Raw genomic sequence first — 57671 nt, 5'->3', positions numbered from 1 at the left:
TCTTTCGGGTCATGTAATGGCTTGCTCTCCTGATGAGGATTTGACGACTGAAGACATGATTCTGCAAAGTGAGGCCATTTTTATTGCCACGGTGGTTGGTTTTGGTGAATCAGCGGGTGAAAATTATGCTTTGTATGAAATTGATCAACAGATTAAAGGCGGTGATGCCTGGTTATGAATTAGAGGCCATTACCTATAGTTTTTAATGGAAGACACGCCTTACTGGACGGCGTATAGACCTGTGAATGAGAAAGTGGTTGGTGATCAGGATTCCTGGGTGACATGGGTGAAAGGCTTTTTGACCGGTTCAGGGTTTAAAAGGACTGAAAAGCACGAGTAAACTGGCTGATTGGGGTGTTTGGTGGTAGAATGTGCGCCGATTTAATCACCCCCTGAAGTCATTATGGCAAAGGGGTATTTTTAACATCGAAACTTGCTGTTAAGTTTCCATAAAAGCGATAGAGGCTGACCGCCATGAGTGAAGACAACAGACCCCTGCCCACCGAATTTTTTGCTGACTGGAAAGAACGAGAAGCCCTGGCCGAAGGCATGATTCCCTTAATCGGGCGTTTGTACCGTCGCCGTAATGTATCCCTGTATATGTACGGTAAGAGTATGATTAACCAGTCGGTCACTGACCTGATGAAAGCGCACCGTTTTGTGCGTCAGGTTGAGGGCAATGAGCTGAGTGAATACGAAACCTTTCCTTTTATTAAAGCCATCGCGGCCTTGCCGTTGGGGCCTGCGCACATTGATGTGGGCAAAATGGTGTACCGTTATTTTAAAACCAACAGTTATGATGACATCGAGCAGTCTGATGTGGATGCCTATGTCAAAAAAGAGCTGGCACATTTAATCGGTTCAGATATAAAGCCTTTGGAAAAACCGCAGGATGTGGTGTTGTATGGCTTTGGCCGTATTGGACGCCTGGTGGCGCGGCTGTTGATTGACAAAACCGGTGGCGGCAATGTTTTGGTTCTGCGGGCGATTGTGGTACGCAATACCGGCCAGAAAAATGACTTAGAAAAACGTGCCGCTTTGCTCAGAAAAGACTCCGTTCACGGTAAATTCCACGGCACCATCCGGGTCTTACATGACCAGAATAAGCTGGTGATTAACGGCAATGAGGTGCAGATTATTTATGCCAACTCGCCGTCTGACATCGATTACACCGAGTACGGTATCAACGATGCCATGATTGTGGATAACACCGGTGTGTGGAAAGATGAGGCCGGTTTGCGTGGACATTTACGTCCCGGTGCCGCCAAAGTGTTATTAACCGCGCCGGCTCAGGGTGATATTCCGAACATCGTTTATGGCATTAACCATGACCAGATCACACCGGACAAAGAAATCATTTGTGCCGCGTCCTGTACCACCAATGCGATTGTGCCGGTGTTAAAATGCTTAAATGATAAATACGGCATCAAACACGGTCACATCGAGACCGTACATGCCTATACCAATGATCAGAATCTGATTGATAATTACCATAAAAAAGACCGCCGCGGTCGCAGTGCCGCTTTGAATATGGTGTTAACCTCAACGGGTGCTGCCAAAGCAGTGGCGCGGGTTTTACCGGAACTCGAAGGTAAACTCACCGGCAACGCGATTCGGGTGCCAACCCCGAATGTGTCAATGGCGATGCTAAACATACAATTAAACGAAGACGTTACCTTAGATGAGCTGAACGAGTTTCTGCGCTATAAATCCTTACATTCCAAACTACAACAACAAATTGGTTACACCATTTCCACGGAGGCTGTGTCGACCGATTTTGTCGGTTCGCGTCAGGCTTGTGTGATTGATTCGGTGGCCACCATTGTGGAGGGCAATAATGTGATTTTATATTGCTGGTATGACAACGAATTTGGTTACAGTTGTCAGGTCGTGCGCTGTTTAGAGCAGTTTTCCGGGGTTAAATGGCCCACATATCCAACGAAATAAATGAGTTTAAGGCACAAACCCAAGCCGCTTTTAAAAAGCGGCTTTTTTGTGGGCTGATATGAATAGTGCTTGCATTCATAAACACCTTTTAGTATTTTAGTTTATCTAAAAGAGAATGACCCTTTTTAGGTGTGTGCAAGTGGGAATCGGAAAATGATGAATCGCAATCAATTATTTAAAGAACTTGTTGTTATTTTTGATAAGCATTTTCAAGAGAGCTTATCGGAAGCCATCAAGCTGACTTTAAATAAACTGTTTTCGTTGGCGCAAAATGCGGACAGTAACCAAAAAGAACAGGTTTTGTTTAATCAATACCGTGATTTGAAGGAACAAGAAAAGCGCCTGCGTCAGGAGGTGCGCGAAAAAACCCAGCAAATGCCGGATTTTATTTCGTCCGAAGTGAACAAGTCTGATGACAAAATGTCGCTCGCTTTGGTGGAAGATGAAGAGTTGTCCATCAGTCTTTCGTTAACTCAGTTGGATTCAACCCTCGAAATTGCCGGTCATACCCAGTTATACCTGCTGGAAAAGCGCATGAATGTGCTGTTTGGTGACGAACGCATTGATAAAACCAACATGCCTTTTTCACCGGCAGCCATCGTTTGGCTGATGAGTCATACCCTGAAACCGATGAACTGGAGTGAGTCGGTCAAAACCAAACTGATTGAAGCTTTGCAGAAATCATTGCATGGCCGAATCAGCGAGGTATATAAACAAATCAATGATCAACTTATCGCAGCAGGCATTCTGCCAAATCTGCAACCCGAGTTAAAAACACCACAAACCCGTAAACCTGAAAAAAAGAAAGTCGAAGAAACCACTCATCAGCAAAAACCGGACGTTGAAAAATCTGATAAGCCATTTGATCAGGCACGTAACATGACGCCATCCGGCAGCCAGCCGACACCTTTAGATGCCGTGCAACAAGAACAACAGTTGGTTAATTCAATCTTTAAATTACTGGCCAGACAGCAGCAATCACAGACACAGGATTACCGGCCTGATTATGAAACTGACACGCAAAACAATGATTTTGGCCAGAACCAGGCGCCACCTGGCGGACACAATGTGGTTTCGGGTAATGATTTTGAGACAGCACTGAGCCAGCTTGAGCATGATGCGGGGATTTTAGCCAATTCCCGAAATTTAACCGACTTAAAACGTTTGCTGACCGATCGGGTGCGCAATAATACTGGAAATTACTACCCTGAATTGTCTGAAAGGCAGCATAAAACCATCGATCTGATGGGCATGATTTATGATGAAATTCATGAAGATAAACGCATTGATAAAGACATTCGCTCTTCCTTAAATGCCATCAATGTGCCGCTGATAAAAACCGCGGTTAAAGACGACAGCTTCTTTTCCGATCAGTCGCATCCGGCACGGCAATTTATGGAGTTATTGCTGCAAACCTCACAGCGTTGGTACGGTACCGATGTCATCAAGCAGGTGCATCGTTTCAGTGACCACGCTGCCAAAGATTTTGATGGCAGCCGCGAGGGTTTTGTCAAAGCCTTGAAGGATTTGTCTGAATTTTTGGAAGTCACTGAAAACCGAGCCAAAAAAGCCGAACAAAAATGGGTTAGTGCGGCACAAGGCAAAGAAAAAATGCAGGTGACTAAGGACAAGGTCAATGATAAGCTGGATGCGATTTTAAAGGATTGTGAAGTCAAATTTGTGAAAGATGTGGTGAAGCATGTCTGTAAAGATGCCCTGACGTTGACCATGCTGCGCGAAGGTGAAGGATCAGAACAATGGCAAGCCAACATCAAAACGGCCGAAGTATTGTCTCAAATTGGCAACCGGGCTAAATTTAAGCAACTAACCGGCGCGCAAAAATTAGCGGCCATGCGTCATCTGGATGAGACCATGGATGAGCTGGGTTTTTCTAAACGCGACCGCATCACCACCAAAGACAACTTACATGCCTGTTTCAGGTGGCAGGAGGCCAACCAGAAACAAACCCAATCAACCCCGCCGACGCTGAAAAAAGTTCAGTCTGTGGACAAGGCGTCAAAAGAGCAGAGCCAAACCACCGAATCCGCTAAAAAGATTGAAGAAATCAGATCGCTGAATGACCGTGAGAAAAAACTGGTGGAGCAAATCATCCAGATCCCCTACGGCAGTTTGTTCGATTTTAAAGCCGGACAGGGCGGTGATGTCATTCGCAGAAAATTGTCCTGGGTCAGCACCTTGAGTGAACGGGTCTTGTTTGTTGATTTAGCCGGGCGTCATCCGCATAAAATGGGATTGGCGCGGATGGCCATAGACATGAGCCGCAACAACATTGTGCAGGTGAAATTGGATTCCGGCGGTTACATTAAAAAAGCGCTGGGTCGCATTATGAACCGGCTGAAAAAAATGGCCGCTTAAAGAGAGAAATCATATGGTAGAAAAAAGAGCCCATCAGCGTGTTCATCCGGCCACCGGTTCTGAAGTCAGCAATGTGATGACTGAAAAGAACATCGGTCGGGTGGTGGATATTTCTCAAAATGGGTTTTTACTGTCCAGTCGAGAGTCGGTCAAACCAGGTATGATTTTGCAGCTGTCGCTGCGCTTAAAAGAACTGGCGCCGAAAACCATTGAATTGGGGGCTGAATGCATCTGGTCAGACCACCAGGACAGTGGTCTGACCTTTGCCGGATTTCAGATTATCGACATCGGTAAAATCGATGAGCAATTGTTGACTACGGTTGTGCAGCAATTAGCAGTTGATTAACCAGCAGTACGTCTTCCTGGGTTAACGTGCCGGCCGCACGTTTTAAGTTTAAAATGTGCATCAGGTAATCATGTTTGGCACGGGAATAATCACGTTGGGCCTGATACAGGCTACGCTGTGAATTCAGAACTTCCACAATATTCCGTGTACCCACTTCAAATCCCGCTGCGGTGGCTTCTTCGGCACTTCTGGCTGACAACACGGCCGCTTGACGAGCCTCCACTGATCGCCATCCGGCTTCTACATTACGCAGTGCATTGCGCACATTCCGCACCGTAGAAAACGTCACCTGGTCCAGATTTTCCATGGCTGCCAGGTAACGAAAGCGGGCTTCATCGGTCATTGAACTGACCCGAAAACCGGAAAAGATGGGTACCGTGAGCGTCAACTGGGCGGAAGTGCTGTCGGTTTCCTGAGAGCCGGTGGCAAACACGTCCTGAGTTTGCGGATCGCGTAAGGCCACATTGTTATTGACATTGTTGCTGCGGGATACGGATAAGTCCACACTGGGGAAATGACCGCTGCGTTGTAAAGCGATGTTTTTTTCTGCCAGTTCCGCATCGATTTTAGCCACCGCCAGATTGGGGTTATTGTTTAACGCCAGTGTTTCCCAGAAATCAATGTCTTTCTCAGGCAGTTGTAATTCTTCAATGTCAGCCGGTAAAGCTGCCAGTTCTTCATAATAGTTTTGGGTGATTTCAAACAGGGCTTCGCGGCTGTCATCAAGCGCATTTCTGGCATTAATCACATTGGCACGGGCTGAGTCGTATTGGGCACGGGCTTCGTGCACATCCGTTACGGCAGACAAGCCCACTTCATAGCGTTGTTCAGCCTGACGCAACTGTTGTTCAATGGCTTTTTCTTCAGCCACGGCAAACTGAACCACGTCAATATTGGTAAGCACATTAAAATAGCTTTGTGCCACGCGGATTAAGAAATCCTGACGGGCCACGTCATAATTCGCCTGCCCGCGCAAACCTTCTAATTTTGCCTGGCTCATTTGAACAAAATTGGCATGGTTGTAAACGGATTGATTTAATGACACGCGCCAGCCGTATTGGTCGGTGTCAGGAATTTGTATTTTTCCGATAATGTCCAGTTCAGACTCGGTTTCACCCCATTGTTTGTTCCAGCTGCCGTTGACTTGCGGGAGGAAATTGGCGCGAGCCTGTTTTTTGCTTTCCTGGCTGGCTTTCAGATTATATTCTGCGGCTTGTAATTGTGGGTCTTGTTGTAAAGCTTCATTCAAGACATCCAGTAAACTGGCTGCGTTGACCTGGCCGGTCATGAATAAGCTGATGAGAATTATTTTTTTTATCATGGTGATGGTCAATTCAGAGGTTAAAAGGGTGGTTGTTATGCTTGGCTTGTAGCAAAGGTGCCACCAGGGTGTCAAAATGACTGGTGAATTTGTCAGCCGATGTATAAATGCGGGCTTCCATAACCGGGTCCTCTCCAATAATCACAAAAACCTGTCCGCCGTCTTTGAGCCATTCAAAAACAAATTCCGGCACGGCTTTTAATGAGCCGGTTAAGATGACGTGATCGTATTTGGTGGGGGCTTTAAAATCAAAAAAGTCCGCTTGTTCCAAGGTCACTTCCTCAATACCTTGATCGGATAGTTTCTGACGGGTTGCCTGAATAAAATCCTGAAAAATATCTATTGAATGAACATGTTCGGTTAAAGTGGCCAGTAAAGCGGTTAAATATCCGCTGCCGGTGCCGACTTCCAGTACCCTGTGACCAGGCTGGACATTCAAAGCCTGTAACAGACGGCCTTCTTCCACCGGTTTCATCATAAACTGGTCATGCCCAATCGGCAGGGCCATGTCTGCAAAAGCCAGTTTGCGTTGCGAAACCGGCACAAACTCTTCGCGCTGAATGTTTAGCATGGCATGCAGGACATCTTTATTAATAACATCCGCGGGTCGCACCTGCTGGGTGACCATATTGTGTCTTGCTTTATCAAAATTCATGTCTTACTCGTATGTTTTTGTTATCATTCCCTATTGATGACATCATGAGATGGCCACAGAGGTGACTGGTTATGACAGTTTACTTATATGTGGGGTTCAAATCATGGGTTAAAAGTCATATTTTAAGCTATTTTTGTTCATGAACGAAGCCAAATCCCAACAGACTGCCGAACAAACTCTTCATTCAGGCTTGCGAAAGCTGGATTTAGATACCTGTATGACCAAACCGGTTATGACCTATTTGCAATTATTGCGGCGCTGGAATGAAACCTATAATATGACTGCCATAACAAATTGGCACGATATGGTGGTTCAGCACGCACTGGATTCAGCCGCTGTCATTCCGTATGTTAAAGGATCACGCATTGTTGACGCGGGCACAGGCGGTGGTTTGCCGGGCATTATACTGGCAATTTTTAAGCCACAGGCATCGGTGAGCTTGATTGATTCGGTGGCCAAAAAAACCCGATTTTTAAATCATGTTAAGCGTCAGTTGCAGTTAGAAAATGTTCAAGTCATCCATGATCGGGTGGAAAATTATATTCCCGATAAAAAATTCGATGTGGTAATATCACGGGCGTTTGCTGAGGTAAACCTGTTTCTGGAATTAACCGGGCAATTGGGTGATCAGCACACGCGATATATGGCCATGAAAGGACCCAAAGTGGAGCATCTTGCAGAAGATTCTGCTTTCAATCTGGTGTCCGAGTTGGCCATTGAGGTACCTTATTTAAAGGCGCAACGAACACTTTATCAATACATGAAAAAAACCTGAATCTATGAGTCAAAAAGCCAGAATCATTGCCATAGCCAATCAAAAAGGTGGGGTCGGTAAAACCACCACAGCGGTCAATACCGCCGTGGGTTTGGCCCAGTTAAATCAACGGGTGCTGTTGGTTGATTTGGATCCGCAGGGCAACGCCACCATGGCCTGTGGAATTGATGCAAGAACACTGGAACTGTCGGCCTGTGAATTATTATTATCTGAATGCGAGGCTGATGAAGCCATCATAAAAACTGACCTGGTTGATGTGATTGGTGCCAACACTGATTTGACTGCGGCAGAATTACAATTAATGGATCAGGATTATCCGCAACATGCCTTAAAGCAGCAATTGGCTGCAGTGGTTGGCCATTATGATTATATATTGATTGATTGTCCGCCTTCTTTGAGTATTCTGACCATCAATGCCCTGACCGCAGCTGACAGTGTGCTGATTCCCATGCAATGTGAATATTATGCGCTTGAAGGTTTGACTTCATTGCTGGATACCATTAAACGGGTCCAACAAACGGTCAACCCGGATTTGCACATTGAAGGTTTGCTGAGAACCATGTTTGATGGCAGGAATAATCTGGCCAATGATGTGGCCGCCCAAATCAGTGAACATTTTGGTGATAAAGTCTTTACCACGGTGGTGCCACGCAACGTGAAAGTGGCCGAAGCCCCCAGTTTTGGGCAGTCAGCCATAGAATATGATGTGTTGTCACGCGGTGCTGTGGCGTACAAAGGGCTGGCCAGTGAAATTACCCGGAGACACCATGGCAGATCCTGATAAAGCGAAGAAAAAAACCGCCGCAAAAACTAAACGAAAGACCGGTCTGGGCCGCGGGCTGGATGCTTTGCTGGCCTCTTCTAAAGGGGCGGATTCCGTTGCACCTGCAAACTCAGAAAGTGAATTGCAAACTTTAGCCATCGGTCGCTTACAGCCGGGCCAATATCAGCCACGCACCATCATGGATGAAGATAAGCTGCAAGAGCTGGCAGAATCGATTAAATCACAAGGCATTGTACAGCCGATTGTGGTGCGAAAAATCAGCAGCCGAAACTATGAAATTGTGGCCGGTGAGCGCCGCTGGCGGGCGGCGCAACTGGCCGGACTCAAAGAAGTGCCGGTGCTGGTTAAGGACATTGATGACCAGCAAACCATTGCCATGGCGCTGATTGAAAATATTCAGCGTGAAGACCTGAATCCTTTGGAAGAAGCGCAGGCTTTGTCGCGTCTTATCCAGGAGTTTTCACTGACCCACGCCCAGGCCGCCGATGCGGTGGGCCGTTCGCGCACGGCGGTTAGTAATTTATTGCGGTTACTGGATTTGTCTGATGCCGTGAAACAGTTGCTCAACGACGATATACTGGAAATGGGCCATGCACGCTGCTTGCTGGGGTTAGACAAAAAACAACAGTCACAGGCTGCCGGCGAAATTGTCGCCAAAAAACTCAGCGTTCGTCAGGCGGAGGCTTTGGTCAATGCGATAAAAAATCCCGGCCCTAAAAATACCCAACAAGCACCGCAAAAAAATGCCGATGTGCGTCATCTGGAGAATCAACTCAGTGAGCAACTGTGCACCCGGGTCACGCTTAAACAAAAAACCGGCGGTAAAGGTCAGCTGGTCATAGATTACCATAACAGTGATGAGCTGCAGGGCATCTTAGACAGAATAAAATAAAACGCCCCAACAGAGCAAAAACGGCTTGAAGGCTTGCTTTTAGCGGCTGTTGGCGTTAAAGTTTGCACCCAATTTTCTCAACCAGAAAGAATCCCATGAGCACATCCAACCAAGCCTTGGCCAACTGGGTTAAGGACGTCGCCGAATTGACCCAAGCCGATGATATTTATTGGTGTAACGGCAGTCCTGCCGAAGAAGAATCATTCAACCGCCAGTTGTTAGAGGACGGCACCTATAAGCGACTGAATGAAGAAACCCACCCCAATTGCTATTTGCATTTATCCGATCCCAGGGACGTGGCACGGGTTGAACATCTGACTTTTATCTGTACGAACAAAAAAAACGATGCCGGTCCTAACAACCATTGGATGGATCCGCAGCAAGCCCACGAAAAAATGGATGGTTTATTCAAAGGCTGCATGAAAGGCCGAACTTTATATGTCATACCTTACTGCATGGGACCGATTGACTCACCGATTTCACGCTGTGGTGTAGAAATCACCGACAGCCCTTATGTGGTGCAGAATATGCGGCTGATGACCCGCATGGGTGATGAGGCTCTGCGCCGCATTGAACGAGAGGGCGACTTTGTCAAAGGTCTGCATTCCACCGGTGAACTCGATCCTGATCGTCGTTTTATTATGCATTTTCCCGAAGAACGGGTGATTAAAAGTTACGGTTCCGGTTATGGCGGCAATGCCTTGCTGGGTAAAAAGTGCCATGCGCTGCGGATTGCGTCTTATCAGGCGAAAGATGAAGGCTGGCTGGCTGAACATATGCTGATTTTGGGTATTAAAACACCCACCGGAGCGCAGCATTATGTGGCGGCAGCCTTTCCGTCAGCCTGTGGTAAAACCAATCTAGCCATGCTGATTCCACCGCAAGGTTATCTGCAGGACGGATGGGAAATCACCACCGTCGGAGATGATATTTGTTGGATGCGACCCGGTGAAGACGGCCGTTTATGGGCGATTAACCCGGAAGCCGGCTTTTTCGGTGTGGCCCCGGGTACCGCCAAAGATACCAACCCCAATGCGCTGGCGATGTTATACCAGGACACCATTTTTACCAATGTGGCGCAAACCGCTGATGAACAACCCTGGTGGGAAGGCTTGGATGACCGGGTGCCGGCGATTGACTGGCAGGGTCGGCCTTATGATCCGGCCAATGGTCCTGCGGCCCATCCGAATTCACGGTTTACCGTGTCTGCAAAACGCTGCCCCAGTTATTCATCGGCTTCAGAAGATGCCAGTGGTGTACCCATCAGTGCCATTATTTTTGGTGGACGTCGGGCCTCTCTTGTGCCTTTAGTCAATGAAGCCAGAAACTGGAACCATGGTGTTCTCATGGGTGCCACCGTGGCTTCTGAAACCACCGCTGCGGCCACCGGTAAAGTCGGTGTGGTGCGGCGTGACCCGATGGCCATGAAACCTTTTTGCGGTTACCATTTCGGGGACTATTGGGGCCATTGGGTGTCAATGCAGGATAAAGCCGATAACTTACCTAAGGTCTTTACCGTTAACTGGTTCCGCAAAGATGACAACGGTGGCTTTATGTGGCCCGGCTTCGGTGAGAATATGCGGGTTTTAGAATGGATTATTGGTCGTTGTCAGGGTACTGCTGAAGCCCATGAAACCGCGATTGGTCTGATGCCGAAAGCCCGAGACATAAACACCGAAGATTTAGATATGGATGCTGATGTCCTGGAAGCTTTACTGGCTGTTGAAGTCAACGGTTGGCAAAAAGAAAACCAGTCTGTCGCTGATTTTTTAAAAGAATATGGTGACCGGGTTCCCCAAGAGCTGTATCAGGAATTAAAGCGCAGTAACCAAAAGTTGTTGTAATGAATACCCATGTTTTTTCAAAAAAGGCGGTTTTGTATACCGCCTTTTTTGTGTCTTTTGTATAATTAAACAAAGACCGTGGAATGGGTTGGTTTGAGCAGGGTTTATTAAAATGTCATATTAACCTGCTATTGGGACAAATTTTTAAAGAGGTAGGTATGAAGTTAGATAAATTTGGTCGGTTTACGGCCGCAGTATTGTTAATAACCGCTGTATTCACCATTCAGGCTGCCGAAGTGTGGAGTGAATCCTTTGAAACGGACGGCCAGGGTGTCCGCTATACCTCGACAGCGGAATTTACTGATGGTGGCGGCGATTACTGGATGAGAACAGATGGTGTCGGTTTACCGATTAGTGCCGGTGGTTACAGTGCGATGGATGGCACCTATTTTTGGGCCGCTGAAGATGTGGATGGAGAGGGCGGTACCAAAGAGCCCGAACTCAATGTGACCGGCATTGATATCAATGGTTTCAGCAATTTATCATTCAGCGGTTTATTTGCCGCAGGCAATGAAGGCGGACCGGGTGCCGGTAAATATGATTCGACTGATTATATGAAGGTACAATATCAGATTGATGGGGGTGGTTATGTCGATGGTGTGTGTTTTAATTACGAAAATAACGGAGATAGCTCAAATGAACCGATTGGCTTGGATACCGATTGTGACGGGGAATCTGATGGGGTTTCAGGCCGTCTGAATTCTGTCTTTACTGAATATGGCTTTACCATTGCCGCCACAGGCGGTAGCTTAGATTTAAAAGTGATTGTCTCGGTTGATGCCGGTGATGAGGAACTGGCTTTTGATTATTTGGTTGTTTCCGGTGATTTTGGGGTGGATAGCCCACCTGCTGTAACCACCACAATCCCTGCTGATGGCGCCGTTGGAGTGGCTGAAAATGCCACTGTTACGATTAACTTTTCAGAAGACATCAATGCGACCAGTTCTGCGGTTACCATGGGTTGTGGCACGTCGGGTTCAATTGCATTTGCCAGTGGTTTGCCGGCTTCGGCGGTCAGTCAGTTGGTGTTAACCCCGTCCGCTACACTGGTTGATGGCGAAACTTGTGACGTGAGTGTGGTTGCCACTGAGATTACGGATATCGATGGCACGCCGGGTAATATGGCGATAAATTACGACTTCAGTTTTTTAGTCGGTTATCCGACGGCTGAAATTTATGAGATTCAGGGCAGCGGCATGGCATCAGGCTTTGACGGCCAGACGGTAAAAAGCCCCAATAATATTGTGACTGTACTCAGCGATTCTGGTTTTTTTATGCAAACACCGGATGCGCGGGATGACCTGGATGATTTGACCTCTAATGGTATTTTTGTTTATACCGGCGGCGCGCCCACAGTTCAGGTCGGCGACGAAGTGACTGTGACCGGTGAGATTGATGAGTTTTTTGGTTTTACCGAATTTGCCAATCCCGGTAGCCAAATCATTATCACTGAAAGCCAGGGCAATGCCTTGCCGGCGGCTAAAATACTGGATCAAAATTACCCTTCAACCGTGGCGGGAGAATACCCATGTGGTACTGAAGCCATGGGTTATGAATGTGTTGAAGGCATGTGGTTTGTGATGCCAGAGGGTGTGATTAGCAGTTCCTACAGCTCATATTGGGTGGGTGCCAATCGCGATGATTTTTTGGTTAAAGCCGGCGCCAGCCGGGCTTTTCGTGAAACCGGTATTGAATTTCCGGGTGAACCTGGTTTGCCGATATTTGACGGTAACCCTGAATTGCTGGAGGTGGATGTTTCGGGTTTAGGTTTTGGTGTTCCGACAGCTGGTTATAACGCCGGAGCCCATGTCACCATGTTTGGCGTGTTTGGCTTTGATTTTAATGAATATGAATTGTGGCCTTCTGTGGTTGTGGTGACGAAAGACAATGTTCTCCCAGACACCACCGCTCCGGCTGCAGTCAATGAACTCACCATCGGTTCACTGAATATGTATCGCCTGTTTAATGATGTTGATGATCCGGGCAGCGAAGACGACGGTCAGGTTGAAGACCCGCAGGTGTATGCCGGTCGTTTGGCCAAATTTGCCAAATACATTGTTAATGACATGCAAGCCCCACACATTGTGGCACTGCAAGAAGTGGAAAACATCGATGTGATGAATGACTTGGCTGCAGCAATCACAGCACAAAGCGGACTGATCTATACCACTGCTTTAATTGAAGGAAATGATCAAGGTGGCATAGATGTGGGCTATTTATACAACGCATCGGTGGTCACCAATGTACAAATCACACAATTGGGTGCAGCCGAAATCAATCCTTATGACAATTCATTGTTGCATGACCGCCCGCCGTTACAATTATCGGCAGACATTGTTCTTTCAAACCACACTTTAGCCATTCAGGTGCTTAATGTTCACTTGCGTTCCATGGGCGGTATCGATGACCCCGGTAATGGTGATCGGGTGCGCAATAAGCGCTTAAGTCAGGCGCAATCTTTAAGTGTCATGATTGCCGATATTCAAAGCAGCCATCCCGGTAATCCGGTGTATGTGTTGGGTGATTTTAACGCCTTTCAGTTTACCGATGGTTACGTGGATGTCATGGGGCAAATTACCGGAACGGCCATTGATGCTGATAATATGCTGTGGGCACCACCGTTATTTGCAGCCAATCCTCTGACCAACGCCACGCAGACGCTGATGGCTGATGAACAGTATTCCTTTTTATTCGGCGGTTCTGCTCAAGCGCTTGATCATGCGGTTTTGGATGATATTGGTTTGTTATTTTTCAAAGAAATGAATTATGTTCGTGGCCAGGCGGACGCGCCTTTGCAGTACGAAAACGATTACAATTCATCTTTACGGGCCGGAGACCATGACGGGTTTGTGCTTTATGTAAGTCCTGAACTGGATGTTATTTTCAAAAATGGTTTTGAATAAGCGAAAACTTGATTCTCTAAAAACCCGCCGTCTGGCGGGTTTTTTTAAACCAACGAATAACACATGATGAGGGCGTCTTCTTTAACTTTTTGGCCCTGTGAATCCAGGTATCGGTAATAATGCCTGCGTTTGCCTTTGGTTTTAAATCCGGCGCGGCGATAAAAGCGAATGGCCGCTGTATTGCCGGCACGCACCTCAAGCCAGATACGGCGTGCATGGTTGATGCGGGCAATGAGAATCAAGCGTTGCAGCATGGCTTGAGCCAGGCCTTGTTTTTGGTGCTCAGGTCGCACTGTTATTTTTAAAAGGTGCGCTTCTTCATGCCCCAACATCATATAGGCATAACACAAAATCCGCGGATTTTGTTCGGTCAGGCCTTTTAAGCACTGATAACCGGCATCCAGACAATCCTGCATGGTTTTTTGTGGCCACGGATTGGGGTAACATTGTTGCTCCATCGCGAGCACTTCAGGTAAGTCTTCGGGGTCAATTTTTTGAAAAATGATATTGTGATTCAAAGTGTTATCACGTAAATTAAAAAGAAGTTTTCATATCATACCCGATTGCAGAACAAAGCGCCAAATGGCCCTATTTGCACAATAACAAGAGACTTCAATGGCAGAAACCCAACCCAACGAAACCACCGAAAAAGAAATTCATGCACTGCATTTGGCCCTGGATGAAGGCCATTTGGGTGCCATCTCACGGATTATTAACGGAATACCCGGATCCGAGGCGGCCATGTTTTTGGAATCATTGCCCGGTGACAAGCGTTATCAGGTGTGGGAACTGATTGATGAATCCTGCCGAGGTGAGGTGTTGGTTTCTCTGCACGATGAAGTGCGTGACAGCCTGATTGAACATCTGGATACCGATGAGTTGGTTGATGCCACCCGCGATCTGGATCTTGACGACATGGCGGACATCATTGTGGACTTGCCCGAAGAGGTATCCAATGAGCTGATGCTGTCGATGGATAAAACATCGCGGGATATGTTGCATCAGGTATTGTCCTATCCTGAGGACAGTGCCGGTGGTTTGATGAATCCTGATGTGTTGCGGGTACGCACTGATGTGAATGTGGATGTGGTATTGCGCTATCTGCGGTTTCGGGAAAACATTCCCAAACCCATCGGTGACCTGTTTGCGGTGGGGCGAAAAGGCCATTACAAAGGCCGGGTGCCGCTGGAAACTTTACTTGCCTGTGACCCCAAAACACCCATTCGTGACATCGTTGATGAGGATGCACCGGCGATTATGGACACCACCCATGCCAGTGAAGTGGCTCAGGATTTTGAGCACAATGACTGGATTTCAGCACCGGTTATCAATGAAAAAAACCAACTCATTGGTCGCATAACGATTGATGATGTGGTGGATGTGATTCGCGAAGAAGCCGAACGCTCGGTGATGCGGATGGCGGGTCTGGATGAAGAAGGTGATATGTTTGCACCGATTATCAGTGCCTCAAAACGTCGGGCTGTGTGGTTAGGTGTTAATTTACTGACTGTATTGCTGGCGGCCTTTGCCATTGGTTTTTTTGAAGACACCATTAAAAAGGTCGCGGCGCTGGCGGTGCTGATGCCGATCGTGGCCTCCATGGGCGGTATTGCCGGTTCGCAAACCTTAACCTTGATGATACGCGGCATGGCCACCGGTCAGGTGGGCAGCGGAAACATCAGGAATTTGTTGAATCGTGAAGTGATGATTGGGGTGATAAACAGTTTTGTGTGGGCGATTATTTTGTCGATTGTAATTGTGGCCTGGTATAAAGATGTTGAAATGGGCATCGTGATTGCATTGGCATTGGTGGTGAACTTGATTGCCGGAGCCCTGGCGGGTGTTCTGGTACCGGTGTTTTTGCGCCGTCTGAGTATTGATCCGGCGATTGCCGGCGGTGTGGTGTTGACCACCGTGACCGACATCGTCGGTTATGTGTCGTTTTTAGGATTTGGAACCTGGATTTTACTGGGGTAAATGAAAGTTTCATATCCTAAGCGATTTCGAATGGGGCCGGCGAGTCTGGTGGCCGCGGCTTTTATCGGTCCCGGAACAGTCACCACCTGTACTTTGGCCGGCGCCAATTTTGGTTATGCCTTGTTATGGGCTTTGCTGTTTTCTTTGATGGCCTGTATGCTTTTACAGGAAATGTCGGCCCGTTTGGGCCTGGTCACGCAACAAGGTTTGGGCGAAGTGCTAAAAAAACAATTCAGCCATCCGCTGACCAGACCCCTGGTTTTTGCCCTGGTTATGGTGGCCATATTCATTGGCAACGGCGCTTATGAGGGTGGCAATATTGCCGGGGCGGTATTGGGGCTGGAAGCGATGTTACCTGATACTGATTTCCCCTGGGCGGTGCTGATTGTGGTGGTGGCTTTTGCGGTGTTATTTCAGGGCAGTTACCGGGTTTTTGAACGTGCACTGATTGCTTTGGTGTTATTAATGAGTGTGGCTTTTGTCACCACATTTTTATTAACCAAACCCGATTGGCCGGCACTTTTTCAAGGCATGAAACCGCACGTTCCCGAAGGCGCCTGGTTAACCGTTGTCGCCCTGGTAGGCACAACGGTGGTGCCGTATAATTTATTCTTACACGCCTCAGCAGTCAAATCAAAATGGCATCAACCTGAAGATTTACCATTGCTTCATAAAGACACCTTAATTTCTATCGGCATTGGTGGTTTGATTTCAATCAGTATCGTGGCCACCGCTGCCACGGCTTTCTTTGGACAGCAGGCAGACATCCGGTCTGCGGCTGATATGTCCGTGCAATTACAACCTTTATTGGGATCATGGGCTTCGGTGTGCGTGGCTGTGGGATTGTTTGCGGCCGGAATATCATCGGCCATCACTGCACCATTGGCAGCGGCTTATGCGGTGGCCGGTATGATGGGTTGGCCAACAGATGGTAAAAACATAAAATTCAAACTGATATGGATGGTGGTGCTGTTCAGTGGTTTGTTGTTATCATTGTCTGGTTATCAACCCATCACCATTATCTGGTTTGCCCAGATTGCGAATGGTTTATTGCTACCCCTACTGGCCGCCTTTTTATTGTATGCCATGAACCGTACTGATTTACTGGGCCGATTTAAAAATACGCCGGTGCATAATTTTCTGGGTGTCTGTGTCATTTTAGTGGCTCTATTTTTAGGTGCTAAATCCCTGTATTTTGCTTTGAACTGATTTTCACACAGCCTTTGCTAAAGTGAGGTTTTTTTCAAAAACGAATTTGTATGGTGAAAAATGTTATTCTGTGCGTGCTATTGATTATATTCTTTATGTTCAGTCAATCTTCCCACGCGGGTGTGGGCTCTTTTTTATACAACAGCGCACTTAAAATAACCCATCCCATCCAATGTGAAAAAGACATTGCCTATGGTGCCAAGGAATGGCAAAAACTCAATATTTATCCGCAAAAAAACAAAACCCGGATACCGGTGGTGATCTTTATCTATGGCGGCGGCTGGTACAAAGGCTCGAAGGAACAACACCATTTTGTCGCTGATGCTTTGGTGAGAAAAGGCTACATGGTGGTGATTCCTGATTACATTAAATACCCCGATGGCCGGTTCCCGACCTTTGTTGAAGACATTGCACTGGCCATCGCCTGGGTTAAAAACAATATCGAAAAATATGGTGGTGATGCAAACAAGCTCTTGCTGGCCGGACATTCTGCCGGGGCACACACAGGCGCTTTACTGGTCACTGATAAACATTATCTCAATAAAGTGGGCGTGGGCATTGATGATATTAAAGCCTTTGTCGGCTTAGCCGGGCCTTATAATTTTACCCCTAAAAAACCACAATACATCAAAACCTTTGGTCGCGAAAATTTTGATGTTATGAAAGCCAATGCTTTTGTGGAAGGTGATGAACCACCGATAAAACTGATTCACAGTATGGGTGATAACACTGTGGGCCGGTTTAACTTCGATACCTTTTATAATCAGTTAAAAGCCGCCGGAGTGGAGGTCGAGAAAACCCTGTATCAAGACATCGGACATGTGATGACGGTGCTCAAAGTTCATCCCTGGTTTGCTGATGAAGTGGATGTGGGTAAAGACATGGATTCATTTTTTAAAAAACATCTCAACTCCGAATAAAAAACAGCTGTTAACATGGATGCCATGTACAAAACCCTGAAAGTGTTGCTAATCGGTTTGCTGGTTGTGACAACGATATTCATTGCTTTTCAACTGGTCAAGAAATATGTGCCGGATAATATCAATCCATTAAAACCCTTGCGCATTGAACATGCGCCGTCATTTGTACTGAAAACCAAAATTAATCATCTCAAAAATAACCCGGATGCCTGTTTTGCAGTGTTGGAAAGCAGCGATTTAACTTTTGAACGGGTTGCCGACAAAACCACCGGTGATAATTGCGCCTTTAGAAACGTGGTGAGGCTGATTCAATCGGATATTTCTTATGGCGGTGATATTATTCTTAAATGTCCGGCTTTAGTGGCACTCGCCATTTGGGAGCGCCATGACCTTCAGCCCCTGGCCATAGAAACCTTCGGACAAAAAATAATCCGCATTCGTCATTATGGCACCTATGCCTGTCGCAACATTAATAATGCCAAACAAGGTCGCCGTAGCCAACATGCCTATGCTAATGCCATCGATGTTGCCGGATTTGTATTGGCCGACGGCAGAGAAATATCTGTTCTAAAAGATTGGGGCCAAAACACCGCAAAAGGTAACTTTCTACAAGCCGTTCAACAAGTCGCCTGCGGTAAATTTTCTACGGTATTAGGCCCTGATTATAACAAAGCCCACCACAACCACTTCCACTTTGACCAGGGTGGTTGGTCAATTTGTCGATAAATGGGCGATGGAGTGCTGCTGAGCAGCACGACCCGCCGAGCCGGTTAGGCCAGGTAAATGAAGTCATGCGTTTTTGCGAAGCAAAGAAGCGTGACGGAATGTCCTTTAAGGCCGTGAGCGTAGGGCAGGCAATGAAGTGAGTACGGTTTTAACGAAATTAAAGAAGCGCTCACGTAATGCCGTTGCCCGTGAATCAGAGGCGAAGAGAATAGCCAATGAGCACATGGCGGTTTTGCGCAGCAAAGAAGCCTTGTGTGAATGGTGTCATTCGTGCGAAGTTATATGAAGTGTTCGCCGCGGCCGCTTTGGCGGCTTCCGCGTCCTGCTCTCGCCACGGACCTACGTCCTGTAGGCCACTATTTGTCGGAAACAAAAGTGAATGACGCCTCCATGGATGGAGGTGTGCTGCGTGAGCTGGGAGCGGAAGCGTAAGTCCCAAGAACACACCTTTATGAAAAAGCCCGTGACTGAATTATTCACATCAGGCTGGGTCATGATTGATTTTCCGCAGAAACATCGAGTCGCACGATTGTCTCGCCATCGGTAACCACATTCACCACAATCGGCTGACAGCAAACAAAACAGTCCTCAACATAGACCTGCTCAGGGACAGAACAATCCACCACGGTTTCAAAGGTTTCCCAGCAGTAGGGACACTGGATTTTCTGGGTTAGTAATCCGCTCATAAAATTCTTCTTTAACTAAAAACCACCTTATCACGGACATAATGCGGTTGGATGTCGGCGATATTTTGCTGGTCTTTTTTGAAGCGGGTTTGGGCGATTTCTAATAAGGCTTGGGCGTCGGGGAGGCTGTTGGCGTTGATGGGCCGGGTTTTATTGTCATTGATGTGTTCACGCAATAAATCATGAAAGGCGCTGCCGGCGGCGGTGTCGAAATCATTGATATTTACATCTTTGGGTTGACTCACCTGGTCGTCATTCATGCGGATTAGTTGGCCATTCTGCGTTTTAAATTCAGCCCAATAAACTTCACCCATTCGGGCATCGTTTGCGATGAGAATTTTTTGTTCTTGATCGGGGTTGTTCTGAAAAACCTGCCAGGCCATATTTTCTAATGTTGACACACCCATCACCGGAATGTCTAAAGCCAGCGCCAGACCCTGGGTCACCGCAAAGGCAATGCGGACACCGGTGAAGGCACCGGGACCGAGGCCGAATACGATACCACTGAGTTGTGACTTTTTTAATTGAGCGTCGTTTAATAAGCCCTCAAGCCGATCTAAAATAATATTGGCATGTTGCTGCGGTGCGATTTCTGCGGTGGTCGTTATCCGGTCGTTGTGCAATAAACCAACAGCACATTGTTCGGTGGCGGTTTCGATAGCGATGAGGTTCATGACGTTTGGTGTTAAAATGAAGCGATTACAATAAAGGTCTTATTATAAATGATGTGGATGAAATGGATAGTTTTGATGCTGGTTTCAGGTTCTGTATGGGCCGGTGATTATTTTTTAAACATTCAAGGCGAGCCGGTACAAGGGGCTTTGTTGATCGCGCAGACCAATGCAGATGCCAAAGTCACAATCGATGGTGAAACGGTTAAAACAGACCCAGAAGGCTACTTTATGTTTGGCTTTGGGCGGTTTGATACTGAACCCAAAACAATCACCGTGACCTATCAGGAACAAGCCCATCAAAAAACCATTCCGGTGACACCGCGAGACTTTCCCGAAGAACGCATTGACGGACTGCCAGCGGATAAAGTCAATCCACCGGCCAGTTTCTGGGAGCGGATTAAAAAAGAACAGGCCGAAGTGAAACAAGCCCGCGCGGTGTGGTCAGAAGATCGCCATTATTTACAGGATTTTATCTGGCCGGCCACAGGCCGTGTCAGCGGTGTCTATGGCAGTCGAAGAATTCTTAACGGCGAGCCGAAACGACCGCATTACGGCATGGACATTGCCAATGCCACCGGTTCTACCGTGGTGGCGCCGATTTCAGGCACCGTGACCATGGCGGTGGATGATCATTATTACACCGGCGGGACGATTATTCTCGATCACGGCTATGGCCTGAATTCCACCTATTTGCATTTAAGTCAGGTCAATGTAAAAGTCGGCCAAGAAGTTCAGCAAGGTGAAAAAATCGGCGAAATCGGTATGACCGGTCGTGCCACAGGGCCACATTTAGACTGGCGTATAAATTTAGGGACGAATGTTAGATTAGATCCTGAGTTATTATTGCCACCTCCAGACACTGAATAACAGCGTGTTCACCCGCAATTCAAACGTCTTATGTCATGATAAATTATTTTTGGAGTCCACAATGTACAAATTATTGCTGCTTTATCTGTTTGTTCTGATGGCCGGTTGTAGTCACATGTCGCAGCCTGATAAAAACACATCGATGAAGACAGACAGTCAGAACAGTTCTGAGCAATTCTATTGGGTCAACAGCTGGCGAAGAACTTGTGAGGGCGTGGGCGAGCGCATGTGCCTGCAAATCCAGAAAATTGACGAAGAAAATCAACAACAAGCCGATATTAAGAACTGGTCCTTATTGTATGCCCCGATTAAAGGCTTTAATTACGAGCTCGGCCATATCTATAAAATCCGTGTTCAGGAGACCCAATTACCACCGGCGCAAGTTCCGGCCGATGCGTCATCGATACGTTATGAATTGCTGGAAGTCGTGGAAAGACAAGCCGATGACACCCTCCGCCTGCATGATATTTGGGCGCTGACAGAAATACAGGGTGAGTCGGTAGATCGGACTTTGCTTTCAGATCGTGGTGAGGACGTGCCCAGTCTGGAATTTAATTTAACGAAGATGCAGGTGTTCGGCACCGACAGCTGTAATCGACTGTCCGGGGGCATTGTCAAAGCAGGTCAGGGTCGAATTGAGTTCGGTGCTTTGGCCACCACTCTGATGGCTTGTCCTGAAATGAAACTGGCCGATGAATTCACCCGGGCGATAAACAACGTTAAACATTATCAGTTGTCAGGTTTGAAGCTAACGCTTTTAAATGCCGAGAAACAACCTATACTGCAGTTTAAAAAGGTGGATTAAACATACCCCATGAGTACACACTCACAATTTCATTTACTTAAAGAGCGGCGCTATTTGCCGTTTTTTCTGACCCAGTTTTTTGGTGCTTTTAATGATAATGTCTTTAAAAACGCACTGATTATTATGATTGCCTTTCAGGTGGCGGAACAGCACATTAATCTGCTCACCAACCTGGCCTTTGGCTTGTTTATTCTGCCTTTTTTCCTGTTTTCGGCTTTTGCCGGGCAGGTGGCGGATAAATACCCCAAAGACACCTTGATCCGACGCATTAAAATGGGTGAAATCGCCATTATGTTACTGGCATCAGTCGGCTTCTACCTGAATCATGTCGGTTTATTGATTTTTGTGCTGTTTCTTATGGGTTCACAATCGTCCCTGTTTGGTCCGGTTAAATACGGTTATTTGCCCGAGAAACTCAACCGCCATGAACTCATGGGTGGTAACGGTCTGGTGGAATCGAGCACCTTTATTTCGATTTTGTTGGGTACCATTTTAGGCGGTGTTTTAATCGCCATGGATTCCTTTGTACCGATTTCACTGGCGGTGGTGGGTTTTGCCACGTTGGGGTATCTATCGGCGCGACAAATCCCCCTGACGCCGGCGGCTGAACCGACGATTAAACTTGACTGGGGTTTATGGCGCGCCACGGCGGATAATCTCAAGACGGTGAAAAGGCACCGGGATATTTATCTGGCCATAATGGGCATTTCCTGGTTCTGGTTTTTCGGTTCGGTCTTTTTAGCGCAAATGCCCAATTTCACGCGCCTGGTGTTGCATGGCAATGAACATGTGGTGACGCTATTGCTGACCATGTTTTCGGTGGGTATCGGCGTGGGTTCATTATTGTGCGAAAAACTCTCGAATCGGCGAGTGGAAATTGGCTTGGTGCCGCTGGGGGCTTTGGGGCTGGCTATATTTGGTCTGGATTTGTCCATCGCCGGTATGGGTATGGATTTGGATATTGAAGGTATTGTCGGTTTGGGCGAAGTGCTGACATTCACCGGTACCTATCGGATTAATTTTGATTTATTGATGATTGGGGTGTTTGGTGGACTATATATTGTGCCCTTATACTCCATGGTGCAGGCCCGGTCGGAAAAATCCTGGGTTTCCCGAATGATTGCCGGTAATAATATTATTAATGCTTTATTTATGGTGGTGGCCGCATTGCTTGGGATGGTGGTGCTGGCTGGTTTGGACTGGTCCATTCCACAGTTGTTTTTGATTACCATTGGCCTGCACATCATCGTTAGTTTAATTATTTTTAAACTGATGCCGGATTTTATTGTGCGACTGGTGGCTTGGGTGGTCAGTACCCTTGTGTATCGCACCCGTTACAGTGGGTTGCATAACATCCCGGCTGATGGCGGTGTTATTCTGGCCTGTAACCACATCAGTTTTATGGATCCGGTGATTATTTCGGCGCGTTCGCCACGACCGGTGCGCTATGTGATGCATGACCGGATTTATCATTTGCCGATTCTGCATTGGATATTTAGGTTGGCACGTTGTATTCCCATTGCTTCGGAGAAAGAAAATCCTGAGGTGCTGGCAGAAGCTTACCGACAGATTTATGCGCGCCTGGAGGCAGGTGAAGTGGTGGTGGTTTTCCCTGAGGGCCGTTTAACCGATGATGGCCGGGTCGGTGAATTTAAACGCGGTATTGAAAAAGTCTTGCAAAAGTACCCGGTACCGGTGGTACCGATGGCGTTGAACAATCTCTGGGGCAGTATGTTCTCACGCTACCGGAAAAAATGGTACCAACGCTGGCCACGGAAATTGTGGGCACGCATAGAACTGATTGTTGGTGAGCCGATGGTGCCTGAAGAAGTCACCGCCGTTGAATTACAACGGCGGGTTATTGCGCTGAAAAATCAGGCCAAAGCAGATAATCCCTTATTGCCGGATCCGCCATTAAAGACGGATTCCAGAGCCTGATCAAGATCGGCAATGATGTCGTCCACATGTTCAAGGCCGACTGAAAGTCGTAACAGGGAAGGGCTTATTAAGTGAGCAATGAGTTCTTCTTCGGTATAAGTCGAGTGGGTCATGGATGCCGGATGCTGAATCAGACTTTCGGTGTCGCCTAAACTGACTGCGCATAAAATAAGCTCAAGTTGATTGACAAAGTCGGCTGCCTGTTCACGACTGCCGTTCAGTTCAAAAGCAATCATACCGCCTGGTTGACGCATTTGTTTTTTGGCCAGTTCTGCCTGGGGAAAGTTCGCTAAACCCGGGTAGTTAATCTGTTTAACATACGGGCTGGTCTGTAAATACCCAGCGACTTTCTGAGCGTTTTCACAATGCCTGTCCATGCGCACATGCAGGGTCTTCAGGCCCCGCATCAATAAAGCCACATCATGCCCTGAAATCACCGCACCGGTCATGTCTTTGAGGCCATATTGACGGATATGCAATAAAACTTCGGCCGATCCGGCCACCACACCGGCGATGAGGTCGCCGTGACCACCTAAGTATTTGGTCGCTGAATGCACCACAATATCCGCGCCTAAAGCGATTGGGTTTTGCAGATAAGGTGTGCAAAAGGTGTTGTCGACCATAAATTTAATGCCATATTGGCGGGTAATTTTCGCCACAGCAGCGATGTCCACTAAACGCATATTGGGGTTGCTGGGTGATTCTGTGTACACCAGTTTGGTTTTATCAGTGATGTGTTCGCTCAGAAATTGCGGTGTCGATAAATCTACATAATTGACCGCCACGCCAAATTTCTTTAATCCATGCTCAAAAAAGCTAAAGGTACAGCCATACAGGCTTTTATCGGCAATGATTTCATCACCCGGCTCCACCAGAGACCAGATGGCTGAGGTGATGGCGCCCATGCCCGAAGCGGTGACCAAAGCCGCCTCAGCTTCTTCTAAATCAGCCAGGCGTTGTTCTAACTGCTGTTGCGAAGGTGTGCCTAAACGTGAGTAAATATAATGATCGTTGTCGCCGGCAAAAGCGGCACCACCTTGTTCAACGCTGTTAAATGCAAAGGTGGAACTGGTGTGCATGGGTGGCGTCAGCGCACCATGGTTTTGATGCGGGTCGTAACCTGAATGAATGGTGCGGGTGGCGAAGTGAAGTTTATTGGATTTCATAGCAACCATACTGAATTTGGATAATAAAATTATAGCTTGAGAGTCCTGTCCGGCCAAGTTAAAATGCGTAAAAAAATTTTTACAATAATTGTAATAATTATCTTAAATCATTGAATTAAAATAACATATAGATTGTAAGAAAAACAATACACCATGAAATTAGCCATCACAACCGAAAACAAACTCGGCATCACCGACGATATTCTGGCTTTAATTAAACAGCAGCAGGCGGATTTAAAAAAACTCGAGGTTGAGGATGGCAAAATCTATTTGCAAACGCAAGAATTAGACAAGACGACACAAGGCACACTGGCCAGTCAGATTATGCGTGTCCCGGGTGTCAAATGGGTGAATCAGATTGATGTGTTACCCGGCGTGGCCACCCAGCAAATGCTGGCTTCCCTGATGCAGGTGATGCCGGACCCAGTCTTGGGTGTTAACAGTAAAGGACAAATTGCCTATGCCAACAGTGCCGCTGAGCAACGTTTTGGTATTACTTTACACCGTGACAAGCCGGTGTCCATGCAAACCCTGTTCACCCAACCGGGGTGGCAGGATAAACTCAATGCTGCTGCAGAATCCAAATTGCCGGTGAATATTGAAACCACCGGCGGTACCCTTTTATTGGAAGTGCAATCAATTAAAGCGGCCGGTGATAAACCGGTGGCGGCGATGCTGCTGTTTCGTGACCACGAAAAAATTCAGGCCAGCAGTTATGTGGTGCAGGGCGAACAAATTGATGGTTTAAAAAATTTGGTTTACACTTCAGAGTCTTTTGCGCAAACAGTGCAAAAAGCCAAACGTGTGGCAACGGTCGATGCGCCGATTAATATCGTTGGTGAAGCCGGCACCGGTAAGACCTTGTTGGCCCATGTCTGTCACAGCTTAAGTGATCGCGGACACCATATGTTCACCGTGATTGATTGTCAGGCAATGAAAGCTGAGCCTATGGAACAATTATTATTTGGTCGCCATAATCGCCCCGGCGTACTCAATCTCAATCGAGAAGGGACCGTGTTTTTTTCTCATGTGGAATACATGCCTTCACATGTGCAGCAAAAATTATGGCGATATTTTAACCAAGCCACGGACAACACCCCGCGAATTATGACCTCATCCAGCAAACGCCTGGGCTTTTATCAGGAATCTGGGCAGATGAATGCCCGTTGGATTGAGTTAATTAATGTGTTGCGCTTAAATGTACTGCCCCTTCGGGAAAGGGTGGCTGATATTGAACCGTTGGCGTTATACTTCTTACAGCATATGAATCAGGATATCGGTGGCCAGACTGTTTTGCATGATGATGCGCTGATGAAGATGAAACGTTATTACTGGCCCGGCAATGTCAGTCAGTTAAGACAATGTTTGTATAAAGCGGTGATGGTCAATCGCAGCGGTGAAATAACCGCCACTGATCTGGATTTGGACGGTGCGGTGAGTCTGTCAACGGATTTAGAACAATTAACCTTACAAGAAGCGGTGGATGAATTTGAAAAACAATTTATGCAACATTGGTACCAAAAATACCCCTCCACCCGGAAATTAGCGCGCCAACTGGGGGTGTCGCACACCACAGTGGCGCAGAAAATTAAAAAACACAATTTAAAATTAGGACAATCCTTATGAGTATTAACCAACCCCATGGTGGCGAGTTAGTCGATTTATTGCCCACTGAAGAACAAAAATCTGAACGCCAGAAAATAGCCAATGAATTGCCTGATTGGGACTTAACCCCGCGTCAGACCTGTGACATAGAATTATTGCTGAATGGTGCCTTCTCACCCTTACGTGGTTTTATGAACAAGGCTGATTACCAATCAGTGTTAAAAGACATGCGTCTGGCCAATGGCTTATTATGGCCCATGCCGGTCACTCTGGATGTGGATGAGGCCACCGCCGAGGCGGCGCAAAAAGCCGGCCAATTAACCTTACGCGACGAAGAAGGCGTGGTGCTGGCTATTTTAAAAGTCGAAGATGTCTGGCAAGCGGACAAACAAGCTGAAGCGCAAGCGGTTTTCGGTACCACGGATACTAAGCACCCGGCCGTCAATTATCTGTTTAACCAGGCCGGTGATTTTTACTTGGGCGGTGAATTATTGGGGTTGCAATTACCGACCCATTACGACTACCAGCAACACCGTCATACACCGGCAGAAATCCGAAATAAATTTAACAAGCTGGGTTGGGGCCGGGTGGTGGCTTTCCAGACCCGTAATCCAATGCATCGTGCACACCAGGAACTTACCTTTCGCGCCGCTCAACGGGCAGAAGCTAATTTACTGATTCAGCCGGTGGTGGGTATGACTAAGCCCGGTGATATTGATCACTTTACCCGGGTGCGTTGCTATGAACATTTGCTTGAGCGTTTTCCTGAACGCACCACCGCCTTATCCCTCTTGCCTTTAGCCATGCGCATGGGTGGGCCACGTGAAGCTTTGTGGCATGCCATTATTCGTAAAAATTACGGCTGCAGTCACTTTATCGTGGGTCGCGATCATGCAGGTCCCGGTGAAGACAGTAACGGCAAACCCTTTTACGGTCCTTATGAAGCTCAGGAATTACTGCAAAAACATCAAAAAGAACTTGGCATCGAGATGGTTGAGTTTGAAATGATGGTCTATTCGCAAGACAAAGCTCAGTACATTCCGGTCTCTGAAGTGGAAGACAACGAAAAAACACTGATGATTTCCGGCACTGAATTACGTCGCCGTTTACGTGAGGGGCTGGATATCCCTGAGTGGTTTTCTTATCCCGAAGTGGTGAATGAATTGCGCAAAAGCTATCCACCGCGCAACCGCCAGGGTTTTACTGTGTTTTTCACCGGTTTATCCGGCTCCGGCAAGTCCACCATAGCCAATGCCTTACGGGTTAAACTGATGGAAATGATTAACCGGCCGGTGACTTTACTGGACGGGGATATCGTGCGCAAAAACCTGTCCAGTGAACTGGGTTTTTCTAAAGAACACCGCAACATCAATGTGCTGCGCATTGGTTTTGTGGCCAGTGAAATCACCAAAAACGGCGGTGTAGCGATTTGTGCACCGATTGCGCCCTATACACAAACCCGTGCTGAAGTCAGGGAAATGATTGAACCGGTGGGTGGTTTTTTGGAGGTGCATGTGTCCACACCGCTCGAAGAATGCGAACGCCGAGATCGCAAAGGCCTGTATGCCAAAGCCCGTCAGGGTCTGATTAAAGAATTTACCGGTATCAGCGATCCGTATGAAGCGCCGCAGAATCCCGAGCTTGAAATTGATACCCTGGACTATTCCCCGGATCAGGCGACCCAACAAATTGTGTTAAAACTGGAAGCCATGGGCTTGATTGGTTAAAACATGAGTTCAGAGCGCGAAACACAGGATAAACCGGTTTTTCTGATTGATGCCAGTGTGTTTGTGTTTCGCAGTTATTATGCGCTCAAGCCGGAATGGTTTAACCGTCGTAACGAAGCTGTGCATGCGGTGTACGGTTTTGCCCGGTTTCTCATTCGGTTTTTAAAACAAACCCGGGCCAGACATATTGCGGTGGCTTTTGATGAATCCCTGGCCAGTTCTTTTCGCAATGAGATTTATCCGCCTTACAAAGCCAACCGAGACCCGGCGCCTGAGGAACTAAAAAAACAATTTGTCTATTGCCGGCAAGTGGCCGAATTGCTGGGTATTTCAACATTCAAAGACCATCATTATGAAGCCGATGATCTCATTGGCAGTTTGCATAAAAAACACGCCGATGCCGGCCATAAAGTTTGTGTGGTGAGTGCCGATAAGGATTTGGCGCAATTAATCCGTCCCGATGACTGGTGGTGGGATTACGGTAAATCAAAACCCTTAAGCTATGATGCCATAACGGATAAATTTGGTGTTAAACCTGAACAAATCATTGATTTTTTGGCGTTGGCCGGTGATCAGGCGGACAATATTCCCGGTGTCAAAGGCGTGGGGCCAAAGACAGCACAAATTCTTCTGCACCATTTCGAAGATTTAGAGCATTTATTGAATGATTATCGCCAGATTGAATTCCTGTCTATTCGAGGCGCCAAGTCTTGCATGCAAAAAATCAAACAACACCAGGAGGATGCCCGCATCTCGAAATTACTGGCACAAATAGTGCTTGATGTGCCTTTGCCCAATGGTGCTATAATAAAACGACAAAATGTTGACGAGGGAGCCATGCAGACATTTATTGAAGACATGAATTTTGGGCCTTTTTTGCGCCGCGAACTTTTGACGGCCGCTGCCTTATGAATAACGCCAAAAAACGTATTCTGGTGGTGGATGATGAGCCCGATATTCTGCAATTACTGGATATTTCATTAACCCGGATGGGTTTCAGTGTTTTTAAAGCAGAAAGTGTCGGCGCCGCCAAATATCAATTATCCAAATACAGCTTTCACCTGTGCTTAACCGATTTTAAATTACCCGATGGCCTGGGCAGTGATTTGGTGGCTTTTACGCAGGAGCACCATCCACAAATGCCGATTGCGGTGATTACCGCTTTTGGCACCATCAACCATGCGGTGGACACCTTAAAACGCGGTGCCTATGATTTTATCACCAAGCCCATCAGCCTGGAAACGTTGCGCAATCTGGTGATCACCGGTTTGCAGTTGAATCAACCTCAAAAAGTCGATCAACCGCAACACCTTCTGGATGCCCAAGTGCCTTATTTTGACTCACTCAACAGTCAGGTTCTTAAATACGCTGAAAGCGGGGTGCCAACCCTGATTTTTGGGCAACTGGGCAGCTGGAAAGAAGAACTGGCCCATTTGATTCATAAAAACAGCCGTCAGCATGATAAACCCATTACGTTTATTGATTGTGAGCAAGAAGATGTTGATTTAATACCGGATAACAGCGGCACCTGGGTTTATGCCAATATGGAAATCCTGAGTACTGAACAACAAACATATCTGCTGAAACAGCTGAAAACCCTCAGCCATGAACCCCATATTCTGGTGACCACCAACTGGTCTCCTGAAGAGTTTAAGCATTCTCTGGGAATTAAAAAAACCTTGCTGCGTTATTTGGCCGTGGGTGAGATTGAAACCAAGCCGCTTTTATTACTCAAACAACAATTATCGGCAATATGTGAATCTCGTCTGGAAAGTCTGGCCAAAAAATGGCAGAAGGTACCCTGTAAGTTACACCCCGGTGCCATGGCAAAATTACGTTCCTACGATTTTCCGGGGAATTTAAAAGAGCTGGATTTAATACTCTCGAAAGCCGCGATTAATTGTGAAAACCAACTGATTCGTGAAGACGATATAGAATTGGACAACACCGGCTTTCAGCCTCATCTCGACGGTACACGAAACCTCGAAAAATACATCGAAGACATCGAAATCCGCGAAATCAATAATGCTTTGGCCAAAACCAACAATAATAAGACCAAGGCGGCGGAATTACTGGGCATAAGCTTCAGAGCACTGCGATACAAAATCAAGAAATTAGGAATAGAGCCCTGAGATCCAGAGGACAGAGGACAGAAGACAGAGGACAGAAGACAGAGGACAGAAGACAGAGGACAGAAGACGGAAAAAATGACAATGTGTCTTTAGGGAATGGTGTTTTAATTTAGCCGCACCCCTTGGGGGTGCCCAATGCCTAACAATCGTTTCGTACTTTAATTCCTACGCCTTAAACTTCCGAAACGGGGATTTTTTGGGGAAGTGGTTGACCAGGTAATCCATCTGGTCGGCGATGATGTTTTTGTTTTGCAGGAAAATATATTCGGCGTAATTTGGTGCAAAAGGAATCGCCAGTAAGCGCATATTCGATTGCAAGGGGGTGCGGTCGGCTTTGTGGTTATTGCAGCGTTTGCAGGCGGTGACCACATTGCGCCAGATATCAGCGCCGCCTTGTGACAAGGGGGTCACATGATCACGAGACAACAGGTATTTGGGAAAAACATCGCCACAATACAGACACATATTCTGATCGCGCTTAAAGAGGGTTTGGTTGTTCAGTGGTGGTACGTAATGGGCCAGTTGTTTGTGCAAATGATTGTTGTAACCTTTGGTGCCGATAATGGCGGGGATTTCGAATTCGCTTTGGATGCCGGTGCGGGCATTGATGCCGCCGTGGAGGTGATGAACGATGGTGCCGTAGGCGTATTGCACCATGTCTAAAGCCATTAATTTAGCCACTTGCGTGGCATTCAGCCATTCAAGTGGCATCCCCGATGCATCAGTTCTGAGGGTTTGATGCGCCCCGAAGCTAAGCTGGTTAATATACATCTCCACAGGTGGTTTATAACATTACAAACCAGATGAGCGGAAAAATCAAGTTTGGATGTTATTTTTTAACCCACCAGCATACCGGCCATGGTGGCTGATAGTAAAGAAGCCAGGGTGCCACCGATTAAGGCTTTGATGCCAAAAGCGGATAAGGTTTTGCGTTGACCCGGTGCCAGTGAGCCGATACCGCCCACCTGAATGCCAATGGAGGCAAAGTTAGCAAAACCGCAGAGCATATAGGTGGCCATTAAAATGGATTTATCATAGGTCAGGGTCAGGCCGGTGGTGGCGTCTTTTAAACGGGCCAATTGTTCATAGCCGACAAATTCAGAGGCAATCAATTTGACGCCCAATAACTGCCCTAACATGGTAATGTCTTCTACCGCCACACCAATCAGCCACATCAATGGTGAAAATAAATAGCCCAATAAAAATTCCATCGACAGGTTTTCATAAGGGGTATGCTCGGCAATCCAGGCATTCAAAGAGAACCAATCACCGACTGCGGCCAGACCAAAATTCATCATCGCCAGAAAGGCGAAAAATACCAGCAACATGGCACCCACATTAATGGCCAGATTAACCCCTTCGGTGGTACCGTTGGATAAAGCGTCAATAAAATTAGAACCCACAGATTCATGAGAAATTTCCACATTGGAATTAATTTCCTCGGTTTGTGGATACAGCATTTTAGCAATTACAATGGCACCGGGTGCCGCCATAACGGAAGCCGCCAATAAATGTTTGGCGTAAAAAATTTGTTGAGCTTTGTCCTCGCCGCCGAGAAAACCTACGTAAGCCGCTAACACCCCGCCGGCCACCGTGGCCATACCACCAATCATGACCAGCAGTATTTCAGAGCGATTCATTTTCTCCAGGTATTTTTTAATCATTAACGGTGATTCGGTTTGACCCAGGAAAATATTGCCCGCCACCGATAAGCTCTCAGCGCCGGAAATGCGCAAGGCTTTGGTCAGTAACCAGGCCAAGCCTTTAACAATTTTCTGAATAATGCCTAAATAGAACAGCACCGAAGTCAGCGCTGAAAAGAAAATAATCGTCGGTAAAATCATCACCGCAAAGTTAATCAAAGGTGATTCAATTTCACCGGTTCCAAAGGAACGAAACAAAAACGCGGTCCCCGCTTTGGTGAATTCCATGATATGGACAAAGAAACTACCAATACCTTCAAAGATCGCCTGAACAAAGGGTACAAACAAAACACCAATCGCCAGCAGCATCTGAATACTTAAGCCAATCCCAACCACCTTCCAGTTAATGGCTTTTCGGTTACTGGAAAAGGCATAAGCAATGACAACCAAGGTCAACAGCCCCAACAGACCGCGCAGCATTGATTCTATAGAAAACCCAACAGAAGGAATGGCATCCATAAGTACACATGAAATTTAAAACCCATTGATTATAAAAGACCACAGATAAAATAACAGCTTTTAAACATTCCAAAGTAAAAATACTTGCGTCTGGTGGTGCTAATCTACATGGTTAACAGGAAAATGTATTAACCGCCTTGGTCTTCAAGCGCCTGACGGTGTTTTTTATCGTCTTGGTGAATTAATTTTTCCGTGTCTTTGGTTTTTTGAATCATCTTCTCCTGGTCGCTGAGCATATGCTCTTTATTGTCAGATCTGGCGTTTGGCAACGAACACAGCTGTATTCGTTCTCCGTTGAAGTGGCATTAAAGTGGTTAGAGTATGCGATCGGGAACGAGAAGAGGTCTCCTAATAACGAAGTTTAAATTTTTTTGTAATCAACGATTGTAGATATTTGTTTGAAATAAAAAACGACTTACCTGTCAGCGCGTATTGCCCGGACGGGTAAGTCGTTCTTTGATGACAGCTTTAATTTCCGTGACAAGCAGCGCCATCTGTGAAATTGTAATTAGCGTCATATTTTACACAACCACCGGTCCAGTCTTTTGATTGACAGTCGGTTGATTCAGCGTACAAATGACTTTCAAGAATTTTCAAATCACCCTGGGCGCGGGTGAGTTCAGGCGCAGGCAAATAAGAAGTTTCCTTTTTAGCTTTGGCGCAAGTTTTGACGCCGCCTTCGATATAGCCTTCAAATTTACCCTTGGCATCCAGACAAACCTCAATGCTGGTGCCCGAAACACTACCAACATCGCGATAAACCAACTGGTTGATTCTTGCAATGGGCATGTTGTGCCATAAGTCCGTGTGTGTGGTAATGTTTACACAGGAACAAGCCTGCACAGATTTTGTGGCAAGTGCAATCCCGCCGCTGGCAATATCATTATGATTAAAAAAGTGAAATTCAACAGGCTTCTTTGACTGGTTACATAATTGGGCGTTTATGTTCACGTCGGCTAAAGCATACCCTGAGAGCAGTGTCAGGCAGAGCCCTTTAAATAAATTAGTTTTCATAATATTTCCTCTAAGTTACTGTTTTGTATATCCATTTATAAGATTATCCCCAAATATAATCATAGCAAAATATGGTTATTATTCATAGAATTTTAGTTGTTATTATTATCAAAACTGAGACTTCTCCCATGGGCGAGTTTTTTGTACTCTAATGTCTGTAGCAAGTGAGTACGCTATAATAGGGGGTTTAAGAACTGATAACTATGACTTTACCGAATAAAAAACAATTTGAGCAATACAGTGGGGATGACTTTGGGATTACTTTTGTACAGGATCAACCCGTATCGTGTCGTATAGAAGAAGTTAAAGCCGGGCTTAAGCCTCAGAATAAATCGCAGAATGAACAATTTTCAGTGGTGTTTTCATGTGATGAAAAGCAGGTGTTTGAGCAAGGTGTTTATCAGGTTTCTCATTCAAAGATGGGGGAATTTGAACTGTTTTTAGTGCCGGTTTTTGGCGACGATAAAGGTGTGCACTATGAGGCTGTTTTTACTTAAAAGAGATTAACCGGATTGGTTCTTGTTCGCTGATTTTGGGTACCATTCCATATACTGGTAAACACCTTTGTCTTCCACCTGTTGGAAACCATGTTTCAGGTACCATTGGTAGGCCGGATTGAAGTTTTCAACATGGATGACTATTTTTTTCTTTGTTGCCTGAGCTTCTATTAATAACTCTTTAAGCAGTTTAGTACCAAGTCCGCTGCCGCGATGTTGTGTGAGTAATGCCACATCTATCAAACAAATCGAACTTTCATCCCGATCAATATAAATCCGCCCTATGGGTTTGGTCTCTTTGAGTATCAATAATTTTTCAGCTTTAGGGTAGTGGCTGTTGTAGTGTTCATGTTGCGCGGTAAACTGTTGGTCTAGAAATTCGATGCGTTGTTCATCATTCCACGGAGCTTGAAGCACCTCTTGCCATCTAGTGCTGCGATACAACTCAGAAAGAAAAGCCATATCCTTATTAGATATGGCTTTGAATAAAACACTTTTCGGTATAAATTTGAACGACTTTTGGTTCAACCAATTTTCAGGCATGCGTTCTCCGGTTAAAGACCGCCTGTAGTTGATTTTTATTAATAGGTGTCATAAAAATATCGTGCTTAATACCCTTGTGATCAGTCAAATGGTAAATTTTTTCTTGTAAATGATCATCCGGATTATGAACGTCAAAAGTAAGCACAAACTGTTGATGGTCCTTATTTTTTGTGGGCAATTGGTGGCCACTTAAGGTCATTTTAAGTCCATCATCTGTTTGCATGCTGTGTCCAGCTTCAAAATTGATTGAACTTGTTTTAATTGAAGAGGAATGAGCCATCACCGGGCTGGTCAGCACAGATGCGCCCAAGCCGCCAAGGATTGTTTTCGCAAATAGTCTTCTGTTCATGGTTAACTCCTCGAAGGGTACAGACCCACTAATGCGATAATGAAATTAATCACGATTAAGGGCTGTAAGTTGTTATGTGCTTGTGATCCGCCAGTGTTACTGGTGGGGTTCATTGGGCTGAGATTAGATGATCCGTCTGCGTAGAACTGGCCACTGGCTGATGTGCTGGCCATATAGTGACCAGCCGGATCAGGTGTATTGGCACCGCCTCCTGAAATGCCACCGGCATGATTATCAGCAATGAGACTGTGTTGATGTGAGGGGATTTGCGCTTCAGTTAAGGTGACAGTTTCCGTGCCACCCCGTTCACCCAATCGTCTGGACGTTAACCCCGGACCCCGCCCAGGGTGCATGGCCGCTCTGCCCTGAAGGTCAGGCAACGCTGTGGTGGTTCTGCCGTCACCGCCGTAAGTGGTGCCAATCAGGGAAAAAAGAGCCGTGTTTTGAGAAATAGGTAATAACTGACCGTTACAAAAAGCCCAGCCTCTTGGGGCAAAATTGCCGGCAAATATTCTGATTTCTGCGATAAAAGGTTCTGACATAATAATTCTCCTTATTGTCTTGAAGGATAAATTCCCACCAGGGCAATGATGTAATTAATACATAAATAGGGCATTAAATTGTTGTGGCCCCGTGAACCGCCCACGTTGTTTGAAGCACTGTTATCCAGGGGTGTGTTGTTTGTCGAAAGGGCTTCAACATACAGGTTCGAGCCGGCTGTGTCTCTGGCTAAATGACCTGTGGGTGTGGCAGAAGAGCCGGGGGTATTGGCAGCTAACAATTCATGTTGATGACTGGGTAATTGATTAACCGTCAGGGTTTCTTGTTCATTGCCTGCTTTGGCACCTAATTGCCGGGGACTCAATCCCGGGCCCGTGCCTGCGTGTATGGCCAATCGGCCGCGCATATCGGGCAATCCAAATGTAGTTCTGCCGTCACCGCCATAGATTGTTCCGAGTAAACTAAACAAAGCATCATTTTGAGATACGGCTAATAGTTGTCCATCGCAAAAAGCCCAGCCTCTGGGTGCAAAGTTACCTGCAAACATGCGAACTTCGCCGACAAATGGTTCTGACATAATTTTCTCCTAATTGCGTGATGGGAATAAACCTTGTAGAGCAATGCAATAATTCATCGCCAGATAAGGTTGCATGTTATTGTGCGCCTGACCGCCACCGACTGGCGCGATTGTGTTATCTCCCATGGGGGCAGATGCAGTTGAGGCATAGGGCTTGCCATTATTGACAGCCGGTAACAAATTACTGTTCGGTGTGGCTTCAGTGGCGGTATTTCCGGTGCCATTGACAGGATGTTGGTGTTGAGGCATTTCAGCGACTGAAAGGGTATGGGTTTCTTCACCGGTTTTTTGCCCAAGTGTGTGATGGGTTCCTCCGCCGCTGTTACCGACATGAATGGGTACACGACCTCTCACATCAGGCAGTGCAAATGATGTTCTGCCATCGCCGCCATAGGTGGTCCCCAACAGCGAGTACAGGGATTGGTTTTGGTTGATGGGTAATATCTGGCCGTCACAAAAGGCCCAGCCTCTGGGGGCGAAATTAAACCCGACAATTCTGATTTCAGCTAAAAATGGTTCTGACATTATGACTCCTCTTTATTATTGTGGACAACTGCTGGTGACCCCGGTGAATGCACCGCCGACATTAAACACATTAACATCTGTCGCAAGACTGGCGCCTGAATCATTGCTGATGATGTGATTGTCAATTTGTGCTTCGGTTAAGGCCCCCACAGTGGGATTTTCAAGTTGAAATACTGTGCCTGTGAAAGACACAAACCCATAATCTTCGCCATCGACCCCAATTGCATTTGGTGCCGAGGCATCATTGCCAATAATATCGGTACAAAGAACATTATTGTGCCCCGTTCCGGTATTCCCGGCCAGGGCAAATATGCCACCTGAAAAGCCATTATCACCGGCAGAAAAAATGGTGTTATTGGTGGTGGTGACTGACAGTTCTCCGTTACTGTTAGAAGCCCGGTACTCAACACCCACAATGGTTTCATTGCCACCGGAACCAGTCATGTTTATGGTGTTATTGTCAATGGTGATGGTGTTGGCGGCTAAGTTACCGACACCGGTAAAGTTAGAGAAGAAGCCACGGACATATTCATCATTTGATACGATTATATTGTCATTGATAAGACCGCTGATGTTTCTTGATCCGCTTAGAGCATTGTTTGATTTACCGGTACCGTTTGAGCCACCATCGTCCTGGGTATTGTCATTGCCGGTTGCATTTAATGTGGCCAGGGCCGTGGTACCAACTGACTGAGCTGAAATACCCACAAACATCAGGCCATTGGTGCCGGAGCCCGGTCTTGAAATGGAGGCCACACCGGCGCCCGGTTGTAATAGGCTGTTTCTAACATTGGCTGTTATGGTTCCGTTGTTGGCTACAAACAGCGCCCCGGTGTTGGTGTTTTCGATTAGTAAGGTATCACCAACACCAACCGCTGAAGCATCACCGAGTGTGACCGTTAAGTTGGCGGCAGCCGTTGTTGTTCTGGCTTCAAAACCACCTTCACGGGCATTCGATAGCGTTGAGTTGCCATCAATCACTAAACTGCCTGTTCCAGTGTTTTGAACCACCAACACGGCGGTGTCACCAACGGTGTTGTTAACGGTGAGGTTTTGCCACCGGCTTTGTTGAGCACCTGAACCTGATAAATTGACCACATAGATACCATGCTCATTGAGATCATCTGAGACATTTTGAACGGTAACGCCGTCCATATCAAAATGGGTTACATTTTGACCGAATATGCCCAGCTCATCGGAGGCATCGCCATTGCCATCAATCACTGTATTAACAAGGTTGATGTTACTCGAATTCACCAATTCAATGGCTGCATGACACACACCTGTGACGCCACTCACATCCGCCAAACAACCGGGAGATTCATTGGCACTGTTGGTGAAATTCATGTTTCTTAAATCAATGTTACTGGTATTCATGGCCGTAAAACCACTGGTACTGTTATTTTGAATGGTGCCACCACTGCCTGCCGTGGTGCCGGTGCCGGTTATTCTGAACTGACCGGCACCTGTGATGGTGTCTAATACAATGCCGGACGTGGCGCCATTGACATTCACCTGATTAAATGTCATCCCCGAGGCACCGATTGAAACGTTTTGCAAATCAACAGCCACACCGGTGGTGGTGTCAATGGTGTTGGTGCCGGTTACATTGAGCGTACCACCGTTAGATGCTGTGAATGCGGCGTTGCCGGCGGTGTCTAAATCGATGTTGGAAAAATTAACTGTTTGGCCGCCATTATTCGCCAGATTGATGCCTGTACCGCTGTCAACAAGGGCACCTGTAAAACTGACCGTGCCACCGGAGTTTGAGGTTATATTGACTGAACGTCCGGCTGTGTTGTTTATATTGCCCGGATAACTCATGGTTAATGTACCGCCAATTATTTCAATTGCAGGAAGTGCGGATCCATTGGTAATACCGGCTGTTGCGGCAGAAATTGCCAGGGTGCCGCTGACACCGTTGAGGGAAAGCGCCGATGAACTGTTGCTATTGGAGCTTAATTCATCTAATTGAACATTGTTGGCAAAAGCCGCACTGGTACTTATGTTTATTGCGCCGCCATTGCCGCTGATACTGGTTTCAGAAATGTTCAGGTTACCGGCTGTGCCGCCACTGATTCCATAGCCTGTGGTGTTGCCAATATCGACCCCTCGAATGGTGTTATTAAGTGCTAAACTGACACCGTCAGCAGAACTGGTTATCAGCGGGTTGGGGCCGCCCAAACTGGGTCGGGCAACACTATAGGCCGGCGGTGTGATGCCGGCAACACTGTCAAACGTTCCGGTTGTTCCCTGGCCGAATAGAACCTGGTTATTGGCCAGTGTAATACCGGCTTCATTGTAGATGCCTGCGGCTAAATAAATATAATCACCGTCTGCCGGTGTGGCTGATCCATTAAAGGCAGCCAAACTATCAAAAGGTGACATTAAAGTGCCGTTGCCACCGGCTGAAGCGCTGTTGTCAATAAACCACACCACATTGCCGGTCACATTGAGATTAACGGTGGCCGGCGTACTGCAGGCTGCGGGTAAGGGTATGCCATTATCACAGACCTGATATTGAAAGCTGTCAGTGCCGGTAAATCCGGGGGGTGGATCATAACTAAACGCTCCGTTACCGGTATTCACGGTTACAGTACCATTATTCACAGTGATGATGGTACCGCTGCCCTGAATGTTTAAAGCAGTACCCTCCACATCGCTGGCACCGGCCAATAAATCATTGGCACCATCGGCAATGGCAATACGGATATTGGGTGTCACCGAAAAAGGTCCCGGTGGAGTCACTGTGGGGGCGTCATTAACCGGATTAACGGTGATGGTGAGAGTAACCGGCGGACTGCTTGTGTCAACACCACCATTTGCGGTGCCGCCATCATCCATCAACATCACATCATAACTGGCACTGCCAAAAGCGTTGGCATCAGCGGTGTATTCCACCTGTCCGGTGGTGCTGTTGACTGACGGGGGCACGGCAAAAGACAAGGTTGCATCGATGCTGGTTTGGGTCAGCATAAAGCTCAGGGTTTGTCCCGATTCATTGGCGGGGCCTGCCGAAATGGCCGATGCCCAGGCCAATGATTGAGGACCGCCGTCTTCGTTGCTGGCGGGCGGATTGCCACCGTATGTAAATGAGGGGGCATCATTGACATCTGCGATATTGATGGTGAAATTTTGCGGTGCTGATGTATCCTGGCCGCCATTGGCTGTGCCGCCATCGTCTGAGGCGGTTACGGTCACCACGGCTGAACCGTTGGCATCCGGTGCCGGTGTATAACTTAAATTACCGGCAGCATCCAGAGCAGGCTGTACAACAAACAGTGCATTATTGTTATTTGTCACGGTAAAGCTGACTGTTTGAGACGCTTCATCCGCGGGTCCGGGTGCAATACCGGTGGCCCAACCATTGACTGTTTGGGCGCCACTATCCTCGAGAATGTTCTGGTCGGCACCCAGTGTGAAAACAGGTGGATCATTCACCGCTGTAACGGTAATTATAAATGATTGAGGCGGTGAGGTGTCATTGCCGCCATTGGCGGTACCGCCATCGTCCATGAGTTCTAAGGTGATATTGGCCACACCATTGGCATCAGGCGCCGGTGTGTAACTTAAATCACCATTGGCGGCCACCGAGGGGCCGGCAGAGAACAAAGACGGATTATCATTGGCCGTTATATTAAAGGTCAGGGTCTGGCCGGCTTCATCGGGCGGACCGGCTGAAATACCCGTTGCCCAACCATTTACCGTTGTGGCACCGGCGTCTTCGTTATTGGTTTGGTCAGGACCTGCCGTAAATGAAGGTGGATCATTGACATCCGTAATGGTGATGGTTAGGCCCACAGTGGCAGAAGTGTCCGCACCCCCATTAGCCGTACCGCCATCATCGGATAAATTCAGGGTTAAATTGGCTGTGCCACTGGCATCTGTTGCGGCTTCAAAATTCAGTGTGCCCGATGCATCAATGGTGGGTTGGGTGCTAAACAGTGCGCTGTTATCATTACTTAGTATAGTAAAAGATAAAGTTTGACCTGTTTCATTCGGTGCACCGGGTGAAATATTCGTTGCCCAAATCTGGCTATAGGGTCCGCCGGTTTCCAGGTGAGTGACATTACCACCGGAAGTAAAGGTGGGCGCGTCATTAACTGCCGTAATGGTTACATTGGCACTCGCCGGTGCTGAATTAACCTGGCCGTCGTTAGCGACAAAGGTGAACGAATCATTGCCGTTAAAATCTGCATTCGGTGTGTAAACCACGGTTGATGTGGTGCTGTTGACCACAGTAAAAGCGCTTAAACTGCCGTTAGCGGGCGGGCTGTTAACGCTGAATGTGAGTGGGTCACTGTCGCCATCTGAACCGGTGACGGTGAGCGTAATCGGATTGTCTTCCAGTGTCGTGTCGCTCAGGTTATTCGCCACCGGCGCCTGGTTTTCCACATCCACCACATCCATGCGGAAATAAACGTCATCATTGTGAGAAGTGAAGAAGACGTTGGTTAAATCGGCGTAACTGCCCGGCGCTGAGGTATCATTAATGGGATCGGTGTTGGCCGGTGTCACACCACTCCAGTCAGCGGTTTGACCATCGACAACAATTTGCACCGCCCAGGCCAATGAAGAACAGGCCACCAACACAATCACCACCGAAAGTTTACTGTTAATATGGTGTCTGGATATCATCAAGAATCCAATTAACAAAATAAACACTGCCACTAACCCAATGGCCGGCACCGGTAAAGCCATTCCTAAAATAATCGGATTTCCGTCAACATTGGTGAGGACAATATCAGAAGCGATGTCAGATTCGGTGGCGTAATAGATAACCACTGCTCGAGAAGCACTGGCATTCATGGTCGAACGGTTAATGCCGACTTCAAACACATCCTCGTTGTTTAAACCGGTGTTTAAGCCCAAAGCCGCCGGATTTATCGATGTACCCGTATCAAAGGTTGTGCCTGCGCAATTGTGATAAAGGGTGTTGGTAATGTTAGGTGGTTGGCTGCTATCGGTGGTAATGGTTAAACGACCGTCAGCACCATTAATGGCTGTGGAGAAGGCCGGTAGATTAACGTTGCAACCCGTACCTGGGTTATTATCCGTGTCCACATAGACGTGGTAGAAGCGATTTTGAGCCTGACTGTTAAAAGCGGCCAGAACTATGACCAATAGAATAAAAATTTTCAACCCACGAATCATACGAACTCCAAAAACACAAAGCAGTGAAAATAATCGGGGTTTTTGAGCAAAAAAATTGCCATAATCTTCCCCCCATAAAAGACTCATTTAAGGTTAATTTAATTTTCAAAAAAAGTCAAAATATATATTTTTAATTTCAATTAAGCTTGGCCCATGTGGATGATGATTTGAAGATTTGGCTAAACTGCTCATTTGGTGGACAGGTATAGCGTTTCAGATGTTGGGGTAGGAAGTGATAATGACTGAATGGGTTAATCACTTAAAAACCCCAATCACCGGATTCTCGCCTTGCCAATACACAATATCCGACGGTTTGTGGGCTTGCCAGTGGACTAAGTGGGCTTGTTTGCCGACTTCGATGCTGCCTTTTGTATCGCTCAGACCTAAGGCTTTGGCGGCGTTGAGGGTGACGCCGAGCCAGGCTTCGGGGATGGTGAGGCCGAATTGGGTGCAGGCCATGTGCAGGCATTGCAGGATATTGGTGGTGGGCGCGGTGCCGGGGTTGCAGTCGGTGGCGATGGCCATGGCGACGCCGTGTTTGCGGAATGCGGTAATCGGTGGTTTTTGTTTTTCTTGCAGGGCGTAAAAGGCGTAGGGTAGTAAAGTTGCCACGGTGTCATGTTCGGCCATGGCTTTAATGCTTTTAAGTGAGGTGTATTCCACATGATCGGCGGATAAACCGCTGTATTCGGCCACCAGACCGGCACCGCCTAAATCACTGAGTTGGTCGGCATGCAGTTTTACCGGCAAACCCCAACGGGCGGCGGCATCGAACACCTGGCGGGTTTCATCGGGGCTAAAGCCAATGCCTTCACAAAAGGCATCCACGGCATCGGCGAGTTTGTCTTTGGCGACTTTCGGGATCAGTTCTTTGCAGATGAGATCGATGTAACCACTGCGATTGTCTTTATATTCCGGCGGTAAGGCGTGGGCGGCGAGTAAGGTGGTTTTGACATCGACTTCGGCGGCTTCACCGGCAGCGCGAGCGACTTTCAGCATTTTGATTTCATTATCCACATCCAGGCCGTAACCGGATTTAATTTCCACCGTGGTCACGCCCTGAGATTTTAAATGCAGTAAACGCTGTATGGCAGCCATTTCTAAGTCTTCAAAGCTGGCTTCACGGGTGGCTTTAACGGTGGATAAAATACCGCCGCCGGCTTTGGCGATGGCTTCATAAGAGACACCGGCTAAACGATCGGCGAATTCATCAGCCCGCGAGCCGCCAAACACCAGATGGGTGTGACAATCAATCAAGGCGGGGGTCAATAATTCACCCTGTAACTCATAGACTTCATCGCAACTAAACTGTTCGCTCTGGGCTGATGAGCCAATCCATTGAATCACGCCATCGCTGATGGCCACCGCGGCATCGTCCAGCAATTCATCCACCGCCTGTAAGTCACTGCAGGTGGCGATGGTGGCGTGTTTAATTAAAAGGTCGCATTTTTTCGTTGAGTTCATGGCGGTTCTATTTGACAATGAATGTATTGAAAATCACATTATAACCAATGACAAACTATTTTTTTCAGCAGGCTTTATTACCCGAGGGCTGGGCCAAAAATGTCCGGGTGGTGGTAGAAAATGATCTGATTCAATCCGTTGATTGTGACGTTAGTGCTGAACCGGGTGATAAAAAAGCGGCGGTGGTGATTCCGGCCTTACCCAATATCCACAGCCATGTGTTCCAGCGCGCCATGGCCGGTTGCAGCGAATACCGTTTGCGTGAAGATGATGATTTCTGGTCGTGGCGAGAGCTGATGTATTCATTGGCCAACGCCATGGATGTGGATGATTTTTATCAAATCGCCAAATCCACTTTTCAAAGCATGAAAGACCGCGGTTATGCATCGGTTTGTGAATTTCATTATGTGCACCGGGATTTAAATGATCCGAGTAACACCCATGCCCAGGCCGAAGCCATATTAAAAGCGGCGGATGAGGTTGGTCTGCCGATCACTTTACTGCCGGTTTTATACAGTTATTCAGGGTTTGGCGATAAGCCGTTATTAGATGAGCAACAACGGTTTTCATTAAACACCGATGAGTATCTGGAACTGTACGCGTATTTAGACAAGAAACTCAAACCACAGCAGCGACTGGGCATCTGTTTTCATTCACTAAGAGCCGTGAGCCCTGAACAAATGCACACGGTGTTAAACGCTTCACCCAAAGATGCGCCGGTGCATATTCATATTGCCGAACAAACCGCTGAAGTGAAACAATGCCAAGAAATATACGGTCAAACGCCGGTGGCCTGGTTGCTGGATAACTTCGACGTGAATAAACGTTGGTGTCTGATTCATGCCACCCACATGACCGAACAGGAAACTCAGGGATTGGCGGGGTCCGGTGCGGCGGCCGGCTTATGCCCGCTGACTGAAGCCAATTTAGGCGATGGTATTTTTCCGCTTGATCATTATAAGAACCACAATGGCCGATGGGCCATCGGTTCAGACAGTAACGTAAAAATTAATCCGGCCGAAGAACTGCAAATGCTGGCCTATTCGCAGCGCCTGTCTTTACGTAAGCGGGTGGTGTGCAGTGATGAGAAGCAGCCGCATGCCGGCAGCTGGTTGTGGCAACAGGCCATGATCGGAGGTGCTCAAGCCAGTGGCCAGGCGCTGGGTGGCATTGCTGAAAATCAAATCCCGGGATTTTTAAGCTTAACTTCACTTAATCTGCCGGATGACAAACGGGATCGGGCGGAGGCTTTACTGGATCGTCTGATTTTTGCGGATGATGTCCATACTGAACGATTAGATTAAATCGGATTTTGAGTTTAATTTAAAAAATGACCGCTAATCACCATGCTACAATGACGACAAATCAAACGACAGGGATTATGCCGCTTAAAAAAAACGCCAACATCATACTGATCGGCCCCATGGGTGCCGGCAAAACAACCGTCGGGAAACAACTGGCCATGCGCCTGGGCAAAACCTTTTGTGATGTGGATCAGGAACTGGAAAAACGCACCGGTGTGCCAGTTAATTTAATTTTCGATATCGAAAAAGAAGCCGGTTTCAGGTTACGCGAAACCGCCATGCTGACCGAATTATTACAACGTGAAAATTGTATTATTGCCACCGGGGGCGGGGTGGTTGTGACTGATGAAAACCGTCAACTGTTAGCGCAAACCCCGCATACCGTGGTGTATTTAAAAACCGCGGTTAAACACCAGTTAAAGCGACTAAAGCGTGACAAACAACGGCCACTGCTGCAAGGCGCCGGACGGCGTGAACGGCTGATGAAACTGGCTAAAGAACGCAATCCCTTATATGAATCTGTTGCTGATTTAAGCTTTGCCAGTGGCCGCAACAGTGCCTATGGCATGGCACAAAAAATTGCCGACTATTTGACCAGAGACAGATAAATTATGCAGACATTGAGCCTCGATATACCCGGCAAACAGTACCCGATTATCATTGATCAACAGGCCTTTCATGTCGCTGACATTCGTGACCGTTTAAAAGCCTCGAAAATCATGCTGGTCAGCGATGACCATGTCGCGCCTTTATACCTGGAGCCGTTGCGCACCGAGTTCAGCGATTACGAGGTACATGAATGCGTGATTGGCGCCGGTGAAAAACATAAAAACTCCGACAGTTGGCAAAAGATTTTAAATGCCCTTGCTGAAAACGGCTTTACCCGTAATGACGCCCTGGTGGCGGTGGGCGGCGGTATCATTTGCGACATCACCGGCTTTGCCGCGGCCAGCTGGATGCGAGGCGTGGATTTTGTTCAGGTACCCACCAGTTTATTGGCACAAATTGATGCTTCGGTGGGCGGTAAAACCGGGGTTAATCATGCCGCCGGGAAAAACCTCATCGGCGCGTTTCATCAGCCACAGGCGGTGCTCATTAATATCGCCACATTACAAACTTTACCGCCACGGGAATTTAATGCGGGCATCGGCGAAGCGATTAAATACGCCGGCATTAATCAGCCTGAATTTTACACTTGGTTACAGGATAATCGCCTGGCTGTTAAGCAACAGGACCAGGCTGCGATGCAGCATTTAATCGCTGAATGTTGTCGCTTTAAGGCCGAGATTGTCCGCGATGATGAAAAAGAGCAGGGCATGCGTGCCTTGTTAAATTTGGGCCACACCTTTGGCCATGCCATTGAAAATGTCAGTGATTATCGCTATTTACATGGAGAGGCTGTGGCTTTGGGCCTGGTGATGGCGGCGGATTTATCGGAGCGATTAGGCCATGCAGCATTGGGTTTAAAGCAACAATTTATTGATTTAATTGAAGCCTTCGATTTGCCCTGTATATTGCCGGATAAATACACCTCAGATGCGATAATTAACGCCATGCGATTAGATAAAAAAGTACACTCAGGACAACACCGCTTAATCCTTATGCGTGGTATGGGTGATGCCTTTATCGCTGAAGTCATACCCGAAGCCGTGATTGCAGAATCCATTGATGCCTGTCGTGAAGGAGAAAAGTCATGAAACTGTTAACAAGCACAAGCCAGTTGTTTGTACTGCTTTTTTTCAGCGGACTGCTTTACGCTCAGGACATCCCTGAAAACGACACCACTCCGGTGGCAGACAGTGAGCGGGCTGAAGTGGTGTGTTATGCTGCTGAAGATCGTTGGGTGTGCGCCCCAAAAGGCAGTGAAAAACCCACGGAGGTCATCGAGAAAATCAAAACAGAAGCCGCTTTACATGCTGATGAAGCCACAGATTTAACTGAGATTAATCCGATAAATCCATTGGATCCACCACAAGGTGTTGAAAACATGACCGATACCGCACCGGCTAAGCCGGTTCTCAACCCCATGGCTGAAACACCGGAAGATGAGATTACCGAACAATCACCCCAGGCTACTGTTGCGGCGGAACCGGAACAGCGCGAAACTGAATTGTCAGAGAATGACCAGGTTGCAAAAGCTGACCAACTTGAAACCACCAGCCAAAGTCCCGACTATGCCGGTGATAATTGGTTCGCACGCTATCCCGATCACTGGACCATTCAAATTATCGGTGTCGCTAACCAACAAAACCTCGAAGCTTTTATCCAACAACAGCAATTAACTGACCAGGATTACCGGATTGTCGAAACCCAAGCCAATGGCGCGCCGTGGTGGGTGGTTATTTATGGTCATTACCCAAGTCGTGAAGCCGCTGATCAGACACGCAATCAATTGCCGGCGAAGATATCTGATGGTGCCTGGTTGCGGCCCTTGTCCTCACTGAAAGGAGAATAAAATGTTTAAACCTGAAAACGCAGCCCTGATGATTATCGATGTACAAGGTCGCCTGGCGAGTTTGATGCACCAGGCTGATGATCTTGTTAAAGAAATAAACACCATGATTAAGGCCGCGGAGATTTTAGATCTGCCGATTATCTGGATGGAGCAATACCCCCAGGGTCTGGGCTACACCGTGGCTGCCATTAAAGACAATTTAGTTAATCATAAAGCCATTGAGAAAATCACGTTTAGCGGTTGCGGCTGTGATGATGTGATGCAAGCCCTCAAGGACAGTGACCGTAACCAGGTCATTGTCACCGGTATCGAGTCCCATGTTTGTGTCTACCAAACCGTTTTGGGCTTGATTAACGAAGGCTATCAGGTGGCCATTAACCAGGACGCCATATCCTCACGTACACCAACCAATAAGCAATTGGGCTTAGAACGCATGAAAGACGCCGGTGCCATCAAAACCTCCACCGAAATGATTTTATTCGAACTGATGCAAACCGCCGAACATCCAAACTTTAAACAAATCTCAAGTCTGCTTAAATAAACAGGGCCGCCTGTCACGGCGGCCCTGTTTCCGGTCTTTGGATTTATGTTAATCAAACCCGTCCTTAAAAATAATATCCGTCGGTCCCTGGGTATCCACTTCCACTGAACCGATATCACAGGCCAAACCTTTGGGTCTGGATTCACCCCGTTGGTCTTCACCGGGACAATAATTATTATCACCGGCATCAATGGCCGGGCTGTTGCTTGCCGGCACACGGGTTTCGGTGTTTCCGCCATGTAAACCGAAGCTGCCTAACAGCGGGTCGCTGTTGATGATGTTGTTGCAATTGGCATTCCCAAAACCCGATGTCGGACAGCCGTATTGTATTATGCTGTCGTCCAGATTGCTTTCACCCAGATTATGGTAGATGGTGTCGCCGTCTGTGGTGGCGGCATTGTCCCACATAATAATGTGACGCATGGTCGGACTGGACGAGCCGGTTGGGTCGGCGCTGCTGTACATAGCACCGCCATAACCGGCGTTGTTACCGGTAAACGTGCTGTTTTGAATATCCGGACTGCTGGCGCCGTTGTCGCCATTGTTATAAATGGCACCACCGTTGGCCATGGCCAGATTATTATGAAATGTCACGTTGGTTAAGGTCGGATGGCTGAAACCATTTTCACCGTCATTATACAAAGCTCCGCCATCAGTGGCTGTGTTTTGGGTGAAGGTGACCCGATTTATATCGGCTGACCCATTACCGGCCAAATCATTTAAAAACATGGCGCCACCGCGGGGTGCTAAATTGCTGCGGAAGGTGATGTCTTGTAAGGTGGGCTTGCTCATTCCATTATTCCAGCCAGCACTGTAAAAGGCGCCGCCATCAAAACTGGCCTGATTGGAGGTAAAGGTCAGTTGTTTGAAGTTGGCGGTGTTAATACCACCGGCCTGACCGCTGTTATAAACCGCACCGCCATAGTCAGCTGTATTTTGCTTAAACTGGCCAAAGATAAATTGGCTGCGACTGGTGCCGGCATAGGCATTGTTATACACCGCACCACCGCTGTTGGCGGCAGAATTACTCAAAAAATCGCCATTGACCACCACCGGACTGCTGTCGCCACCCTGATTGCCGTGGTTGTACATGGCGCCACCATTAAAAGCGCTGTTACTTTCGAATTTAATATTCACCAGTTGCGGACTGCTTTGACCGTTATTGTCGGCGTGGTTAAACATCGCGCCGCCACTGCCGGAAGGTGCCTGGTTGTTAAAAAAGCGGATATTGCTTAGATACGGATTACAGGCACTGTTGGCGCCTGAACCGTCACAAAACAAGCCGGCCCCGCTGTTATTGGGAAAGTCAAAAGAACCCAGGCTGCCGTAGCCGTGCCGAACTTCTAAATCGGCAATCACCGTATTGGGCAGGATTTTCGTACCCTGGGTGCCATCGAGGAATAGGACATGATAACTGTTATCGCTGTCATCGTTTGGATTGCCGATATTTCCCGATAAATACACCGGGTTATTCTGAATATCTCGTTCACTTGGATTGTTTTCCGTGCCGGCGAAACCACCCATAACGGTGACGCCCGGCTGAACCTGAAATGAAACACTGCGGTCACTGCCGGAAGTGGGATAATAGGTACCGGATTTAATCCACACTTGGTGACAAGTCGGTGAAGACAAGGCGGTTTGTGGATCCATGGCATGACCGCCCCAGTCGCTGCCATTGCCGGTGGGCGTACCATTCATGGTAACCCGACAGACATTCAGCACTTCAACCGAGCCGATGTCGCATTGACCATTTTGCGGCCGCACAATCCCGCGTTGATCAGTGGGTCGACAGGTGGCGTTGTCGCCATTATCAATGGCTGAACTGCCGATACCCGGCAGCATGGTTTGGGTAAAGCCGCGGTTCATTTGTAAACTCCCCAGTTGCGGGTCGCCGGTATAAATATTATGACAAGACTGACTGCCACCGCTTCCTGATGAACCAAAGCCTGCACAGTCATTTTGAATCACATTATCCGTGGCGGTTATCTGACCGCTCTCATTGAATAACTGGGCGCCCGATGGTGCGCTGTTACCCCACAGGATGCTGTTGCGCAGGGTGGTGGAACCGTAACCCATATAAATCCCACCACCGGCTAAAGCTGCGCCATTACTGGCCAGGGTGACGTTGTTGAGTTCAGTGGTGGTGCGCATGACGTATAGGGCGCCGCCGTGTTCCTGGCTGTTGTTGTTAGCAAAGGTGCTGTTATAAAGCGATAATGAACTGGTGGATAAATTAAAATTGTCGTTAGCAATGGCACCGCCCAGTTTGGCTGAATTACCGGAAAAAGTACCTTTAAACACCACCGGCTGGGTTCTGCCGCCATTGTTGGCCAGACTGGACATGGCGCCACCTTTGACCGCTGCCTGATTATTCGTAAACTCGACATTACCGAACACCGGACCGCTAACACCGCCGTTGGCATCGTTATAAATCGCCCCACCTTCGCCCCAGAGGTTGCCGGGTAAGGTTTTGTTGTTTCTGAACACGGTGTTTTCGATAATCGGCCGGGTGTCGCCGTTATTAAAACCCTGGTTATATAAAGCACCACCGTAAACAGCCACGTTATTAATAAATTCCAGATTCCTTAATATCGGGCTACAGGCGGTGCCGGTACCGTCAGATTCGCACACCATGCCACCGCCGTTACCGTTGTCGGCATAACCGTCACGAATAATAAAACCATCGATTTCAGTGCTGTTTTGGATGGGTGCGCCGCTGGTGCCGTCTAAGTAAACCACATGGCGACTGTTGTCGGTGGCATCACCGGATGCACCGATATTGCCGGATAATACCGCCTTGTTGTACAGATAATCGCGCTGGGTTCGGCTGACTTCCGTACCATAAAACCCGCCAAATACTTTAACCCCTGCCTGAACCCTGAAGCTGGCGTTTCGGTTGCCACTCGCCGTGGGGTAATAAGTGCCCGATTTAACCCAGATTTCCGGGCATTGAGCAGGGTTATTTAAGGCTGATTGCAAGTTTTTTGTTTGTTGCCAGGTTGCGCCACTGGCAGACGTATTGCCATTTACCGAAACACGACATACCTGTGCCTGTGTTGAGCCGATAAAAAATAAAAATGTTACGCCGATAAAACGACAGATTGATGTTGTTGCCAGGATATTCATAAGACCTCCAAAGAAAGTTGTTCATTGTTTATCCTCAGTAACGACAGTGGTGATTCAGACAGGACAACTAAGCTAAAAAAAAAGGCCGGCAAGTGCAAAAAGCACCTATTAGTGTAGTGTATTGAACTAATATACCCTATGAGTGAATCATAAAATAGTCAGCTACAAGGCTTGTTTTCGCAGTAATAGTTAGTCTTATTGCCAGGAAACATAACGCCGTAGATGGCTGTTTTAGGGTTCACCCTTCGGGAGACCGCCACAAGCCTCATTGCTGCGTTATCGTTCTTGATAAGGACTATGGCCATTATCTACAAACGATGCCTTGCTATGAGACTTGTGGCAGTCTCTCATAGGGCATATTAGTTCAATACACTACACTAGCCTTCGGAGGACCTATGAAAATTCAGTTAAAATACGCCGAGACTATCGGCAAAGATTAAATCGGTGTTGGCCGGGGCTTCCAGGGCGCCGAGATCACAGCTGGCGGTACCGTCATTATCACCGTCCACTTCGCGACTTTGGCCGTTCTGATCTTCATTCAAATCCGCGCCCGGTGGAATCCAGCATAAATAATTATCTTCATAATCAATTGCCGGTGAATCGGCAGCTAACTCAAAACCAGGCAATAAAGTCGGAATGTCCGGGTTGGCATTATTGTATTCAATCAAACCCGATAGCATTGGGTCATCAACGATATTGCCGTCATTGGTATCAAAGCCACAACTACCATCATCGTCAATATTGTCCAAATGCGCCTGGATATTGCCTGAACAGTTAGCGCTCAATTGACCATAGGCGAGAATGCTTTTTGCAAAAGCCACAGTGCCGCCATTGATCTGATAAGCCTGAGCACCGGTGGTGGCCGCATTGTATGCCAATGTGGACGCATAGACTTGTATATTGCCGCCTATGGTGGCGATGGCACCACCTTCCGAGGCATAATTCATGCCAAATGTGCTGTTTACAATCTCAACAGTTAATCCACCGGCACCAAAGCCATAGATAGCACCACCTAAACCATCGCTGACATTATTTAAAAATACATTGCGTTCGGTCGCATACGTTTGGCCACTGGCTAAAGCCGCAAAATAAATCGCACCGGCGCGGTTATTGGCGATATTGCCATAAAAACGATTGCGGTTGATGTTTATGATGTCATTGGCATCATTAAGATAAATCGCGCCACCAAAATCAGCTTCATTATGTTGGAATAAATTTTGCTCAATCAGTAAACTACCTAACGCAATGTTCTTGCCATAAAGCGCCCCGCCGGCGGCATTGTTATTAACGTTATCCACGGCACGGTTATTGATAAAGTGATTGCGCTGAATTTTAAAATCCGCCACCACACTGCTGTTAGCAAAGATAGCGCCACCATCCGGCGCTTCATTATTCTCAAAGACACTGTCCACAATTTCCACCTTGCCAGAGTCCTCAATCAAAATAGATCCACCATAATCACTGCGCAATCCATCTTTTAAATGTAAGCTAACAATGGCAAAATCATCGTCGTTCCAGTCACTTTGATTAACATGAAAATGACGGCTGTTGGGTCCGGCAATAATTTCAACTTTCGGCCCCGTACCCATTCGCCCAATCAGGACAGAACCAATCACATCGATTTCACTCTGTAACTGAATCGGCTGATTGACATCGATTAAAATAATATCCAGTGTATTATCTTCCCCGGCCGTACAATCTTCCAAAGCCAAGTTCAGATTAGCCGAATTCACCGCCTCGCGCAAATCACAGCCACCATCACCCCCGGTGGTTAAATCATCCGCCCGATCAACAACAATCACTGCCGCCTGTGTCGCCATCGAAAGCGCACTAAAAACCAAAAAAAATACAAGCTTGTTCATATGTCCTCTCCAAATATTAAATCTCTACTTTTTATTAATGTATAAGCAAACAGAACACTGCCAAAAATTTTTCGCTGCAAATCAGAATATTTGACAAGCGTACAGAAATAGGTACAATGATAATTATTTGTGATAAAAACCATGGATTCCATCAACTACTCATCTTTTCGAAAATCAATGGCCGAATATTTGGATCGTGTGAATGAAGACAGTTCGCCTGTTCTCATTACACGCCAAAAAGGGGCTTCTGCGGTTTTAATTGGTCTGGATGATTTTCACGCCATGCAAGAAACAATATATCTCATGGCCAGCCCTAAAAACGCACAAAACCTGAATGAATCTATTGCAGAAATTGAATCTGGTAAGGTTGTTGATATCGATTTAAATGATCTGGATTCATGAAAATCACCTTTTCCCAAAAGGCTTGGGAAGACTATTTAGACTGGCAAAGACTCGATAAAAAGAAATTCAAAAGAATAAACACTCTTATTAAAAGCATCAGTCGTACGCCCTTTGAAGGTCTTGGTGACCCTGAACCGCTTAAACATGATTGGTCAGGTTACTGGTCAAGACGGATTGATATCAAAAATCGATTGGTTTATCGAGTAACAGACAATCAAATCATTATCGCGCAATGCAAATATCATTACTAAAACTATAACGACATATTAGGTCGTATTCAGCGTCTTCCGAGTTCACTTCTGCTGGCATAACTAGCTGTCACATAGTATTCTAAGGACTGTCGGGAACACATCAAAGTTCTCAAATCCAAAACTCCTTAAAAAATCAAAAATAACGCCATGAAACTCATCATTGCCGGCGGACGTGATTACCGCTTTAAGCCGAAAGACATTGAACAACTCAATCAGCTCGACAACATCACCGAAGTCGTCTCCGGCGGTGCCCAAGGCGCTGATGCCGAAGGCGAGCAATGGGCCGCTGAACAAGGCATCCCCATCAAAGTCTTCAAAGCCGACTGGAAACGTTACGGCCGCGGCGCCGGCCCCCGCCGCAACCAGGCCATGGCCGACTACGCCGACGCCGTCGCCCTATTCCCCGGCGGTAAAGGCACCGAGAATATGTTTAAACACGCCCAAAAGATTGGGTTGGTTATTTATGACTGGCGGGTGTGAAAAAAGATAAATAACAGCTCAGTCATTCTCGTGCTTGGCAGCTACCGCGTCCCTGCTAACGCTGCAGACCTACGTCCCTGTAGGCCACACGAGAATCTCCATAATTAAACAGCAATAATTACTTAATTGATATCCACTTAATAACAGGAGAAAAACCATGCAGCGACTAGAAAAAGAAATAAGAAAAAAACGCGCCGAGCTACTGGCCGGCCTCAACAGCGAACAAATTGAATTCTTCGAAGCCGTCGAAGAACTCCGCGATATTCTTAATCGCTTTGAATCCAAATTCCACGTTACGATGTTTCCGGAAGAATATGATTTTATGTACGATGATTCCGTGGACTACAAAGCCCGTAAACGCGGCGAAAACCCCATGCAAGAATCTTACCAACAAAAAGTCAACGAACGCCGTCAAAAATTTGGCTTGGAGCCACTCGAGGACAACGGCATGGTCCGTTATGACGACAGCATTCGTTATACCAAAGACAAAGTTAATCGATTACTAACCAGCGAAGACCAAACCCTTAAAGCTGAAATCAAAGAACTGATTGACGTCGAATTCAACTTCAAACGCTTTATGGAGCAGCTCAAAGCCTATGACGTTGATCAATTTATGGCTGATAAACGAAAAGAAATGGCCAAGCGATTTGGCAAGGAAAATATTTGAATTAACCGACTGCTAACTTGGCTGATTCTTTTAGCAAATAAGCTGGCATCGGTTCTTGTAACCGCCAAGTGATGTTCATGGGTTTAGAACCATAAGATTTCACCATTTCCGCACTACCTAAAAAGTGATAACCCATGGTTAAATTGTATTCATCACGTTTATGAGGGCGGATAAAAATTAAAATGTATCGCCCAATTTCTTTGTGTTTTATATAGTCTAAACCCTTGCCAATATCGGGGCGTGTGGCATTTTGAGATTGCCAATGTAGTAATACGTCATTAATGGCATAGTCATTGTATAAAGTGGTCGGCGAGTAATCTTCTTCAGATTTATGCAAATCAATAAATAGCAGTTCTGTGTTTGTTTCTTTATTCAGCGCCACACCTTCACGATTATGGGATTTTTTGTCAAAAGTGCTGAAACCAAAAGCGGTCAAAATTTGGTCACGGGTATAACGACTATGTATTTTTAAAGGTTGCTGATAGGGGAGTTCAATATCTTGTTCCAGATGGTCGATTCTATCGATTAGCAGTTCTAATACTTCAATAATCTCATTGACCAGAGCTTTGTTTGTGCCTATTTCTTGAATACTTTGTGCCAGGTTTTTAAACGAATGATTTTCTAACCAAACATCATAATGGAGCATCAGAGCCATTTGTCTTTCAATATCTGATAGTGATGACAAGTTAACTTGGAAATTATTTTTGGCTAAATCGAGGATAAACGATAAATATGTATAAGAATCACAAACAAGCCATTTATTTAAAATGGCACGTTTAATGTCTTTCTCATATTTGGAATCAAATTCTTTATGCTCACCAGCTAAATATAAAAGTCGCATCCAACAATCGCGATTGTACAAAACCTCAAGAGGTACATGATTGAGGTTGATGAAGTTTTTGAGTGTTAATGGTAAATCGGTTTGATATTTGAAGTTTCTGATTTTCTTAATCAGGTGGTTTTTGTGAAAGCTCGTGGCATTTTTAATATTGGCTAAAATTATATCTTTGGCTTTTTTCTCTAAAACGATAGAACAGCCCAGTGGAAGATGGGGGAAATCATCTTTAAGTTCTTTTTGGACTGACGTGTTGGTTTTACCTATCATGGCTCGAAACTTGGTTTCAAAGTCATATTCGCTGCGCGCGTTGCCAACAAAGTCTAATACCGTTAAACAATCCTTGTCTTCTGATAACCGCAAACCCCGACCAAGCTGTTGTAAGAAGACAGTTAGACTTTCAGTGGGTCTTAAAAATAAAACAGTATCAATCTCGGGGATATCAACACCTTCATTGAATATATCAACCACAAACAGATAGTTAATTTTTCCTTGTATAAATTTTTGGCGAATATCGTTTCTTAGATGATTGTTTTTACTTATGAGATAATCCGCATTGAGTCCGGCTAAATTAAATTTCTCAGCCATATATTGTGCATGTTCTTGAGAAGCACAAAATCCTAAAGTTCGTGTATTGTGGATATCGTTTTGATATTTGTCGATACTATCAATAATGTCACGAACGCGACGATCATTTTCAGTATAAATCCTGGTCAGTTCAGAAGGCATGTATTTGCCATTTCGCCACTCCGCATTCGATAAATCCACACTGTCAGTGATGCCAAAATATTGAAAAGGACATAATAATTTGCGATTTAATGCTTCTGCCAGACGAATTTCAGCAGCAATCACGCCGCAAAAGTCTTCTAAAATATCAGTACCATCCATCCTTTCAGGTGTTGCTGTTAAGCCAAATAGAATTTTCGGATGAAAGTGATTTAAAATGGGTCGATAGCTATTGGCTGAAATATGATGAACCTCATCGATGATAATAAAATCATAATAATCTGAAGCCAAATGAAGTGAATCAATTTGATTGTTGAGTGTTTGTACGGATGCGAATACATGATTAAATCTTTCAGGCTTAAGACCACCAACCCATAGCTCACCAAAGTTATTATCTTTTAAAACTCCCTGAAAGGTCGCTAGGGCTTGTTGCAAAATTTCCTGTCGATGCGCAACAAACAAAAGTTTTGCTTCTGGGTTTTTACGATAGAACTGCTTGAAATCAAAAGCGGATATAACTGTTTTACCAGTGCCAGTGGCAGCCACCACTAAATTTTTAGTTCGATTATGAACAAGTCGCTCGGTTTGTAGTTTTTCTAAGATTTCCAGTTGGTAACTGTAAGGTTTGATGTCAAAGAGAGTCGTTGCATTAAATGAACTTTTAGAACCGAAGCGCTCTTGCTTAAGTGCTTGTCCAAGCTTATCGGAATGTTGTTCTTTGTCAAACTGTTCGAACTCTCGATCTTCCCAATAAGTCTCGAAGGTTTTTTTGAATTTTTCAATTAAATGGCTCACTTCCTGAGTGGTCAATTTGATATTCCATTCAAGACCATTCGTTAACGCAGAACGAGAAAGATTTGATGAGCCAATATAACCAGTATGAAAACCTGTATTGCGATGAAAAAGATAGGCTTTAGCATGTAGGCGTTCATTGCTGGTGTTGTATGAAACTTTGATTTCGGTATTTTTAAGCCCGGATAAAAATTGAATGGCTTTTAAATCAGTGGCGCCCATGTAAGAGGTCGTGATGATTTTTAATTCGCCACCGCGATTTGTGAATTCAGTCAGTTCTTTTTCAAAGATACGGATGCCAGTCCATTTAATAAATGAAACTAAAAAACTAACCTTATCCGAGGATAAAATTTCTTTTTTAATTTCACTTTCTAACGAAATGCCAGCATTATTTCCAGTGAATAATTCACTATAAGAAAGTCGTGTGTAGGGTGTTATTTCCTTGACGTGGGATTTGAAGTCAGAATAATCAGCATTTAGTTTGCTCAATATGGCTGTCAGTATGTTGGCTTCTGCGGTAATGATGTTCTCAACAATGTCTGAGTCAGCTATTTCTTCACTTAATAGTTTAATGACGCGATTAGAAATCTTTATTTGCTGTTCTAAGCTGTCTTTACCACTTATTTGATTGAGGGCATATTGAATAACTTGGCTCAGATATTGAGAGAGAACTTTACTGGCTTCGGATTTATCTATAGGTGTAGTGTCAATATAAAATGTATCGACGTCCAATCGATTTATTTTAAGCTCAATAACTTTGTTAATGAGTTGTTCGTAAAGGCCAGTTTCCATTGTTTACATTCAGTTTTTTTATAACATTATAAACAAATAATAGTTCAAAACGAGATTCTTTAACAAAACAGCCGGTAAGATAAACCACACTAACTTGAAGATGTTGAGAAAAAAATTAATAATGAATAATATCAAAATCAAAAATACAGAGTATTTAAGGCCTTCAAGAACAATTGAAACTATTCTTGTTTCAAATAAAGACTTGAGCAACATCTTTTACGTTTATAATTATGAAGGTGTATCCTATAGAGTCTTCAAAAGTTACCCAAATCTAATAAGCTGTTCTCATGAGAAATTAGAAAGTGATTGTGACTAGCCCAATAAACCGCTACCATTTGTAAAGAGAGAGATTTCATCATGAAAGCATGCTTTCATGA

General features: G+C 46.5%; 49 protein-coding genes. 30 read left to right on the top strand and 19 right to left on the bottom strand.

Going from position 1 to position 57671, the window contains the following annotated elements; translation table 11 throughout:
- Positions 1-16 precede the first annotated feature (16 nt).
- The 4 genes from IEV16_RS02310 (at position 17) to IEV16_RS02295 (ending at position 4669) form a co-directional block, all read left to right on the top strand.
- A complete protein-coding gene (locus IEV16_RS02310) occupies positions 17-178 on the top strand; it encodes a hypothetical protein (protein WP_188364064.1) in 162 nt (53 codons plus the stop codon).
- A gap of 296 nt (positions 179-474) precedes the next feature.
- Positions 475-1947: a glyceraldehyde-3-phosphate dehydrogenase gene (locus tag IEV16_RS02305; protein WP_188364063.1), complete on the top strand. Its 1473-nt coding sequence runs from the start codon at positions 475-477 to the stop codon at positions 1945-1947.
- 153 nt (positions 1948-2100) lie between these two features.
- Positions 2101-4323, top strand: coding sequence for a DUF1631 family protein (locus IEV16_RS02300; protein ID WP_188364062.1), 2223 nt, complete (start codon positions 2101-2103; stop codon positions 4321-4323).
- A gap of 13 nt (positions 4324-4336) precedes the next feature.
- On the top strand, positions 4337-4669 hold the full coding sequence (locus tag IEV16_RS02295; RefSeq protein WP_188364061.1) for a PilZ domain-containing protein: 333 nt from the start codon (positions 4337-4339) through the stop codon (positions 4667-4669).
- Here IEV16_RS02295 and IEV16_RS02290 read toward each other — a convergent pair.
- Together IEV16_RS02290 and IEV16_RS02285 are read right to left on the bottom strand one after the other, a co-directional pair.
- Positions 4638-5990: a TolC family outer membrane protein gene (locus tag IEV16_RS02290; RefSeq protein ID WP_188364060.1), complete on the bottom strand. Its 1353-nt coding sequence runs from the start codon at positions 5988-5990 to the stop codon at positions 4638-4640. The genes IEV16_RS02295 and IEV16_RS02290 overlap by 32 nt on opposite strands.
- Positions 5991-6003: 13 nt before the next feature.
- On the bottom strand, positions 6004-6645 hold the full coding sequence (locus IEV16_RS02285; RefSeq protein WP_188364059.1) for a protein-L-isoaspartate O-methyltransferase family protein: 642 nt from the start codon (positions 6643-6645) through the stop codon (positions 6004-6006).
- A gap of 139 nt (positions 6646-6784) precedes the next feature.
- Between IEV16_RS02285 and rsmG the strand changes: the two genes are divergently transcribed.
- The 5 genes from rsmG (at position 6785) to IEV16_RS02260 (ending at position 13843) form a co-directional block, all read left to right on the top strand.
- A complete protein-coding gene (gene rsmG / locus IEV16_RS02280) occupies positions 6785-7420 on the top strand; it encodes a 16S rRNA (guanine(527)-N(7))-methyltransferase RsmG (protein ID WP_188364058.1) in 636 nt (211 codons plus the stop codon).
- Between the two features lie 4 nt (positions 7421-7424).
- Positions 7425-8201, top strand: a complete 777-nt coding sequence (locus IEV16_RS02275) for a ParA family protein (protein ID WP_188364057.1) — start codon at positions 7425-7427, stop codon at positions 8199-8201.
- Positions 8188-9096, top strand: coding sequence for a ParB/RepB/Spo0J family partition protein (locus IEV16_RS02270; RefSeq protein WP_188364056.1), 909 nt, complete (start codon positions 8188-8190; stop codon positions 9094-9096). Before IEV16_RS02275 ends, IEV16_RS02270 begins: the two co-directional genes overlap by 14 nt.
- A 95-nt stretch (positions 9097-9191) precedes the next feature.
- Positions 9192-10940, top strand: a complete 1749-nt coding sequence (locus IEV16_RS02265) for a phosphoenolpyruvate carboxykinase (GTP) (RefSeq protein ID WP_188364055.1) — start codon at positions 9192-9194, stop codon at positions 10938-10940.
- A 158-nt stretch (positions 10941-11098) separates the two neighbouring features.
- Entirely contained in the window at positions 11099-13843 is a 2745-nt protein-coding gene (locus IEV16_RS02260; protein ID WP_188364054.1) for an Ig-like domain-containing protein, read from the top strand.
- Positions 13844-13887: 44 nt separating this feature from the next.
- On the opposite strand, the gene rimI is transcribed toward IEV16_RS02260, so the two are convergent.
- Positions 13888-14361 (bottom strand): ribosomal protein S18-alanine N-acetyltransferase, encoded by a 474-nt coding sequence (gene rimI, locus IEV16_RS02255; protein WP_188364053.1) that lies wholly within the window; start codon positions 14359-14361, stop codon positions 13888-13890.
- 97 nt (positions 14362-14458) lie between these two features.
- Here rimI and mgtE point away from each other — a divergent pair, with 97 nt between their 5' ends.
- The 4 genes from mgtE to IEV16_RS02235 all read left to right on the top strand — a co-directional run bounded on the left by mgtE (position 14459) and on the right by IEV16_RS02235 (position 18675).
- Positions 14459-15820 (top strand): magnesium transporter, encoded by a 1362-nt coding sequence (mgtE, locus tag IEV16_RS02250; protein WP_188364052.1) that lies wholly within the window; start codon positions 14459-14461, stop codon positions 15818-15820.
- Complete coding sequence (locus tag IEV16_RS02245; RefSeq protein ID WP_188364051.1) at positions 15821-17029, top strand: Nramp family divalent metal transporter; 1209 nt, start codon at positions 15821-15823, stop codon at positions 17027-17029.
- Between the two features lie 95 nt (positions 17030-17124).
- Entirely contained in the window at positions 17125-17949 is an 825-nt protein-coding gene (locus IEV16_RS02240; RefSeq protein WP_188364050.1) for an alpha/beta hydrolase, read from the top strand.
- Positions 17950-17973: 24 nt separating this feature from the next.
- On the top strand, positions 17974-18675 hold the full coding sequence (locus tag IEV16_RS02235; RefSeq protein WP_188364049.1) for an extensin-like domain-containing protein: 702 nt from the start codon (positions 17974-17976) through the stop codon (positions 18673-18675).
- Between the two features lie 491 nt (positions 18676-19166).
- Here the strand turns inward: IEV16_RS02235 and IEV16_RS02230 are convergent, their stop codons facing one another.
- Complete coding sequence (locus IEV16_RS02230) at positions 19167-19361, bottom strand: CPXCG motif-containing cysteine-rich protein (protein WP_188364048.1); 195 nt, start codon at positions 19359-19361, stop codon at positions 19167-19169.
- Positions 19362-19372: 11 nt separating this feature from the next.
- Positions 19373-20035, bottom strand: a complete 663-nt coding sequence (tsaB, locus tag IEV16_RS02225; protein WP_188364047.1) for a tRNA (adenosine(37)-N6)-threonylcarbamoyltransferase complex dimerization subunit type 1 TsaB — start codon at positions 20033-20035, stop codon at positions 19373-19375.
- 57 nt (positions 20036-20092) lie between these two features.
- On the opposite strand from tsaB, the gene IEV16_RS02220 reads away from it, so the two are divergent.
- The 3 genes from IEV16_RS02220 to IEV16_RS02210 all read left to right on the top strand — a co-directional run bounded on the left by IEV16_RS02220 (position 20093) and on the right by IEV16_RS02210 (position 23645).
- Complete coding sequence (locus IEV16_RS02220; protein ID WP_229728215.1) at positions 20093-20902, top strand: M23 family metallopeptidase; 810 nt, start codon at positions 20093-20095, stop codon at positions 20900-20902.
- A gap of 61 nt (positions 20903-20963) precedes the next feature.
- Positions 20964-21707 carry a DUF4377 domain-containing protein gene (locus IEV16_RS02215; protein ID WP_188364045.1) on the top strand — a complete coding sequence of 248 codons (744 nt, stop codon included), beginning with the start codon at positions 20964-20966 and terminating at the stop codon, positions 21705-21707.
- Between the two features lie 9 nt (positions 21708-21716).
- Positions 21717-23645: an MFS transporter gene (locus tag IEV16_RS02210; protein WP_188364044.1), complete on the top strand. Its 1929-nt coding sequence runs from the start codon at positions 21717-21719 to the stop codon at positions 23643-23645.
- On the opposite strand, the gene megL is transcribed toward IEV16_RS02210, so the two are convergent.
- Positions 23582-24811 carry a methionine gamma-lyase gene (gene megL, locus IEV16_RS02205; RefSeq protein WP_188364043.1) on the bottom strand — a complete coding sequence of 410 codons (1230 nt, stop codon included), beginning with the start codon at positions 24809-24811 and terminating at the stop codon, positions 23582-23584. The genes IEV16_RS02210 and megL overlap by 64 nt on opposite strands.
- A gap of 153 nt (positions 24812-24964) precedes the next feature.
- Here megL and IEV16_RS02200 point away from each other — a divergent pair, with 153 nt between their 5' ends.
- From IEV16_RS02200 to IEV16_RS02185, 4 genes are read left to right on the top strand one after another with little or no spacing between them, the layout of a single operon-like run.
- Positions 24965-26437, top strand: a complete 1473-nt coding sequence (locus IEV16_RS02200; RefSeq protein ID WP_188364042.1) for a sigma 54-interacting transcriptional regulator — start codon at positions 24965-24967, stop codon at positions 26435-26437.
- Positions 26434-28143 carry a bifunctional sulfate adenylyltransferase/adenylylsulfate kinase gene (locus tag IEV16_RS02195; protein WP_188364041.1) on the top strand — a complete coding sequence of 570 codons (1710 nt, stop codon included), beginning with the start codon at positions 26434-26436 and terminating at the stop codon, positions 28141-28143. Before IEV16_RS02200 ends, IEV16_RS02195 begins: the two co-directional genes overlap by 4 nt.
- Before the next feature lie 3 nt (positions 28144-28146).
- Complete coding sequence (locus tag IEV16_RS02190) at positions 28147-29055, top strand: 5'-3' exonuclease (RefSeq protein WP_188364040.1); 909 nt, start codon at positions 28147-28149, stop codon at positions 29053-29055.
- On the top strand, positions 29052-30275 hold the full coding sequence (locus IEV16_RS02185; protein WP_188364039.1) for a sigma-54-dependent transcriptional regulator: 1224 nt from the start codon (positions 29052-29054) through the stop codon (positions 30273-30275). The genes IEV16_RS02190 and IEV16_RS02185 overlap by 4 nt, the downstream gene beginning before the upstream one ends.
- Positions 30276-30440: 165 nt before the next feature.
- Here the strand turns inward: IEV16_RS02185 and IEV16_RS02180 are convergent, their stop codons facing one another.
- The 3 genes from IEV16_RS02180 to IEV16_RS02170 all read right to left on the bottom strand — a co-directional run bounded on the left by IEV16_RS02180 (position 30441) and on the right by IEV16_RS02170 (position 33451).
- On the bottom strand, positions 30441-31046 hold the full coding sequence (locus IEV16_RS02180; protein ID WP_188364038.1) for an HNH endonuclease: 606 nt from the start codon (positions 31044-31046) through the stop codon (positions 30441-30443).
- A 65-nt stretch (positions 31047-31111) separates the two neighbouring features.
- A complete protein-coding gene (locus IEV16_RS02175; protein WP_188364037.1) occupies positions 31112-32437 on the bottom strand; it encodes a NupC/NupG family nucleoside CNT transporter in 1326 nt (441 codons plus the stop codon).
- A gap of 468 nt (positions 32438-32905) precedes the next feature.
- Positions 32906-33451 (bottom strand): hypothetical protein, encoded by a 546-nt coding sequence (locus tag IEV16_RS02170; protein ID WP_188364036.1) that lies wholly within the window; start codon positions 33449-33451, stop codon positions 32906-32908.
- A 203-nt stretch (positions 33452-33654) separates the two neighbouring features.
- On the opposite strand from IEV16_RS02170, the gene IEV16_RS02165 reads away from it, so the two are divergent.
- Complete coding sequence (locus IEV16_RS02165) at positions 33655-33948, top strand: DUF6916 family protein (protein ID WP_188364035.1); 294 nt, start codon at positions 33655-33657, stop codon at positions 33946-33948.
- Between the two features lie 6 nt (positions 33949-33954).
- Here IEV16_RS02165 and IEV16_RS02160 read toward each other — a convergent pair whose 3' ends face one another.
- From IEV16_RS02160 to hutI, 7 genes are all read right to left on the bottom strand, one after another.
- Complete coding sequence (locus IEV16_RS02160) at positions 33955-34491, bottom strand: GNAT family N-acetyltransferase (RefSeq protein WP_188364034.1); 537 nt, start codon at positions 34489-34491, stop codon at positions 33955-33957.
- Entirely contained in the window at positions 34484-34840 is a 357-nt protein-coding gene (locus tag IEV16_RS02155) for a DUF6916 family protein (protein ID WP_188364033.1), read from the bottom strand. The genes IEV16_RS02160 and IEV16_RS02155 overlap by 8 nt, the downstream gene beginning before the upstream one ends.
- A 2-nt stretch (positions 34841-34842) precedes the next feature.
- Entirely contained in the window at positions 34843-35382 is a 540-nt protein-coding gene (locus IEV16_RS02150) for a phage tail protein (protein ID WP_188364032.1), read from the bottom strand.
- 11 nt (positions 35383-35393) lie between these two features.
- A complete protein-coding gene (locus IEV16_RS02145) occupies positions 35394-35918 on the bottom strand; it encodes a phage tail protein (protein ID WP_188364031.1) in 525 nt (174 codons plus the stop codon).
- Positions 35919-35927: 9 nt separating this feature from the next.
- Entirely contained in the window at positions 35928-36443 is a 516-nt protein-coding gene (locus tag IEV16_RS02140) for a phage tail protein (protein WP_188364030.1), read from the bottom strand.
- 15 nt (positions 36444-36458) lie between these two features.
- The gene (locus IEV16_RS02135) at positions 36459-41597 is read right to left on the bottom strand and encodes a beta strand repeat-containing protein (protein ID WP_188364029.1); all 5139 of its coding nucleotides are present in this window, start codon (positions 41595-41597) and stop codon (positions 36459-36461) included.
- 255 nt (positions 41598-41852) lie between these two features.
- On the bottom strand, positions 41853-43061 hold the full coding sequence (gene hutI / locus IEV16_RS02130) for an imidazolonepropionase (protein ID WP_188364028.1): 1209 nt from the start codon (positions 43059-43061) through the stop codon (positions 41853-41855).
- A 47-nt stretch (positions 43062-43108) separates the two neighbouring features.
- Between hutI and hutF the strand changes: the two genes are divergently transcribed.
- From hutF to IEV16_RS02105, 5 genes are all read left to right on the top strand, one after another.
- The gene (hutF, locus tag IEV16_RS02125; RefSeq protein WP_188364027.1) at positions 43109-44365 is read left to right on the top strand and encodes a formimidoylglutamate deiminase; all 1257 of its coding nucleotides are present in this window, start codon (positions 43109-43111) and stop codon (positions 44363-44365) included.
- A gap of 77 nt (positions 44366-44442) precedes the next feature.
- On the top strand, positions 44443-44973 hold the full coding sequence (locus IEV16_RS02120; protein ID WP_188364026.1) for a shikimate kinase: 531 nt from the start codon (positions 44443-44445) through the stop codon (positions 44971-44973).
- A 3-nt stretch (positions 44974-44976) separates the two neighbouring features.
- Positions 44977-46062, top strand: a complete 1086-nt coding sequence (gene aroB, locus IEV16_RS02115; protein ID WP_188364025.1) for a 3-dehydroquinate synthase — start codon at positions 44977-44979, stop codon at positions 46060-46062.
- Positions 46059-46820, top strand: coding sequence for an SPOR domain-containing protein (locus tag IEV16_RS02110; RefSeq protein ID WP_188364024.1), 762 nt, complete (start codon positions 46059-46061; stop codon positions 46818-46820). The genes aroB and IEV16_RS02110 overlap by 4 nt, the downstream gene beginning before the upstream one ends.
- A 1-nt stretch (position 46821) precedes the next feature.
- Positions 46822-47361, top strand: coding sequence for a hydrolase (locus IEV16_RS02105; protein WP_188364023.1), 540 nt, complete (start codon positions 46822-46824; stop codon positions 47359-47361).
- Between the two features lie 48 nt (positions 47362-47409).
- Here the strand turns inward: IEV16_RS02105 and IEV16_RS02100 are convergent, their stop codons facing one another.
- The gene (locus tag IEV16_RS02100; RefSeq protein WP_188364022.1) at positions 47410-50487 is read right to left on the bottom strand and encodes a choice-of-anchor Q domain-containing protein; all 3078 of its coding nucleotides are present in this window, start codon (positions 50485-50487) and stop codon (positions 47410-47412) included.
- Between the two features lie 407 nt (positions 50488-50894).
- Positions 50895-52349, bottom strand: a complete 1455-nt coding sequence (locus IEV16_RS02095) for a choice-of-anchor Q domain-containing protein (RefSeq protein WP_188364021.1) — start codon at positions 52347-52349, stop codon at positions 50895-50897.
- A gap of 141 nt (positions 52350-52490) precedes the next feature.
- On the opposite strand from IEV16_RS02095, the gene IEV16_RS02090 reads away from it, so the two are divergent.
- The 4 genes from IEV16_RS02090 to IEV16_RS02075 all read left to right on the top strand — a co-directional run bounded on the left by IEV16_RS02090 (position 52491) and on the right by IEV16_RS02075 (position 54149).
- Positions 52491-52751, top strand: a complete 261-nt coding sequence (locus IEV16_RS02090) for a type II toxin-antitoxin system Phd/YefM family antitoxin (protein ID WP_188364020.1) — start codon at positions 52491-52493, stop codon at positions 52749-52751.
- Positions 52748-53002 carry a Txe/YoeB family addiction module toxin gene (locus IEV16_RS02085; RefSeq protein ID WP_188364019.1) on the top strand — a complete coding sequence of 85 codons (255 nt, stop codon included), beginning with the start codon at positions 52748-52750 and terminating at the stop codon, positions 53000-53002. Before IEV16_RS02090 ends, IEV16_RS02085 begins: the two co-directional genes overlap by 4 nt.
- A 147-nt stretch (positions 53003-53149) precedes the next feature.
- A complete protein-coding gene (locus IEV16_RS02080; RefSeq protein ID WP_188364018.1) occupies positions 53150-53482 on the top strand; it encodes a DUF2493 domain-containing protein in 333 nt (110 codons plus the stop codon).
- A gap of 157 nt (positions 53483-53639) precedes the next feature.
- Positions 53640-54149, top strand: a complete 510-nt coding sequence (locus IEV16_RS02075) for a hypothetical protein (RefSeq protein WP_188364017.1) — start codon at positions 53640-53642, stop codon at positions 54147-54149.
- A gap of 1 nt (position 54150) precedes the next feature.
- On the opposite strand, the gene IEV16_RS02070 is transcribed toward IEV16_RS02075, so the two are convergent.
- Complete coding sequence (locus IEV16_RS02070; protein ID WP_188364016.1) at positions 54151-57294, bottom strand: DUF3427 domain-containing protein; 3144 nt, start codon at positions 57292-57294, stop codon at positions 54151-54153.
- Between the last annotated feature and the right edge of the window lie 377 nt (positions 57295-57671).

This window comes from Marinicella pacifica (assembly GCF_014636635.1).
Lineage (GTDB): Bacteria > Pseudomonadota > Gammaproteobacteria > Xanthomonadales > Marinicellaceae > Marinicella > Marinicella pacifica.
The sequence above is the reverse complement of the archived record's forward strand: the minus strand, read 5'-3'. Positions and strand labels throughout refer to the sequence as shown.

Coding starts and splice junctions, on each gene's coding strand:
- aroB (WP_188364025.1), top strand. CDS start 44,977: ATGCAGACATTGAGCCTCGATATACCCGGCAAACAGTACCCGATTATC.
- IEV16_RS02305 (WP_188364063.1), top strand. CDS start 475: ATGAGTGAAGACAACAGACCCCTGCCCACCGAATTTTTTGCTGACTGG.
- IEV16_RS02300 (WP_188364062.1), top strand. CDS start 2,101: ATGATGAATCGCAATCAATTATTTAAAGAACTTGTTGTTATTTTTGAT.
- IEV16_RS02135 (WP_188364029.1), bottom strand. CDS start 41,597: ATGATTCGTGGGTTGAAAATTTTTATTCTATTGGTCATAGTTCTGGCC.
- IEV16_RS02165 (WP_188364035.1), top strand. CDS start 33,655: ATGACTTTACCGAATAAAAAACAATTTGAGCAATACAGTGGGGATGAC.
- hutI (WP_188364028.1), bottom strand. CDS start 43,061: ATGAACTCAACGAAAAAATGCGACCTTTTAATTAAACACGCCACCATC.
- IEV16_RS02105 (WP_188364023.1), top strand. CDS start 46,822: ATGTTTAAACCTGAAAACGCAGCCCTGATGATTATCGATGTACAAGGT.
- IEV16_RS02230 (WP_188364048.1), bottom strand. CDS start 19,361: ATGAGCGGATTACTAACCCAGAAAATCCAGTGTCCCTACTGCTGGGAA.
- rsmG (WP_188364058.1), top strand. CDS start 6,785: ATGAACGAAGCCAAATCCCAACAGACTGCCGAACAAACTCTTCATTCA.
- IEV16_RS02215 (WP_188364045.1), top strand. CDS start 20,964: ATGTACAAATTATTGCTGCTTTATCTGTTTGTTCTGATGGCCGGTTGT.
- IEV16_RS02145 (WP_188364031.1), bottom strand. CDS start 35,918: ATGTCAGAACCATTTGTCGGCGAAGTTCGCATGTTTGCAGGTAACTTT.
- IEV16_RS02295 (WP_188364061.1), top strand. CDS start 4,337: ATGGTAGAAAAAAGAGCCCATCAGCGTGTTCATCCGGCCACCGGTTCT.
- hutF (WP_188364027.1), top strand. CDS start 43,109: ATGACAAACTATTTTTTTCAGCAGGCTTTATTACCCGAGGGCTGGGCC.
- IEV16_RS02085 (WP_188364019.1), top strand. CDS start 52,748: ATGAAAATCACCTTTTCCCAAAAGGCTTGGGAAGACTATTTAGACTGG.
- tsaB (WP_188364047.1), bottom strand. CDS start 20,035: ATGAACCTCATCGCTATCGAAACCGCCACCGAACAATGTGCTGTTGGT.
- IEV16_RS02210 (WP_188364044.1), top strand. CDS start 21,717: ATGAGTACACACTCACAATTTCATTTACTTAAAGAGCGGCGCTATTTG.
- IEV16_RS02110 (WP_188364024.1), top strand. CDS start 46,059: ATGAAACTGTTAACAAGCACAAGCCAGTTGTTTGTACTGCTTTTTTTC.
- IEV16_RS02270 (WP_188364056.1), top strand. CDS start 8,188: ATGGCAGATCCTGATAAAGCGAAGAAAAAAACCGCCGCAAAAACTAAA.
- IEV16_RS02275 (WP_188364057.1), top strand. CDS start 7,425: ATGAGTCAAAAAGCCAGAATCATTGCCATAGCCAATCAAAAAGGTGGG.
- IEV16_RS02155 (WP_188364033.1), bottom strand. CDS start 34,840: ATGAACAGAAGACTATTTGCGAAAACAATCCTTGGCGGCTTGGGCGCA.
- IEV16_RS02180 (WP_188364038.1), bottom strand. CDS start 31,046: ATGTATATTAACCAGCTTAGCTTCGGGGCGCATCAAACCCTCAGAACT.
- IEV16_RS02195 (WP_188364041.1), top strand. CDS start 26,434: ATGAGTATTAACCAACCCCATGGTGGCGAGTTAGTCGATTTATTGCCC.
- IEV16_RS02150 (WP_188364032.1), bottom strand. CDS start 35,382: ATGTCAGAACCTTTTATCGCAGAAATCAGAATATTTGCCGGCAATTTT.
- IEV16_RS02120 (WP_188364026.1), top strand. CDS start 44,443: ATGCCGCTTAAAAAAAACGCCAACATCATACTGATCGGCCCCATGGGT.
- IEV16_RS02185 (WP_188364039.1), top strand. CDS start 29,052: ATGAATAACGCCAAAAAACGTATTCTGGTGGTGGATGATGAGCCCGAT.
- IEV16_RS02100 (WP_188364022.1), bottom strand. CDS start 50,487: ATGAATATCCTGGCAACAACATCAATCTGTCGTTTTATCGGCGTAACA.
- IEV16_RS02170 (WP_188364036.1), bottom strand. CDS start 33,451: ATGAAAACTAATTTATTTAAAGGGCTCTGCCTGACACTGCTCTCAGGG.
- IEV16_RS02260 (WP_188364054.1), top strand. CDS start 11,099: ATGAAGTTAGATAAATTTGGTCGGTTTACGGCCGCAGTATTGTTAATA.
- IEV16_RS02140 (WP_188364030.1), bottom strand. CDS start 36,443: ATGTCAGAACCATTTTTAGCTGAAATCAGAATTGTCGGGTTTAATTTC.
- IEV16_RS02095 (WP_188364021.1), bottom strand. CDS start 52,349: ATGAACAAGCTTGTATTTTTTTTGGTTTTTAGTGCGCTTTCGATGGCG.
- IEV16_RS02245 (WP_188364051.1), top strand. CDS start 15,821: ATGAAAGTTTCATATCCTAAGCGATTTCGAATGGGGCCGGCGAGTCTG.
- IEV16_RS02080 (WP_188364018.1), top strand. CDS start 53,150: ATGAAACTCATCATTGCCGGCGGACGTGATTACCGCTTTAAGCCGAAA.
- IEV16_RS02310 (WP_188364064.1), top strand. CDS start 17: ATGGCTTGCTCTCCTGATGAGGATTTGACGACTGAAGACATGATTCTG.
- IEV16_RS02240 (WP_188364050.1), top strand. CDS start 17,125: ATGTTCAGTCAATCTTCCCACGCGGGTGTGGGCTCTTTTTTATACAAC.
- IEV16_RS02070 (WP_188364016.1), bottom strand. CDS start 57,294: ATGGAAACTGGCCTTTACGAACAACTCATTAACAAAGTTATTGAGCTT.
- IEV16_RS02265 (WP_188364055.1), top strand. CDS start 9,192: ATGAGCACATCCAACCAAGCCTTGGCCAACTGGGTTAAGGACGTCGCC.
- IEV16_RS02160 (WP_188364034.1), bottom strand. CDS start 34,491: ATGCCTGAAAATTGGTTGAACCAAAAGTCGTTCAAATTTATACCGAAA.
- IEV16_RS02190 (WP_188364040.1), top strand. CDS start 28,147: ATGAGTTCAGAGCGCGAAACACAGGATAAACCGGTTTTTCTGATTGAT.
- IEV16_RS02075 (WP_188364017.1), top strand. CDS start 53,640: ATGCAGCGACTAGAAAAAGAAATAAGAAAAAAACGCGCCGAGCTACTG.
- IEV16_RS02285 (WP_188364059.1), bottom strand. CDS start 6,645: ATGAATTTTGATAAAGCAAGACACAATATGGTCACCCAGCAGGTGCGA.
- IEV16_RS02175 (WP_188364037.1), bottom strand. CDS start 32,437: ATGGATGCCATTCCTTCTGTTGGGTTTTCTATAGAATCAATGCTGCGC.
- IEV16_RS02090 (WP_188364020.1), top strand. CDS start 52,491: ATGGATTCCATCAACTACTCATCTTTTCGAAAATCAATGGCCGAATAT.
- IEV16_RS02200 (WP_188364042.1), top strand. CDS start 24,965: ATGAAATTAGCCATCACAACCGAAAACAAACTCGGCATCACCGACGAT.
- megL (WP_188364043.1), bottom strand. CDS start 24,811: ATGAAATCCAATAAACTTCACTTCGCCACCCGCACCATTCATTCAGGT.
- IEV16_RS02220 (WP_229728215.1), top strand. CDS start 20,093: ATGAAATGGATAGTTTTGATGCTGGTTTCAGGTTCTGTATGGGCCGGT.
- IEV16_RS02290 (WP_188364060.1), bottom strand. CDS start 5,990: ATGATAAAAAAAATAATTCTCATCAGCTTATTCATGACCGGCCAGGTC.
- mgtE (WP_188364052.1), top strand. CDS start 14,459: ATGGCAGAAACCCAACCCAACGAAACCACCGAAAAAGAAATTCATGCA.
- IEV16_RS02235 (WP_188364049.1), top strand. CDS start 17,974: ATGTACAAAACCCTGAAAGTGTTGCTAATCGGTTTGCTGGTTGTGACA.